This is a genomic window from Kluyvera genomosp. 1 (genome assembly GCF_001266615.1).
GTDB lineage: Bacteria > Pseudomonadota > Gammaproteobacteria > Enterobacterales > Enterobacteriaceae > Kluyvera > Kluyvera cryocrescens_A.
In genome coordinates this window covers 1-40,373 of record NZ_LGHZ01000043.1, presented here as the reverse complement: position 1 = coordinate 40,373, position 40,373 = coordinate 1, and the positions used below count along the sequence as shown (strand labels likewise).

At 53.2% G+C, this 40,373-nt stretch carries 35 protein-coding genes; 9 read left to right on the top strand and 26 right to left on the bottom strand.

Annotated elements, in window-relative coordinates:
- The 16 genes from dnaE to rpsB all read right to left on the bottom strand — a co-directional run.
- Nucleotides 1–2,356, bottom strand: a 2,356-nt coding sequence (gene dnaE, locus KP80_RS20120) for a DNA polymerase III subunit alpha (protein ID WP_052285417.1), incomplete at its 3' end; no start/stop codon positions are given.
- A gap of 32 nt (nt 2,357–2,388) precedes the next feature.
- The gene (rnhB, locus tag KP80_RS20115) at nt 2,389–2,985 is read right to left on the bottom strand and encodes a ribonuclease HII (RefSeq protein WP_052285416.1); all 597 of its coding nucleotides are present in this window, start codon (nt 2,983–2,985) and stop codon (nt 2,389–2,391) included.
- Entirely contained in the window at nt 2,982–4,130 is a 1,149-nt protein-coding gene (gene lpxB / locus KP80_RS20110) for a lipid-A-disaccharide synthase (protein ID WP_052285415.1), read from the bottom strand. The genes rnhB and lpxB overlap by 4 nt, the downstream gene beginning before the upstream one ends.
- Nucleotides 4,130–4,918, bottom strand: a complete 789-nt coding sequence (gene lpxA, locus KP80_RS20105; RefSeq protein ID WP_052285414.1) for an acyl-ACP--UDP-N-acetylglucosamine O-acyltransferase — start codon at nt 4,916–4,918, stop codon at nt 4,130–4,132. The genes lpxB and lpxA overlap by 1 nt, the downstream gene beginning before the upstream one ends.
- Nucleotides 4,919–4,921: 3 nt before the next feature.
- Nucleotides 4,922–5,377 (bottom strand): 3-hydroxyacyl-ACP dehydratase FabZ, encoded by a 456-nt coding sequence (fabZ, locus tag KP80_RS20100; protein WP_052285413.1) that lies wholly within the window; start codon nt 5,375–5,377, stop codon nt 4,922–4,924.
- Between the two features lie 102 nt (nt 5,378–5,479).
- Nucleotides 5,480–6,505 carry a UDP-3-O-(3-hydroxymyristoyl)glucosamine N-acyltransferase gene (gene lpxD, locus KP80_RS20095; RefSeq protein WP_052285412.1) on the bottom strand — a complete coding sequence of 342 codons (1,026 nt, stop codon included), beginning with the start codon at nt 6,503–6,505 and terminating at the stop codon, nt 5,480–5,482.
- Nucleotides 6,506–6,508: 3 nt separating this feature from the next.
- Nucleotides 6,509–6,994 carry a molecular chaperone Skp gene (gene skp / locus KP80_RS20090; RefSeq protein ID WP_052285411.1) on the bottom strand — a complete coding sequence of 162 codons (486 nt, stop codon included), beginning with the start codon at nt 6,992–6,994 and terminating at the stop codon, nt 6,509–6,511.
- Nucleotides 6,995–7,121: 127 nt separating this feature from the next.
- Complete coding sequence (gene bamA / locus KP80_RS20085) at nt 7,122–9,533, bottom strand: outer membrane protein assembly factor BamA (protein ID WP_052285410.1); 2,412 nt, start codon at nt 9,531–9,533, stop codon at nt 7,122–7,124.
- Between the two features lie 30 nt (nt 9,534–9,563).
- The gene (gene rseP, locus KP80_RS20080) at nt 9,564–10,916 is read right to left on the bottom strand and encodes a sigma E protease regulator RseP (protein ID WP_052285409.1); all 1,353 of its coding nucleotides are present in this window, start codon (nt 10,914–10,916) and stop codon (nt 9,564–9,566) included.
- An 11-nt stretch (nt 10,917–10,927) separates the two neighbouring features.
- Nucleotides 10,928–11,785 (bottom strand): phosphatidate cytidylyltransferase, encoded by an 858-nt coding sequence (gene cdsA, locus KP80_RS20075; RefSeq protein WP_052285408.1) that lies wholly within the window; start codon nt 11,783–11,785, stop codon nt 10,928–10,930.
- Nucleotides 11,786–11,797: 12 nt separating this feature from the next.
- Nucleotides 11,798–12,556, bottom strand: coding sequence for a (2E,6E)-farnesyl-diphosphate-specific ditrans,polycis-undecaprenyl-diphosphate synthase (ispU, locus tag KP80_RS20070; protein WP_052285418.1), 759 nt, complete (start codon nt 12,554–12,556; stop codon nt 11,798–11,800).
- Between the two features lie 237 nt (nt 12,557–12,793).
- The gene (ispC, locus tag KP80_RS20065; protein ID WP_052285407.1) at nt 12,794–13,990 is read right to left on the bottom strand and encodes a 1-deoxy-D-xylulose-5-phosphate reductoisomerase; all 1,197 of its coding nucleotides are present in this window, start codon (nt 13,988–13,990) and stop codon (nt 12,794–12,796) included.
- Between the two features lie 214 nt (nt 13,991–14,204).
- The gene (gene frr / locus KP80_RS20060; protein ID WP_052285406.1) at nt 14,205–14,762 is read right to left on the bottom strand and encodes a ribosome recycling factor; all 558 of its coding nucleotides are present in this window, start codon (nt 14,760–14,762) and stop codon (nt 14,205–14,207) included.
- 275 nt (nt 14,763–15,037) lie between these two features.
- A complete protein-coding gene (pyrH, locus tag KP80_RS20055) occupies nt 15,038–15,763 on the bottom strand; it encodes a UMP kinase (RefSeq protein WP_052285405.1) in 726 nt (241 codons plus the stop codon).
- A gap of 161 nt (nt 15,764–15,924) precedes the next feature.
- Nucleotides 15,925–16,776, bottom strand: a complete 852-nt coding sequence (gene tsf, locus KP80_RS20050; protein WP_045439976.1) for a translation elongation factor Ts — start codon at nt 16,774–16,776, stop codon at nt 15,925–15,927.
- 134 nt (nt 16,777–16,910) lie between these two features.
- A complete protein-coding gene (gene rpsB, locus KP80_RS20045) occupies nt 16,911–17,636 on the bottom strand; it encodes a 30S ribosomal protein S2 (RefSeq protein WP_052285404.1) in 726 nt (241 codons plus the stop codon).
- Between the two features lie 329 nt (nt 17,637–17,965).
- Between rpsB and map the strand changes: the two genes are divergently transcribed.
- The 4 genes from map to KP80_RS20025 all read left to right on the top strand — a co-directional run bounded on the left by map (nt 17,966) and on the right by KP80_RS20025 (nt 22,920).
- Nucleotides 17,966–18,760, top strand: coding sequence for a type I methionyl aminopeptidase (gene map / locus KP80_RS20040; protein WP_052285403.1), 795 nt, complete (start codon nt 17,966–17,968; stop codon nt 18,758–18,760).
- A 133-nt stretch (nt 18,761–18,893) separates the two neighbouring features.
- Nucleotides 18,894–21,566, top strand: coding sequence for a bifunctional uridylyltransferase/uridylyl-removing protein GlnD (gene glnD, locus KP80_RS20035; protein ID WP_052285402.1), 2,673 nt, complete (start codon nt 18,894–18,896; stop codon nt 21,564–21,566).
- Nucleotides 21,567–21,599: 33 nt separating this feature from the next.
- A complete protein-coding gene (gene dapD / locus KP80_RS20030) occupies nt 21,600–22,424 on the top strand; it encodes a 2,3,4,5-tetrahydropyridine-2,6-dicarboxylate N-succinyltransferase (protein ID WP_052285401.1) in 825 nt (274 codons plus the stop codon).
- Between the two features lie 106 nt (nt 22,425–22,530).
- Entirely contained in the window at nt 22,531–22,920 is a 390-nt protein-coding gene (locus KP80_RS20025) for a DUF3461 family protein (protein WP_052285400.1), read from the top strand.
- A 47-nt stretch (nt 22,921–22,967) separates the two neighbouring features.
- Here the strand turns inward: KP80_RS20025 and cdaR are convergent, their stop codons facing one another.
- The 3 genes from cdaR to dgt form a co-directional block, all read right to left on the bottom strand.
- Entirely contained in the window at nt 22,968–24,125 is a 1,158-nt protein-coding gene (gene cdaR / locus KP80_RS20020; protein WP_052285399.1) for a DNA-binding transcriptional regulator CdaR, read from the bottom strand.
- Between the two features lie 159 nt (nt 24,126–24,284).
- A complete protein-coding gene (gene degP / locus KP80_RS20015; RefSeq protein ID WP_052285398.1) occupies nt 24,285–25,730 on the bottom strand; it encodes a serine endoprotease DegP in 1,446 nt (481 codons plus the stop codon).
- Nucleotides 25,731–25,866: 136 nt separating this feature from the next.
- Complete coding sequence (dgt, locus tag KP80_RS20010) at nt 25,867–27,381, bottom strand: dGTPase (protein ID WP_052285397.1); 1,515 nt, start codon at nt 27,379–27,381, stop codon at nt 25,867–25,869.
- Between the two features lie 83 nt (nt 27,382–27,464).
- Between dgt and mtnN the strand changes: the two genes are divergently transcribed.
- Genes mtnN through KP80_RS19995 form a run of 3 tightly spaced genes read left to right on the top strand, consistent with a single transcriptional unit; the run spans nt 27,465 to nt 29,594 of the window.
- The gene (gene mtnN / locus KP80_RS20005) at nt 27,465–28,163 is read left to right on the top strand and encodes a 5'-methylthioadenosine/S-adenosylhomocysteine nucleosidase (protein ID WP_052285396.1); all 699 of its coding nucleotides are present in this window, start codon (nt 27,465–27,467) and stop codon (nt 28,161–28,163) included.
- Nucleotides 28,156–28,956 carry a vitamin B12 ABC transporter substrate-binding protein BtuF gene (gene btuF / locus KP80_RS20000; RefSeq protein ID WP_052285395.1) on the top strand — a complete coding sequence of 267 codons (801 nt, stop codon included), beginning with the start codon at nt 28,156–28,158 and terminating at the stop codon, nt 28,954–28,956. Before mtnN ends, btuF begins: the two co-directional genes overlap by 8 nt.
- Before the next feature lie 14 nt (nt 28,957–28,970).
- A complete protein-coding gene (locus tag KP80_RS19995; protein WP_052285394.1) occupies nt 28,971–29,594 on the top strand; it encodes a TRIC cation channel family protein in 624 nt (207 codons plus the stop codon).
- Nucleotides 29,595–29,674: 80 nt separating this feature from the next.
- Here KP80_RS19995 and erpA read toward each other — a convergent pair whose 3' ends face one another.
- The 6 genes from erpA to tkt all read right to left on the bottom strand — a co-directional run bounded on the left by erpA (nt 29,675) and on the right by tkt (nt 36,005).
- On the bottom strand, nt 29,675–30,019 hold the full coding sequence (gene erpA, locus KP80_RS19990; protein WP_052285393.1) for an iron-sulfur cluster insertion protein ErpA: 345 nt from the start codon (nt 30,017–30,019) through the stop codon (nt 29,675–29,677).
- Between the two features lie 82 nt (nt 30,020–30,101).
- Nucleotides 30,102–31,520 (bottom strand): H(+)/Cl(-) exchange transporter ClcA, encoded by a 1,419-nt coding sequence (gene clcA, locus KP80_RS19985; protein WP_052285392.1) that lies wholly within the window; start codon nt 31,518–31,520, stop codon nt 30,102–30,104.
- A 278-nt stretch (nt 31,521–31,798) separates the two neighbouring features.
- The gene (locus KP80_RS19980; RefSeq protein ID WP_052285391.1) at nt 31,799–33,166 is read right to left on the bottom strand and encodes a PTS ascorbate transporter subunit IIC; all 1,368 of its coding nucleotides are present in this window, start codon (nt 33,164–33,166) and stop codon (nt 31,799–31,801) included.
- A 38-nt stretch (nt 33,167–33,204) separates the two neighbouring features.
- Nucleotides 33,205–33,477, bottom strand: a complete 273-nt coding sequence (locus KP80_RS19975; protein WP_052285390.1) for a PTS sugar transporter subunit IIB — start codon at nt 33,475–33,477, stop codon at nt 33,205–33,207.
- 33 nt (nt 33,478–33,510) lie between these two features.
- Entirely contained in the window at nt 33,511–33,975 is a 465-nt protein-coding gene (locus KP80_RS19970; RefSeq protein ID WP_052285389.1) for a PTS sugar transporter subunit IIA, read from the bottom strand.
- A 38-nt stretch (nt 33,976–34,013) separates the two neighbouring features.
- A complete protein-coding gene (tkt, locus tag KP80_RS19965) occupies nt 34,014–36,005 on the bottom strand; it encodes a transketolase (protein ID WP_052285388.1) in 1,992 nt (663 codons plus the stop codon).
- A 465-nt stretch (nt 36,006–36,470) separates the two neighbouring features.
- On the opposite strand from tkt, the gene KP80_RS19955 reads away from it, so the two are divergent.
- A complete protein-coding gene (locus KP80_RS19955; protein WP_052285386.1) occupies nt 36,471–37,205 on the top strand; it encodes a GntR family transcriptional regulator in 735 nt (244 codons plus the stop codon).
- Between the two features lie 161 nt (nt 37,206–37,366).
- A complete protein-coding gene (gene hemL, locus KP80_RS19950; RefSeq protein ID WP_052285385.1) occupies nt 37,367–38,647 on the top strand; it encodes a glutamate-1-semialdehyde 2,1-aminomutase in 1,281 nt (426 codons plus the stop codon).
- Between the two features lie 94 nt (nt 38,648–38,741).
- On the opposite strand, the gene fhuB is transcribed toward hemL, so the two are convergent.
- Nucleotides 38,742–40,373, bottom strand: a 1,632-nt coding sequence (gene fhuB, locus KP80_RS19945; protein WP_156315703.1) for a Fe(3+)-hydroxamate ABC transporter permease FhuB, incomplete at its 5' end; no start/stop codon positions are given.

Genomic DNA, 40,373 nt, shown 5'->3' with positions numbered 1-40,373 from the left:
GACAGGCCATAAACTCAGCCGGATAGTGCGCTTTTAGCCACAGCGTCTGGTATGAGACCAAAGCATAGGCGGCAGAGTGTGATTTGTTAAACCCGTAACCGGCGAATTTCTCCACCAGGTCAAAGATTTTCATCGCCAGTTCGCCATCAACACCGCGGCTTTTCGCCCCTTCTTCAAAGGTACCGCGCTGCTTGGCCATCTCTTCGGGCTTTTTCTTACCCATCGCACGACGCAGCATATCCGCGCCGCCCAGAGTATAGCCGGAAAGCTCCTGGGCAATCTGCATAACCTGTTCCTGGTACAGGATAATGCCGTAGGTGGGTTCCAGTACCGGCTTCAGACACTCATGCTGCCATTGAACGTCCGGATAAGAAATCTCTTCACGCCCGTGCTTACGGTCGATAAAGTTATCTACCATCCCTGACTGCAACGGGCCCGGACGGAACAGGGCCACCAGCGCGATCATATCTTCGAAGCAGTCCGGCTGCAGACGTTTGATCAGATCCTTCATGCCGCGGGATTCAAGCTGGAATACCGCCGTGGTTTCCGAGCGCTGCAGCATGTCGAAGCTTTTCTTGTCATCCAGCGGGATGGCGGCTATATCCAGCGGTGGCTCGCCGTTGCGTTCACGGCGGGCGTTGATCATCTCCAGCGCCCAGTTGATGATGGTAAGCGTACGCAGACCGAGGAAGTCAAACTTCACCAGACCGGCGTATTCTACGTCGTTCTTATCAAACTGAGTCACCGGGTGCAGCCCCTGCTCATCGCAGTAGAGCGGTGCAAAATCGGTAATTTTGGTCGGCGCGATAACCACACCACCGGCGTGTTTACCGGCGTTACGAGTGACACCTTCGAGCTTACGCGCCATATCGATCAGCGCTTTTACTTCTTCGTCAGCCTCGTAAATCTCCGGCAGCTGCGGTTCGGCTTCAAAGGCCTTGGCCAGCGTCATGCCCGGATCGGGCGGCACCAGTTTGGAAATACGATCAACGAAGCCGTACGGATGCCCCAGCACGCGGCCTACATCGCGGATAACCGCTTTTGCCGCCATAGTACCGAAGGTAATAATCTGCGAAACCGCATCACGACCGTACATCTCCGCCACGTGTTCAATAACCTGGTCGCGTTTCTCCATACAGAAGTCAACGTCGAAGTCAGGCATCGAGACACGTTCCGGGTTAAGGAAGCGTTCGAACAGCAGGTCAAACTCCAGCGGATCGAGGTCGGTAATTTTCAGCGCATAAGCTACCAGCGAGCCCGCACCTGACCCACGACCAGGGCCTACCGGCACGCCGTTATCTTTCGACCACTGGATAAATTCCATTACGATCAGGAAGTAGCCCGGGAAGCCCATCTGGTTGATAACTTTAAGTTCAATCTCCAGACGCTCATCGTACGGCGGGCGCTTCTGCGCACGGACTTCAGGATCGGGGAACAAAAATTCCAGACGCTCTTCCAGCCCTTCATGGGATTTGGCCACGAGGAAATCCTCAGTGGTCATGTCACCAGTCGGGAACTGCGGCAGGAAATATTCGCCAAGGCGCACCGTTACGTTGCATCGTTTGGCAATCTCGACGCTGTTTTCCAGCGCTTCTGGAATGTCCGAGAACAGCTCGCACATCTCTTCTTCGCTGCGCATATATTGCTGCGAAGAGTAGTTACGCGGGCGTTTTGGATCGTCCAGCGTGAAACCATCATGAATCGCGACGCGAATCTCATGGGCATCGAAGTCACCGGGCTCAAGGAAGCGAACGTCATTGGTCGCGACCACCGGCAGTCCGCGCGTTTCCGCTAGATCTACGGCCGCATGCAGATAGGCTTCTTCATCAGCCCGCCCGGTACGGATAAGCTCAAGGAAGTAAGCGTTTGGGAAGTGCTCTTCGTAAAATGCCACGCACTGTTCAACCAGCGCCATATTGCCACGCAGTAAAGCACGACCAACATCCCCCATCCGCGCACCGGAGAGCAAAATCAGCCCTTCTTTTAATTCAACCAGCCAGTCGCGGTCGATAATCGGCCCAGCAGCACCGTAGCCACGTTGGTAGGCTTTAGAAATCAGCAACGTCAGGTTTTGATAGCCAACATTATTGGCCGCCAGCACCGTTAACTGAGTCAGTTCATCGCCAAACAGTTCGCTCTGGACATGGAAATCAGCACCAACAATCGGTTTAATCCCGGCGCCATGCCCCGCTCCGTAGAACTTCACCAGCCCGCAAAGGTTGGTAAAATCGGTGATCGCCAGCGCAGGCATGCCCAACGCGGCCGCCTTTTTCACCAGCGGCCCGGTTTTTGCCAGCCCATCGATCATGGAGTAGTCGCTATGCACCCGCAGGTGCACGAAACGTGGTTCAGCCATTATTCATTTCCGGTTTACTTATCCGGCGCGGATTAGGACGCGAGTCCCAGCGCGCGTTTGACAGGAGCAAAACTGCGTCGGTGATGCTCGGTAGCGCCATGCTGTGCAAGCGCTTCCAGATGAAAAGGGGTTGGATAGCCTTTATGTTGGGCAAAACCGTACTGTGGCAGTACTTTGTCCAGTTCAGCCATTTCCGCATCACGCGTCACTTTCGCCAGAATGGAGGCGGCGCTAATTTCTGCAACCCGGCTATCGCCCTTCACCACCGCCATCGACGGCATTGGTAGCACCGGGCAGCGATTACCGTCAATCAGCACATATTCCGGAGCAATTGAAAGGCCAGCAACCGCACGCTGCATCGCAAGCATGGTGGCATGCAGAATATTAAGTTCATCAATCTCATGCGGCTCTGCTCGGCCAAGGCTCCAGCACAGCGCTTTTTCTTTAATTTCGTCAAACAGCGCCAGACGGCGTTTTTCACTGAGCTTTTTGGAGTCGTTTAAACCAACAATCGGGCGCGCCGGGTCGAGAATCACCGCCGCGGTGACGACAGCGCCGACCAATGGGCCGCGACCGACTTCATCCACACCGGCAACTAAATGGGTATGGGGATATTCAAATTCAATCATTGTGCTAACTCCAGCACCGCATCTGCCGCCTGCTCATCCGCATTACAGCGAATTTGCAAGTGCAGTTCGCGGAAGGTGTCATGCATCGCGTGGCTGGTTCGACCGTTCGCCAGCAATGGCTTCAAGGCTTCGGCAAGCAACTCCGGCTGGCATTCATCCTGCAACAGCTCTTTCACAAGCTCACGGCCAGCCAGCAGGTTCGGCAGTGAGACATACTCGGTTTTGACCAAGCGTTTAGCCAGCCAGAAGGTGAACGGTTTCATGCGATAGCCCACCACCATCGGGCATTTGGCCAACATGCATTCTAGCGCAGCCGTACCCGAGGCCAGCAGTGCGGCGTCGCTGGCAATCATCGCCTCACGAGCCTTACCGTCCAGCATATGCACGACCATATCTGGCGCGACTTCAGCCTTGATACGTTCAAACTGCTCGCGACGTTTCGCATTCACCAGCGGCACCACGACCTCAAGGTCTGGATACTGCTGGCGTAACAGCTGAGCGGTTTTAAGGAAATCGGCGCTGAGCATTTCCACTTCGGCACCACGGCTACCCGGCAACATGGCCAGACAGTGGACATCGTGGGCGATACCCAACGTATCCCGCGCGGCATTTTTATCGGGATCCAGCGGCATGGCGTCCGCCATGGTGTGGCCAATAAAGCGACACGGAACGTTAAATTTGTCATAAAACGCTTTTTCAAAAGGCAGAAAAGCAAGAACCAAATCGGTGGATCTGCCAATTTTGAAGACGCGTTTCTGTCGCCAGGCCCATACGGACGGGCTGACGTAATGAATGGTTTTGATCCCCTGCTTCTTAAGGTTGCCCTCAAGGGTGATATTGAAATCGGGGGCATCAATGCCGACAAAGACATCGGGCTTGAGATCGGTAAAACGCTGGGTGAGATCGGCGCGAATGTGCAGTAAACGACGTAGTCGCCCCAGCACTTCCACAATACCCATCACCGCCAACTCTTCCATTTCATACCAGGCTTCACAGCCTTCGGCCTGCATGAGAGGGCCAGCAACACCAACAAAACGCGCGTTGGGTACTCGCGCCTTCACGGCGCGAATGAGACCTGCACCAAGAATATCGCCGGAGGTTTCTCCGGCGACCAGGGCAATCGTTAAAGGACGCTGCTCAGTCATTAACGAATCAGGCCACGCGTAGAGCGGGCGAAGAAGTCGCTAAAGGGTTGAACTTCCGGATGCTGCTTCGCAAGCTCAGCAATTTCCGGTTTCACTTCTTCCAACGTTTTGCCACTGCGATACAACGCTTTATAAGCGTTGCGGATGGCGGTGATCGCTTCACGGCTAAAGCCGCGGCGCTTCAGGCCTTCGATGTTGACGCCAAACGGTGTCGCGTGGTTGCCCTGAGCAATAACGTATGGCGGAACGTCCTGAGCAACCCCAGAACAGCCGCCTACCATCACGTGCGCACCGATAATGCAGAACTGGTGCACCGCGGTCATGCCGCCGATGATCACAAAATCATCCAGCGAAACGTGGCCCGCGAGGGTAGCGTTGTTTGCCAGAATACAGCGGTTTCCGACTGTACAATCGTGTGCCACGTGGGCGTTGATCATCAGCAGGTTATCGCTGCCCACCTTCGTCAATCCACCGCCCTGTTCTGTGCCACGGTGAATGGTGACGCTTTCGCGAATGCGGTTGCGATCGCCAATTTCCACGCGAGTAGGTTCACCAGCATATTTCAGATCCTGGTTAACTTCCCCGATAGAGGCGAACTGATAGATCTCGTTATCACGACCAATTTTAGTGTGGCCGTTAACAACAACGTGAGACTTCAGTACGGTGCCTTCGCCAATTTCGACGTTCGGCCCCACAATACAAAACGGACCAATGTGGGCATTAGCACCGATAACGGCACCGTCTTCCACGATGGCAGTAGGATGGATAAAGGCGGTTTTATCAATCACGGATTAGGACTCCCGGCTACGCGCGCACATCATTGTCGCTTCGCAAACCACTTTACCATCAACCAGCGCAACGCCTTTAAAGCGAGTCAGGCCACGGCGGGTTTTCTCGAAGGTGACTTCCATAATCATTTGATCGCCAGGCACGACAGGACGCTTAAAGCGCGCTTCATCGATACCAGCAAAGTAGTACAGCTCGCCTGGCTCCAGTTTACCCACGCTTTTAAACGCCAGAATACCGGTGGCCTGTGCCATTGCTTCCAGAATCAGCACGCCCGGTAAAATCGGCTTGCCAGGGAAGTGTCCCTGGAAAAACGGCTCATTTACGGAAACATTTTTCACTGCGCGCAGAAAACGACCTTCTTCAAAATCCAGCACGCGGTCTACCAGTAAGAACGGGTAGCGGTGTGGCAGAAGTTCTAAAATCTCTTCAATGTGCAGAGTATGAGTGTCAGTTGTCAAAATACTCTTCCTGTCAAAATATACTAAGGGGCAATAATAACACGGCCTGCCGGATTACAAGAATGCCGACAGGCCGGGAAACGAAAGGCGATTAGATGAAAATTAGTCTTGATTGTTCAGCTTGCGTTCCAAACCTTTGAGACGCTTGCTCATTTCATCAATATTCATCACCAGTGCAGCCGTTTTACGCCATGCCTTATTCGGCTGTAGCGGAATACCGGACGAGTAAACGCCAGGCTCAGTAATAGGACGCATCACCATCCCCATACCGGTCACGGTCACTTTGTCGCAAATTTCCATATGGCCGTTAATCACGCTGGCGCCGCCAATCATGCAGTAACGACCAATTTTCAGGCTGCCGGCCATGATAACACCGCCTGCAACCGCGGTATTGTCGCCAATCACCACGTTGTGCGCAATCTGGCACTGGTTATCAATGATAACACCATTGCCGATCTGCGTGTCGTCAAGCGCGCCGCGGTCGATCGTTGTACATGCGCCGATCTCCACGCGATCGCCAATAATCACTCGACCTAACTGAGGGATCTTCACCCAGTTGCCGCGATCGTTGGCGTATCCAAAACCATCAGAACCGATAACGGTGCTGGATTGGATCAGACAATTCTCACCGATCTCGACTTCGTGGTAAATGGTTACGTTCGCCCACAGGCGTGAACCGGCACCAATTTTGGTCTTTTTACCAACGAAACACCCCGCCCCAATCACGACGTTATCGCCAAGAACAACGTCAGACTCAATCACGGCATTGGCGCCAATAGAGACGTTGTTACCAAGCGTTGCGGACGAACTAACGACCGCGCTTGGCGCGATATCCTGCGCCGGCTGTGGCGTGGTATCTAAAATTTGTGCCATACGTGCGTATGTCAGGTAGGGATTCTTCACTACCAGCGCAGCGCCTTTGGCAAAAGGCAGTAAATCATGCGTCAGGACAATCGCCGACGCTTCGCAAGCGGACAGGTGTTCACGGTACTTGGGATTAACCAGGAACGTGACATGACCCGCCTTAGCGGATTGCATGGACGCGACAGCGGTGATGACGATATCGCCATCACCGTGTAATTCCGCATCCAACTGCTGAGCTAAGTCAGCCAGTCGAATTGAAGGCATTACTTATTTAACCTGTTTCAGTACATCAGCGGTGATGTCTTTCACATCGCTGCTGTTGAATGCAACGGCGTTAGCGTCAACCACCAGGTCGATGCTCTGGCTAGCAGCAACGGATTTCACTGCAGTCTGGATACGAGTAACCAGTTTGCCACGTTCTTCGTTAGTGCGGCGCTGACGATCCTGCTCAAAGGACTGTGCTTTCTGAGAGAAAGACTGACGCTGTGCAGTGATGTCTTTTTCCAGCTTGGTGCGGTCAGCACCTGCTTTCATAGACTGCAGACGCTGCATTTTAGACTGCAGGTCGCCTTCCATACGCTGAAGTTCGCCAGCACGGCCTTTGAATTCGTTTTCCAGTGTGTTGGAAACGCCGGTTTTCTGTGCAACTTGCTGGAACAGGTTACCCATGTTAACAATTGCAATTTTATCTGCTGCCTGAGCAGAAGCGGCCATTGCTAAACCCAGACCTGCTGCGACTAACCACTTTTTCACAATAATACTCCTTACCATCCCATATGTACCCGAAGGTACTGTTCTTTTGGTGGCCCGCAGGCCACCTGACGCTATCGCCTTATGCCAGCAAAACTAAACTGAACGTGCATTCCTTTGCAATGAGCAATTACCAGGTTTTACCAATGTTAAACTGGAACTGCTCGGATTTATCTCCAGTATATTTCTTATACGGCTGGGCGTAGGAGAAGACCAACGGCCCTAATGGGGACATCCATTGTAATGCAATGCCTGCGGACATACGGATATTGCTCGGATCGCTATAATCCGGAACGCCTGCCGCTTTCATCGCAGAGGTATTTTGCCAGTTGGTATCCCAAACGGTACCGGCATCCCAGAAGAAGGAGGTACGGACCGAGTTCGCGTATTTATCGCTGATAAACGGCGTTGGAACAATCAGCTCCAGGCTGGCGACGGCCATGGCGTTACCACCCACCGCATCGTCAGACTTACAGTAGCCGCCGGACTGGTCACAGTTATCCAGACCAGATGCACCGTAGTAAACCGCTTTTGGACCAATGGTGTTGGACTGGAAACCACGTACGGTGCTAGAACCACCGGCATAGAAGTTTTCATAGAATGGCAGTTCTTTGCTGCCAATTCCGTCACCATAGCCCCACTTGGTACGGCCCAGAACCACCCACTGATGATCGTCATCAATTGGGAAGTAGGACGCCGTATCCATGGTTACTTTATAGAACTCGTTATCGGAGCCCGGAATCGTCACTTTACCGTTCAGGTTGACGCGCGAACCGTCCGTCGGGAAGTAACCGCGGTCCAGTTTGTTATACGTCCAACCATAGTTGAAGGTGAAGTCGTTTGCCGAGAAACCGTTATCGTCGCTGGTTTTACCCGCCGTCTGGCCGATAGAGTCCAGATAACGCCACATCGCCACCTGCGGTTCCATGTTGGACAGGTCGTTGTGGACATAGCCCAGACCCGCACGCAGTGAGTTGTATTCGTTAATCGGGAAGCCTAACGTCCCGTCTACACCATAACTTTTGTTGGTATAGGAGGAGAGGTCAGCATCGTCAGCTTTAAAGTCATTGTAGAAGACACGACCGCCAAGGCTAACGCCATCAACCGTAAAGTACGGGTTGGTCACAGAAAGCTCGGTATAGGTCTGGTAGTCGTTCTTGGTACCGTTGATACCCACAGAGTAACCGGTACCTAACCAGTTATCCTGCTGAACGCCTGCCTGGAAGCTCACGCCGCTTTCAGTACCGTAGCCGATACCGAAGTTGAAGCTACCGGTGTTACGTTCTTTAACCTTGTAAACAACGTCAACCTGGTCCGGACTGCCCGGTACGCGCTGGGTATCGGTGTCGACGGTTTCAAAGTAGCCCAAACGATTCAGACGATCTTTACCCTGGTCCACTAAATCACCGCCCAACCATGCGCCTTCCATCTGGCGCATTTCTCGACGCAGTACGGAATCTTTGGAGGTGTCGTTACCTTCGAAGCGGATATTACGCACGTAGAAACGGTTGCCAGCATCCACGTTGATATGCAGCTTGACGGTTTTATCGGTATCGTTAATTTCCGGCTGAGACTGCACGCGCGGATAGGCGTAGCCATAGCGACCAAGAAGTTTCTTAATGTTATCTTCCATTTTGGTCACTTTCGCACCGTTATACAGCTCGCCTGGCTCAATCTTAGTCAGCCCTTCGATTTCCGCTGAATGGCCTGCCAGGTTCCCCGTCACCTGTACGCCAGACAGTTTGTACTGGTCGCCTTCGGTGATGTTAACGGTGATGTAGATACCTTTTTTATCCGGCGTCAGACTAACCTGAGTGGAATCAATGTTGAAACGGGCATAGCCGCGGTCCAGATAGTAGCTACGCAGGGTTTCAAGGTCACCCGCCAGCTTCTGTTTCTGGTATTTGCGATCGCCTACCACGTTCCACCACGGCACTTCATCGCGCAGCTGGAAAGTAGAAATCAGATCTTCAGTACTGAACGCATGGTTACCCACAATGTTGATCTGTTGGATCTTCGCGGAAACCCCTTCCTGGAATACCAGCTTCAGGTCGACACGGTTACGCGGCAGCGGCGTAACGACCGCCTTCACGCTCGCGCTGTACTTACCGACGCTGTAATAGAAATCTTCCAGACCTTTTTCAATATCGCCGAGCGTTGTACGGTCGAGGGATTCCCCGACGCGAACGCCAGACGCTTCAAGGTTTTGCTTCAGCATGTCATCTTTCACCGATTTATTACCGGAGAAGGTGATGCTCGCAATTGTTGGGCGTTCTTTGACCTGCACCAGTAACACATCGCCGTCTCTCAGGACGCGGACGTCCTCAAAGTTGCCCGTGGCAAACAGGGCGCGAATGGTGTTACTGATATCATCATCAGTGACGGTATCGCCAGGACGTACTGGCATACTGAGGAGGGCCGCACCAACAGCGACTCGCTGCAAGCCTTCGAAATGAATGTCCTTCACTACGAATCCGTCAGCACCGTATACGGTCGCGCTGCCAAAAAGCAGCGACGCTATGAGCAACTTTTTCATCGCCATCGTTATTATGCGTTCTTCCTAACTATCTCTCTACAACCGAGAGAAATCATTGAAAAGTGCAAGCCCCATTAACAGCATCAGCAAAACCGAGCCAATGCGATAACTAAAGTCTTGAACTCGCTCGGATACCGGGCCGCCCTTTAGCTTTTCAATCGCTAAAAACAGCAAATGTCCCCCATCAAGTACGGGGAGCGGGAACAGGTTGATTATGCCTAAATTCACGCTGATGAGTGCAAGAAACATCAGGTAGTAAATCAACCCAAACTCCGCAGACATCCCAGCCCCTTGGGCGATAGAAATCGGCCCGCTGAGGTTGTTCAGTTTGACGTCACCGGTTATCAATTTTCCCAGCATACTGACCGTCAGCTTCATCAACTGCCCGGTTTTCTCCGTGGCTTCGACAATCGCGCTGAAGGGCCCATACTGGCGCACTGTTTTATATTCCTCAGGCAGCGGGATAATTTTCGGTACTACCCCTGCAAACCCTTCTACTTTTCCGCTACCGTGTTTTGTATCCGGTATCAGAGTTAAAGACAAGGGACTCCCCTGCCTTTCGATCCCCAGCTGTAACGCTTTGCCAGGATTGTCACGCACCAGCGTAACAAACGTCAGCCATTGCGTCAGCGGTTGACCGTTGACTGTAACGATCCGATCCCCTGCTTGTAAACCGGCTTTACGCGCCGCAGAGTCAGATTGCACTTCGGCGAGTACAGGTTCGATCTGTGCACCACGGGGACGTATCCCAAGCGAGGTCACCGGATCTTCTTTATCTGGCTCAAACGCCCAATGACGCAGATCGAGGATTCTATCCTGTCGCTGGTCACTCCCGAAAGGGGCAACGGTGAGAGTGGTGCTTTCGTCACCAATTTTTGCCACTAACGCCAGGCGCACAGCATCCCAGTCAGGCGTTTCGATACCATCTATCGCTTTTAGTTCCGTGCCTGGTGCAATTTGTGCTTCCGCCGCGATCGAGTTGGCGGTTATTTCGCCAACAACCGGACGAACACCAGGGACACCGATGATAAACACCAGCCAGTAGGCGAAGATAGCAAAGAGGAAGTTAGCGATGGGGCCAGCGGCAATCACGGCGGCGCGCTGGCCGACCGTTTTGTTATTGAATGCCATGTGGCGCAGTTCAGGCGCAACAGTGTCAACACGCTCGTCGAGCATTTTGACGTAGCCGCCCAGGGGAATAAGGGCAACCACAAATTCGGTGCCGCGTTTATCAACGCGGCGCCACAGCGCTTTCCCAAAACCAATAGAAAAGCGCTCTACACGGATACCACAGCGCCGAGCAACCCAGAAATGACCAAATTCGTGTACGGTGATCAATACCCCTAGCGCGATAATAAATGCGGCCAGGTTCCAGAGAATGCTCAGCATAAGTCCATCCGTTAAATCGTCCTGAATACCAGCAGCAGCAGGCAGGCAAAGACCGGCACTGCCGCCGTCAGGCTGTCAATTCGGTCCAGTATCCCACCGTGCCCCGGGATCAAATGCCCGCTGTCTTTAATACCCGCTTCACGCTTGAACATGCTCTCCGTGAGATCGCCCAAAACAGAAGCCAGCGCGGCAATAATGGAACAGGTTAACAGGATGGACGGTGCAACGTCCAGATTTGCCCAAACACCGTATGCCCAGGAGATAACGGCCGCCGTGATCAGGCCACCGATAAAGCCCTGCCAGGTTTTGCCTGGGGAGACCTTGGGTGCGAGCTTATGTTTGCCAAACAGCTTGCCGAACATGTACGCACCGGAGTCTGCACCCCACACCAGAATCATGACGTAAAGCAGCCACAGCGCACCGCTGTAGTGGTTTTCGTCGTAATGCCATGAGCGGAGAGCCAGCATGCCCCAGAAAAACGGTACAATCGTCGCGATACCGAAAACCAGACGCAGCGCCTTTGATTGACGCCAAAGTGCCGCAGAGCCTGGATATGAGAGAACTAAAACCAGCGCGACGCCCCACCAAATCAGGGAGGCCCAGAGCGATATTTCGACTACCGGTTGATGAATATTATGGTGATATTCCGGAATCAAAAATAGCATCACCGCCAGCAACAGGCCGCAGAGTACCGCGAGCCACACGCGCTCGGTGCGCGAAGTGAAACCGCTAAACTGTCCCCATTCCCACGCTGCCAGCATACACACAACGAGCGTCACAATAGCAAAGCCACCGGGCGGCAGCAAAAACAGGGCTGCGATAACAACCGGTATTAAAATCAATGCAGAAATCAGGCGATACTTCAGCAAAAGCTACCCCCATCAGGCTTTGTCGCCACCAGGCTCGGTGCCACCGAAACGTCGCTCTCGATTAGCGAAAGCATGCAGTGCACCCTCAAAGTCTTGTTCATCGAAATCGGGCCAAAGAACATCTGTAAAGTAAAGTTCAGCATAGGCTATTTGCCAGATGAGAAAGTTACTGATCCGATGTTCTCCCCCGGTCCTAATCACTAAATCTACGGGAGCCAGTTCATGCATGCAGATCTGCTGATTCAGCAGTTCTTCATTGATTTGATCGGGGCGGAGTTCCCCTTGCTGAACCTGTTCGGCTAAGCGCTGAACTCCCTGAATAATATCCCATCGACCGCCGTAGTTTGCAGCGATGTTCAAGGTTAACCCCGTATTTTTTTCCGTCAGCGTTTCCGCCTTCCGGATCCGCTCTTGCAGGCGCGAATTAAACCGATGTGTATCGCCAATAATCCGCAACCGAACGTTATGACGGTGCAGGCTTTTTACTTCACTGTCCAGTGCCCAAACGAACAGCTCCATCAACGCACTCACCTCTTGCTCCGGGCGGTTCCAGTTTTCACTGCTGAATGCGTATAGCGTTAGTGCTTCAATACCGTGGCTCGCGGCGTAGGATACGGCGCGGCGCACGGATTTCGCCCCGGCTTTATGTCCAAAGGCGCGAATCTTACCTTGCTTCTTCGCCCAGCGGCCATTGCCATCCATAATGATTGCCACATGACGGCAACCGTGGGCTGGCGGGTTCTCGCTGGTTGGTTGATTAGCAGACAACATAACGCGTTTATAATCCATGAAAAGGGATGAGCGGTACCCCGGAATACAGCCATACACTTTATCTTTCAGGAAAACCTGAATGATTTTACGTATCTTTGTGTCGCAAAAAAGCCGTGCTTAATCACGGCTCTCTCGATAGCAAAACGCAAACGCAGTGCTACCGAGTGGCGCAGACTATATCACTGAAGCCAGATGCTAACAAATGCCGTGATGGTTTGTATGCTGATTCCGCTCTCATTAACGGACGAAATGCTTAGCCTGCACAGACGCCTCTTTACGCGCCCTGGCATCCATTTCCATTACCGCCTCTACGCTCTGTGGTTCACTGAGTTCGAGGTGTTCCAGAACCGCCAGATTAACTGCCGCAATATCGGTAAAACGGATTTGACCGCCGAGGAATGCAGCAACGGCAATCTCGTTGGCAGCATTGAGCGCTGTGGTCGCCGCCTGGCCCTGTTCAAAGGCCTCCATTGCCAGCTTCAGGCAAGGGTAGCGCGCATAATCAGGTTCGCTAAAGCTCAACGTCCCCATCTTGCAGAAATCCAGCGGCTTAGCACCGGAAACCACACGATGTGGCCACCCCATGGTATTGGCAATCGGCGTCCGCATGTCGGGCTCACCCAGCTGCGCCAGTACGCTTCCGTCCTGGTATCGCACCATCGAGTGAATGACCGACTGAGGGTGAATCAGCACTTCCATCTGCTGAGCTGATGCATTAAACAGCCAGCGGGCTTCGATGTATTCCAGACCTTTATTCATCATGGTGGCCGAGTCGACGGAAATTTTACGTCCCATCGACCAGTTCGGATGACGGCAAGCCTGATCTGGCGTCATTGCGCTCAGTTCAGCGATTGGCGTTTCACGGAATGGACCACCCGATCCGGTAAGCAGAATGGATGACACTCCATGCTGCGTCAGGTCAGCGTACCCTAAATTGCTCTGAAAACTTTGCGGTAAACTCTGAAAGATAGCGTTATGTTCGCTGTCGACGGGCAACAATTGTGCATTATGTTGTTTAACCGCCTCAAGGAACAGACGCCCGCAGGTCACCAGCGACTCTTTATTCGCCAGCAGGATGACTTTTCCCGCACGGATTGCTGCCAACGTTGGAAGCAGGCCGGCTGCACCCACAATCGCCGCCATGACCTGATCAACATCGTCCAGCGCCGCAACATCGCAGGCCGCCTGCTGGCCGCTAAGCACTTCAGTCGGACTACCCTGCTCACGCAAAGCCAACATCACGGCGTGGGCGCTGTGTGCGTCATCCATCACCGCATAGCGCGGAGTAAACTCCAGGCACTGTTCAACCATGCGCTCGACGTTTTTACCCGCTACCAGCGCGGTTACCGTAAATTTCTCTAGGTTATGGCGCACGACGTCCAGCGTATTGCACCCAATAGAGCCCGTTGAGCCCAGAACAGCTAATCGCTTCATGAGAGATCCAGAATAGATAAAATATACTCGGTAGATTTCAAGTCGCGCAAAGGCAGAAAGTCGATGGTCCCAAAGCGCTTACCGCATCCAATAATCTAGTTTCAGGGACGTAGCCTGCCGGTGGCAACTTGAAACACGACGAGTACAAAGCAAAACGCCGCCAGCGAAGCAGTGATGCTCCCTGTACGGCGTTCATCGCACAACTTACGCAGTATTAGAACTGCATCAGCTCTGCTTCTTTCTCTGCCAGCGCCGCTTCAACTTTCTTGATAGCCGCATCGGTCAGTTTCTGTACATCTTCCTGAGAACGGCGATCGTCATCTTCGCTGATCTCTTTGTCTTTCAGCAGTGCCTTCACTTTATCGTTCGCATCGCGACGCACGTTACGCACGGAAACGCGCGCTTGTTCTGCTTCACCACGAACAATTTTAGTCAGGTCTTTACGACGCTCTTCGGTCAGCGGAGGCAGTGGCACGCGAATATCAGTGCCCGCAGAGCTTGGGTTCAGACCGAGGTCAGACGCCATAATTGCTTTTTCAACGGCCGGGCCTAAAGAACGGTCAAACACGTTGATTTTCAGCGTACGGGTATCTTCTACCGTAACGCTTGCCAGCTGACGCAGCGGAGTTGGGGTGCCGTAATATTCAACGACAATGCCGTCCAGCAGGCTGGGAGAAGCACGACCCGTGCGAATTTTGCTGATTTGGTTTTTGAACGCTTCCACGCATTTTTCCATGCGTACTTCAGCATCTTTTCTGATATCGCTAATCACGTTACGAATCCTTGAAAACTAGTCTCAGTCAGACCAGACGATGACACATTGCAAACAATGCGCTAAGTATAGTCTCGTTTAAATCAGGCCACAGAATATACTCGTCGTCATTCAAGCTGCGGATGCATTGGCTGTATTCGTTCCCCCGAATCACTTACTAAAGTAAGCTTTTCGGGATCCTCTCACTTACCGCGTTCCCGCAACTCGAAATCCATAGAGTGAATCAATTCGGCCAGGTAAAGGCGAATCTTACCCGGAATTGGCCGCTACGGAAATTATTCCGTAATTAAAGTGCCTTCTTTTTCGCCCATGACCACGCGACGCAGTGCGCCTGGTTTGTTCATGTTGAATACGCGAATTGGCAATTTATGGTCACGGGCCAGCGTAAAGGCGGCAAGATCCATGACTTTCAGTTCTTGTTCCAGCACGTCGCTGTAGCTCAGCTGCTCGTACATGGTTGCAGACGGGTCTTTCGCCGGGTCAGCGGTAAATACGCCGTCAACTTTGGTGGCTTTCAGTACCACGTCGGCTTCGATTTCGATGCCGCGCAGACAGGCCGCGGAGTCGGTGGTGAAGAACGGGTTGCCGGTACCGGCGGACAGAATCACGACGCGGTTGTTACGCAGCAGGCTGATAGCCTCTGCCCAGCTGTAGTTATCACAAACACCATTCAGCGGAATCGCTGACATCAGGCGGGCGTTCACATAGGCGCGATGCAGTGCGTCACGCATTGCCAGGCCGTTCATTACCGTTGCCAGCATGCCCATGTGGTCGCCCACAACGCGGTTCATGCCCGCTTTTGCCAGACCCGCGCCACGGAACAAGTTGCCACCACCAATAACGACACCCACCTGGATGCCCAGCTCAACAAGTTCTTTAATCTCTTGCGCCATGCGGTCAAGAATACTTGCGTCAATACCGAAGCCTTCAGTCCCCTGCAATGCTTCGCCGCTAAGCTTGAGCAGAATACGTTTGTAGACAGGTTTTGCGTTGGTAGCCATTTTGTTTCCTGAGAGTGTCACGAATGGGATGAGTGACATCATGCGTTCCTTGCCTGTGAACCCCAATAGGAGCTGGCTGATTTCCACATGACGATTTTCTTTACTGCCTAAATCTTTAGTACACAAAAGAGAGCCGCCCTTAGGCGGCTCCTTTACAGCAATTAAGACTGCTTGGACATTGCAGCAACTTCTGCTGCGAAGTCAGCCTCAACTTTCTCGATGCCTTCGCCCACTTCAAAGCGGATGAAGCCAGTCACGTCAGCGTTGTGCTCTTTCAGCAGCTGGCCAACGTTTTTGCTTGGGTCCATAACGAAAGGCTGACCAGTCAGAGAAACTTCACCGGTGAATTTCTTCATGCGGCCTTCAACCATTTTCTCTGCGATTTCTTTCGGCTTACCGGACTGCATCGCGATATCCAGCTGAACCTGGTATTCTTTTTCTACAACTTCTGCAGACACGTCTTCTGGCTTAACGAATTCTGGCTTGCTTGCAGCAACGTGCATTGCCAGGTGTTTAACCAGCTCTTCATCAGCGCCTTTAGCAGCAACCAGAACACCGATACGTGCACCGTGCTGGTAGTTGCCCAGAACGTCGCCTTCCAGGATTGCAACGCGACGGATGTTGATGTTTTCACCGATTTTAGCAACCAGTGCAACGCGCTCTTCTTCGAACTGTGCTTTCAGGACTTCAACGTCAGTCACTTTACCAGCAACAGCTGCGTCCAGAACTTTGTCAGCGAACGCCTGGAAACCACCATCTTTAGCAACGAAGTCAGTCTGGCAGTTAACTTCCAGAATCACGCCGAAGTTGCCTTCGATTTTGGTTTTGATCACGCCGTCAGCAGCAACGTTGCCTGCTTTCTTAGCTGCTTTGATCGCGCCAGATTTACGCATGTTTTCGATTGCCAGCTCGATGTCGCCGTTAGCTTCAGTCAGTGCTTTTTTGCAATCCATCATGCCTGCGCCAGTACGCTCACGCAGCTCTTTTACCAGGGATGCGGTAATTTCAGCCATTCTAAAATCCTCGGAAGATTTGATCTGCCCGGCCGAAACCGCACAGATTTAAAAGTAAAAAAGGGGGCCATAGACAGGCCCCCTAACCAAACGTGTACTACCTGGTCTATAAGGGCTCTAACGAGCGTGCCTTATTACTCAGCTTCTACGAAGCTTTCTTCCGCCTGGGAAGCCAGATCCTGGGAACGGCCTTCACGAACGGTAGCAGCAACTGCGCTCAGGTACAGGGTTACAGCACGGATTGCATCGTCGTTACCAGGGATAACGAAATCAACGCCATCTGGATCAGAGTTGGTATCAACGATAGAGAATACTGGGATACCCAGGTTGTTCGCTTCTTTGATAGCAATGTGCTCGTGGTCAGCATCGATTACGAACAGTGCGTCCGGCAGGCCGCCCATGTCTTTGATACCGCCCAGGCTGTTTTCCAGTTTCTCAAGCTCACGAGTACGCATCAGCGCTTCTTTCTTGGTCAGCTTGTCGAAAGTACCGTCCTGAGACTGAGTTTCCAGATCTTTCAGACGTTTGATGGACTGACGAACAGTTTTCCAGTTAGTCAGCATACCGCCCAGCCAGCGATGGTTCACGAAGAACTGGTCGCAGCTGTTTGCAGCTTCTTTCACAGCTTCGCTTGCAGCGCGTTTAGTACCAACGAAAAGGATTTTGCCTTTGCGAGAAGAGATCTTGTTCAGTTCAGCCAGAGCTTCGTTGAACATTGGTACAGTTTTCTCAAGGTTGATGATGTGAACTTTGTTACGTGCGCCGAAGATGAAAGGCTTCATTTTCGGGTTCCAGTAACGGGTCTGGTGACCAAAGTGAACACCAGCCTTGAGCATGTCGCGCATGGAAACAGTTGCCATGGTAAAAACCTCTATAGATAAAGTTGGGGTTAAGCCTCCACGCATCCCATATTACCGACCCCTAAGGGCACCCCGGAATATGTGTCGATACGTGTGTGTTATTACACAAAGTGAGATTTGTCGCTTCCAGCCAAAACAATGAGCGGAAGTTCGGCGCGCTTTATACCATAAATTCGCCGAAGATACCAACAGTAGTTATCGCTCTGCGGGGCACGAAAGGCGAAGTTCAGAATGATTCTCAATTTGGCAGGGACGGCTCCGGGCTGTTAACATTGACATCACTAATACTCAATTATTGTCGATTAAATCGACACTGATGGACATATTCCATGGCTATTTCTATTAAGACCCCTGAAGACATTGAAAAAATGCGCGTTGCCGGCCGTCTGGCCGCTGAAGTGCTGGAAATGATCGAACCGTACGTGAAGCCCGGCGTCACCACCGGTGAACTGGATCGCATCTGTAACGATTATATTGTCAACGAACAAAAAGCGATTTCCGCCTGCCTGAACTACCACGGCTTCCCGAAATCAGTTTGTATCTCCATTAACGAAGTTGTCTGCCACGGCATCCCGGATGACGAAAAACATCTGAAAGACGGCGACATCGTCAACATCGACGTTACCGTGATTAAAGATGAGTTCCACGGCGACACTTCCAAGATGTTTATCGTTGGCAAACCGACCATTCTGGGCGAGCGCCTGTGCCGCGTCACCAAAGAAAGCCTGTACGTTGCGCTGAGAATGGTGAAACCAGGCGTAAACCTGCGTGAAATCGGTGCAGCAATCCAGAAATTCGTCGAAGCAGAAGGCTTCTCCGTGGTGCGCGAATATTGCGGACACGGCATTGGACGCGGATTCCACGAAGAACCGCAGGTGCTGCATTACGACTCTCGCGAAACCGACGTGGTATTAAAGCAGGGCATGACCTTCACCATCGAACCGATGGTGAACGCGGGTAAGAAAGAGATCCGTACCATGAAAGACGGCTGGACGGTAAAAACCAAAGACCGTAGCTTGTCTGCACAGTACGAGCATACTATTGTGGTAACGGACAACGGCTGCGAAATACTGACGTTACGCAAGGATGACACCATCCCGGCGATAATCTCGCACAACGAATAATGAAAAGCCGGCGATTGCCGGCTTTTTTATGACGGGCGTCCTGCCCGTCACCCTTCGGGCCGTCGCAAGCGACGTTAAAAATCGCTCCCGGCGATTTTTTTATGGGTGATAGTTTTTTCTTATGGGTGGTTTGATGAGTAACTCCTTACCTGAACTGGCATGCACAATTCTCCCCACCCTGCCCGGCCAACCGGAAAACCCGGTTGATTGGCCGCAAAGCAGCCTGAACTGCGCGGAGATCAAAAACCGCCTCGATGTGTTCCAGGGCTGGCTGGGAGAAGCCTTCGACAACGGCATCTCTGCCGAACAACTGATTGAAGCCCGCACCGAATTTATTGACCAGCTGCTTCAGCGCCTGTGGCTGCTGTACGGCTTTGGTGAAGTCGAAGATGCCGCGCTAGTTGCCGTCGGTGGCTACGGCCGCGGTGAACTGCACCCGCTTTCCGACGTTGATCTACTGATCTTAAGCCGTCAAAAGCTGTCTGATGAGCAGGCACAAAAGATTGGTGAACTGCTGACGCTGCTGTGGGATCTAAAGCTGGAAGTTGGTCACAGCGTACGTACGCTGGAAGAGTGTCTGCTGGAAGGGCTGTCAGATCTCACTGTTGCCACCAACCTGATTGAATCCCGCCTGCTGATTGGCGACGTAGCACTATTTCTTGAACTGCAGAAAAACGTCTTCAGCGAAGGATTCTGGCCGTCAGAAACCTTTTTCCCCGCCAAAGTCGCCGAACAAGAGGCGCGTCACCAGCGCTATCACGGCACCAGCTACAATCTGGAGCCGGATATTAAAAGCAGCCCCGGCGGCTTGCGCGATATCCACACCATTCAGTGGGTCGCCCGCCGCCATTTTGGTGCCACCTCGCTCGACGAAATGGTCAGCTTTGGCTTTTTGACCGAGGCCGAGCGTAACGAACTCAACGAATGTCTGCATCTGCTGTGGCGCATTCGTTTCGCCCTGCATCTGGAGCTTAACCGCTACGATAACCGTCTGCTGTTCGACCGCCAGCTTAGCGTCGCCCAACGCTTGAATTACGCCGGTGAAGGCAACCAGCCTATCGAACATATGATGAAGGATTTCTATCGCGTCACCCGCCGGGTCGGCGAACTCAATCACATGCTGCTACAGCTGTTTGATGAAGCCATTCTCGCCCTCACTGAAGATGAAAAACCACGGGCGATTGACGATGATTTCCAGCTGCGCGGTACGCTTATCGATCTGCGCGATGACACGCTATTCGTCCGCGAACCGCAGGCCATTCTGCGTATGTTCCATATCATGGTACGTAACAGCAGCATAACCGGTATTTATTCAACCACGCTGCGCCATCTGCGCCATGCCCGGCGCCATCTGAGCCAGCCGCTGTGCTATATCCCGGAAGCGCGAGAACTGTTTCTGAGCATGCTGCGCCACCAGGGTGCCGTCAGCCGCGGTTTACTGCCTATGCATCGCCACAGCGTGCTGTGGGCCTATATGCCTCAGTGGTCACATATCGTCGGGCAGATGCAGTTTGACCTGTTCCATGCGTATACCGTGGACGAACACACCATTCGCGTGCTGCTGAAGCTTGAGAGTTTTGCCCACGAAGAGACGCGCCCACGCCATCCGCTGTGCGTTGACCTATGGCCGCGCCTGAATCACCCGGAACTTATTCTGATTGCCGCTCTGTTCCACGATATCGCCAAAGGGCGCGGCGGCGACCACTCGGTCCTTGGCGCGCAGGACGTGCTCAAGTTTGCCGAACTGCACGGCCTGAACTCGCGAGAAACCCAGTTGGTTGCCTGGCTGGTGCGCCAGCATCTATTGATGTCGGTCACCGCCCAACGTCGCGATATTCAAGATCCGGAAGTGATTAAACAGTTCGCCGAAGAAGTACAAACCGAACACCGCTTGCGCTTCCTGGTCTGCCTGACGGTTGCCGATATCTGCGCCACCAACGAAACCCTATGGAACAGCTGGAAACAGAGCCTGCTGCGTGAGCTGTACTTTGCTACTGAAAAACAGCTGCGCCGGGGAATGCAAAACACGCCGGATATGCGCGAGCGCGTACGCCATCATCAGATGCAGGCGCTGGCGCTGCTGCGCATGGACAATATTGATGAAGAAGCGCTGCATCAGATCTGGAACCGCTGTCGCGCCAACTACTTTGTGCGCCACACGCCAAACCAACTGGCATGGCACGCCCGACATCTGCTGAAACACGATCTGACCCAGCCGATGATCCTACTGAGCCCACAGGCCACGCGCGGCGGAACGGAGATCTTTATCTGGAGCCCGGACCGGCCGTACCTGTTCGCCGCTGTTTGTGCCGAACTCGACCGCCGCAACCTCAGCGTACACGACGCGCAGATTTTCACTACTCGCGACGGTATGGCGATGGACTCCTTCATTGTACTTGAGCCTGACGGCAGCCCGCTCTCCGGCGATCGTCACGAGGCGATTCGTCTCGGGCTAGAACAGGCGATTACCCAGCACAGCTGGCAGCCACCTCAGCCTCGTCGTCAAGCGGCAAAACTGCGCCACTTCTCCGTCGATACCGAGGTCAATTTCCTGCCGACCCACACCGACCGTCGTTCGTTCCTCGAGTTGATTGCGCTCGATCAGCCAGGCCTACTTGCCCGCGTCGGCCAGGTGTTTGCCGACCTCGGAATTTCGCTCCACGGGGCCAGAATTACGACAATTGGTGAACGAGTAGAAGATTTATTTATAATCGCCACCGCAGACCGGCGTGCCCTTAATAATGAGCTGCAACAAGAAGTGCAACAACGGTTGACAGCAGCCCTCAATCCAAACGATAAAGGGTAACGATTTTTTATTAGTAAATGGAAAGAGTAAACAATGCAGCAATTACAGAACGTTATTGAGTCCGCTTTTGAGCGTCGCGCCGACATCACGCCGGCAAATGTGGATACCGTAACCCGCGAAGCGGTCAACCAGGTTATTTCCCTGCTGGATTCCGGCGCGCTGCGTGTCGCTGAAAAAATTGACGGCCAGTGGGTCACTCACCAATGGCTGAAGAAAGCGGTTCTGCTCTCTTTCCGCATTAACGATAACCAGGTTATCGACGGCGCGGAAAGCCGCTACTTCGATAAAGTACCGATGAAATTCGCCGACTACGACGAAGCGCGTTTCCAGAAAGAAGGCTTCCGCGTGGTACCACCAGCGGCAGTTCGTCAGGGTGCTTACATCGCACGTAATACCGTGCTGATGCCTTCCTACGTCAACATCGGTGCCTACGTTGATGAAGGCTCTATGGTTGATACCTGGGCGACCGTGGGTTCCTGTGCGCAGATCGGTAAAAACGTTCACCTGTCCGGCGGTGTCGGCATCGGCGGCGTACTGGAGCCACTGCAGGCCAACCCAACCATCATCGAAGATAACTGCTTCATCGGCGCTCGCTCCGAAGTCGTTGAAGGCGTGATCGTTGAAGAAGGCTCTGTTATCTCCATGGGCGTTTACCTGGGCCAGAGCACCAAAATCTACGACCGTGAAACCGGCGAAGTGTTCTACGGCCGCGTTCCAGCGGGTTCCGTGGTAGTTTCCGGCAACCTGCCATCGAAAGACGGTAAATACAGCCTGTACTGCGCGGTTATCGTGAAGAAAGTTGACGCGAAAACCCGCGGTAAAGTGGGCATCAACGAACTGCTACGCACCATCGATTAATAAGATGTGAAAAGCGGGGCTACCCCGCTTTTTTTTATCTCTACGCTGGCGGAAAATGATTTTTTCGTTAATTATTCAATAGTTAATTTAGATCAAGGGTACCGCTATGTACGATAATCTGAAAAGTTTGGGCATTACCAATCCTGATGAAATCGATCGTTACAGCCTCCGGCAGGAAGCCAATAACGATATCCTGAAAATCTATTTCCAGAAGGATAAGGGTGAGTTTTTCGCCAAGAGCGTGAAGTTCAAATATCCACGCCAGCGTAAAACCGTGGCAGCCGATGGCGCAGGTCAGGGTTTCAAAGAGGTGCAGGAGATCAGTCCTAACCTTCGCTATATCATTGATGAGCTAGATCAGATTTGCCAGCGCGATCGGACCGAAGTCGATCTCAAGCGCAAGATCCTTGACGATCTGCGTCATCTGGAAAGCGTCGTCACCAACAAGATCAGCGAAATTGAAGCCGATCTGGAAAAACTGACGCGCAATAAATAAGTTCGCGTGCATTTAGTTTTCCCGGCGGCACAATACCGCCGGGTTCATCACCGCTGTTCATCCAGCTGCAAAGCAATATACAACAGTAGCCGGTCGTCGAAATTCCCCAGATCCAGTCCCGTCAGCTCCGAAATCCGGTTCAGCCGATACTCCAGCGTATTACGGTGAATAAACAGCGCCTTTGAGGTTGCTAAAGGTTGCACGTTATTGCGAAACCACGCGGCCAGCGTTCGGCGTAACAGACCATTGTTATCCATTGCTTTCAGCCGCAATAGCGGGCGGGAAAGTTCATTGGCCTGCCAGCCACCCCGCAGGCTATCGAGCAGCACCGGCAGCATTAAATCCTGATAGAAATAGCTACGGCTATCGGGCATACGCTGCTTACCCACCATCATAGTGGTGCGGGCGGTACGATAGGAACGGGCGATGCTGCCCGGCCCGGTAAAGTAGTTGCCCAATGCCACGCGAAAACGCAGATGCCCGCTCTCCTTCATGCGCGAAATTAACTGCTCAACTCGTTTCTGATGATCTTCCGCATCCCAGCGGCCGAACTGGTTTAGCGCAGGTTTCAGCACCACCATTTCTGTCAGCGACACGATGGCTATCAGGTTATTACGCTCCGGCGTCGTTAGCGCATTTTGCAGTTGCTGCAATTCCGCCATGGCGCTATCCACGCCCAGCTGGCCGCTGTCGACCTCAACCACCGCCGCAACGCGCGGCTGATTAAGATCGATTCCCAATCGCTGCGCCCATTCGGTCAATGCGGGCGTATTCTCTTCCGCCTGGATGAGATTCATCACCAGCTCTTCACGCAGGCGGCTATCCTGCGCCAGCAGGTGCATCAACCGTGACTGCTCCAGCATCATCTCCGCCGTCATACAGACCAGTTCACCGTACTTACGCAGCGTCTCCGGCTCGCCGGTCAGACCGATAACGCCGACGATCTCCCCTTCCAGGCGCAGCGGTAGGTTAATCCCCTGACGCACACCGTGAAGATGACGAGCGACCGCATCATCAATATCGACCACTCGCCCCTGAGACAGCACCAGCAGCGCGCCTTCGTGCAATTCACCAATACGCTCGCGATCGCCGCTGCCGATAATGCGCCCACGGGCGTCCATTACGTTGATGTTGGTGTCGATAATCCGCATCGTGCGCGCCACGATATCCTGCGCCATTTTCGTATCGAGATGCCAGCTAGCCATGAACCCCTCCTGTGAGCAGGTTACATGATAAGAAAGATAAATAGGCCTCGCACTGTGCAAACGCACAAAGCACGGTTGAGATCTATGGAGTTGTGGGGGGCTTCACATTACGGGAGAGAAAAACCCTTTCCCCAGGAGGGGAAAGGGTTTAGAGGGGGATTACTGCATCAGCAGATAGATAGAGCTATCACCGCGCTGAATGTTCAGCGCCAGAACGGAAGGTTTGCTGTCGAGGATTTTGCGCAGCTCAGCGATATTTTTCACCGCCTGCTGGTTGGCCCCGACAATCACATCACCTTTCTTCAGGCCAATCTGCGCAGCCGGTGTGCCCGCTTTCACGGAACTCACCACTACGCCTTTATCCTGGCCTTTGTTGCTCATCTCAGCGCCTTCGATACCGTTGAAGATCGAGCTAGAATCCACCTGATTCTGGCTGCTCTGCTGCAATTCGATTTCAACCGTCAGCGGTTTACCGTCACGCTGCAGGCCGAGGCTGATTTTACTACCGATTGGCATGGTACCCACCTGAGCACGCAGCGCCGCAAAGCTGCTGATCGCTTTACCGTTCAGAGAGGTAATCACGTCACCCGCTTTAATACCGGCTTTCGCTGCGGATGAGTTCGGCATCACCTGGCTTACGAAGGCCCCGCGCTGAGCATCAACCTTCATGGCTTTCGCCAATTCGGAGTTCAGTTCGGTCCCCATAATGCCCAGCTCACCGCGTTTCACCTGGCCGTATTTCACCATCTGATCGGTCAGGTTTTTCACCATGTTGCTCGGAATAGCAAAGCCGATACCGATGTTGCCACCATCCGGTGCCAGGATTGCAGTGTTAATACCGATAAGCTCACCGTTCAGGTTCACCAGCGCACCACCGGAGTTACCCCGGTTAATTGCGGCATCGGTCTGAATAAAGTTTTCGTAGTTTTCGACGTTCAGTCCGCTACGACCCAGCGCAGAGACGATACCGGACGTCACGGTTTCACCCAGACCAAATGGGTTACCGATAGCCACCGTATAGTCACCCACGCGCAGGGCGTCAGAGTCGGCCAGCTTAATCGCCGTCAGGTTTTTCGGGTCCTGGATCTGAATCAGTGCGATATCAGAACGCGGGTCTTTACCCACCACTTTGGCATCAAACTTACGGCCATCGCTCAGCTGAACCTTAATCACGTTGGCGTTATCAACCACGTGGTTATTGGTCACGACATAGCCTTTCGCCGCGTCAATTACCACCCCAGAACCCAGGGCCATAAATTTCTGTTGCTGCTGTGGGCTTCCGCCGCCGTTACCGCCGTCAGGACCAGCGCCCTGACAGAACGGGGAGCTCTGGAAAGGTGACCCATCCTGGCAGAACGGCGAGTTGTCGCCAAAGAACTGCTGGAAGTTACGCCCCATACGTGGGGTATTTACCGTTGTGCTGCCTTCAACATTAATGCTGACGACAGACGGCATCACCTTTTCCAGCATCGGCGCCAGGCTTGGCATTGGCTGCGCAGCAGATGCGGAGGAAGATGCCGTCTCGGCCGCGCTAGCGGACAACGGAGACAGAGCCAGACTTAAACTAAGAGCCAGTGCACTCATTGCTAACGTGGTTTTTTTCATGTGTTTCAATCTCAATTTCAGATTACGCAAAGTTACGATGTTCGTGACTAATCAGATTCACTTTATGGCACTAAGTTCCCGGCAACTGCACACGGGAAAAGTAAAAATTTATTGAGCGTCTTTACAAAACTTCTGATTATTCCACTGCCATCAACCGTCGATATTCATCCCACGCGTAGAGATCGGTCATACCGCTGATATAATCCTGAATCAGGCGACAGCGATAATAATATTCCATTACTGGAAATTCCACGGAATCACGCGAAATTTTATTCACTGCCTCAACGTAAGCTAAACGATGACGTGTTGAGAGTTTGCAAAAAAGCCGCGATTCTATTGGCAGATGTCGTACTCGTTCATGTTCCACCAGCTCGCTGAAATCACTCAGTGATAATTTTAGCAGCGGTGAGTAAATATCCAACAAGCCACCGATTACCCGATAGCCTTGTAATTCAAGCTGCTCTACTTCTGGATGGCTAAACACATGTTTCCTTGCTACATTCTTGTATAAGGCAAGCAGTTCGCTGTAGCTACTTTCATCTTCCAGCAGCGCGTGATTAAAATCACCGTCGTAAATTTTCGGCAAATTATCGATAAAACGCTGCGCCGCGTAGGGCACCAGTTTATTTAATGTATTTACCCGTAAATACATAAAGAACTGATCTTCTGCACTTCGACTTAATGAATTAGCACGAGATTTATCCCAGGCGTTTTCAACAACCTGAGCAAACAGCGATCCTTTCGTGTGATTAGGCCACGCCTCATATAAGTGCTGATACAGCTGCTCAACGCTGAAAATACGTTTTTCAACCGCATCTTCCAGATCGGCAACACAATAAGAAATATCATCGGCTGCTTCCATAATCCAGGTTAATGGAAAGCGATTGTAAGGTGCCAAATCAAGTTCTTTACGTAAGCGCGCAATATAGTGCTCTTCGGCCAGGTAATAGCCGGGCTTTTTCATTAAATAACTGTGCGTCTTCGGCACATCGGTCGCCCACCAGGCCGGTCGGGTATATTTTAAAATGCACCCCACCTGTGCCCAGGTCAGGTTCATCCGCATCAGGGTATGCACCAGGCGAATACCCTGCGCGTTGCCTTCAAAATGACACAGATCCTGACGAACTTTACTGCGCAGCACGTTCAAGGCTTCTTCGCCTTCCCGTAGCTGCAGAGCAGCGACCTCACAGCGGTCATGGCTCTGCGGTTGCTGGCGTGCATCTTTTGGTGCCAGACGATGGCTGAACCAGTCATTGATTGCTGCTTCACCGAAGTGACCAAACGGTGGGTTACCAATGTCATGCATCAGGCACGCCATCTCGACGATGCTTTCAAACGGCCCGGTCAGTTCATCCAGCCCGTAAGTCGCCAGCAAGCTTTTCTCTTTTAGGCGGCTGAGGATCTCTTTGGCGATATAGCGCCCAACCTGCTGCACTTCCATGGAGTGCGTCAGGCGCGTACGCACGGCGGCGTTACGTTCTAGTGGGAAAACCTGTGTTTTCTGCTGCAAGCGCCGAATCGCTGGCGAATTGATAATGCGCCCGCGATCGCTCTCGAAGATGCGTAAGATGTCATGTTCTGAACTGACGCCCTGCGGTGAACGATAGCGCCGATGCCAGTTAATTTTATTGCGAAAATCAATCGTAGCCATAGCCTCTCCGTCGCGAGAAATGCGCTTCCCCTGAACCGCATGATAGACTATGCCTTTAAACATGGCACATCGCGAGTAAATCTATGAAAATCGGCATTATTGGCGCAATGGAAGAAGAAGTTACGCTGCTGCGTGACAAAATCGAAAATCGTCAGACCATCACCATTGGCGGCAGCGAAATCTATACCGGCCAGCTTAACGGCGTTGACGTCGCGCTGCTGAAATCCGGCATTGGCAAAGTTGCCGCTGCAATGGGTGCAACCCTGCTGCTGGAGCGCTGCCAGCCGGACGTCATCATTAATACCGGTTCTGCAGGCGGCCTCGCACCGACGCTGAAAGTCGGCGACATTGTGGTCTCCGACGAAGCGCGCTACCACGACGCAGACGTCACCGCATTTGGCTACGAAATTGGCCAGATGGCAGGCTGTCCAGCTGCGTTCAAAGCAGACGACAAACTGATTGCCGCTGCCGAAGAGTGCATTAAATCCTTAGACCTCAACGCTGTTCGTGGCCTGATTGTCAGCGGTGATGCGTTCATCAACGGTTCCGTCGGTCTGGCGAAAATCCGCCACAACTTCCCGCAGGCTATTGCGGTTGAGATGGAAGCCACAGCAATCGCCCACGTTTGCCACAGCTTCGCCGTACCGTTTGTCGTGGTCCGTGCGATCTCTGACGTTGCCGATCAGCAGTCCCACCTGAGCTTTGACGAGTTCCTGGCGGTTGCTGCTAAGCAGTCGACGCTGTTGGTTGAAACGCTGGTGCAGAAGCTGGCGCGTGGCTAAGCGGCTCATCACAGGGCTGCTGGCCCTGCTGCTTAGCGTCCCGGCGTGGCTTTGTGCCGCGCCGCGGGTTATCTCTCTCTCCCCTGCCAATACCGAACTGGCTTTTGCCGCCGGGATCACGCCTATTGGCGTCAGCGCCTGGTCAGACTATCCGGCCGAAGCCAAAACCATTGAACAGGTTTCCTCCTGGCAGGGAATTAATCTGGAGCGCATTGTCGCCCTGCACCCTGACCTGGTGCTGGCGTGGAAAGAAGGCAATGCCGAACGTCAGGTAAACCAACTGCGCTCGCTGGGCATCACCGTGTTATGGGTAGATACCCACAGCATTGAAGAAATTGCCGCCACGCTACGCCAGCTTGCGAAATGGAGCCCAACGCCGGAGAAAGCCGAACAGGCCGCCACCGCACTGCTTCATGATTACATCGCGCTCAAAGCACAGTACGCCAACGCGCCGAAAAAGCGGGTGTTTATGCAGTTTGGTTTTAACCCCATTTTTACCAGCAACAAAAACGCCATTCAAAATCAGGTGCTGGAGATTTGCGGCGGTGAAAATATCTTCGCCGACAGCCGCGTCGCCTGGCCTCAGGTGAGTCGTGAACAGGTGTTGATGCGTAAGCCGCAGGTCATCGTGGCTGCAGGCGACGAGAGTCAAATTCCGAAAATTCAGCAGTACTGGGCCAGTCAGCTCACAATCCCTATCATTCCCCTCAATAGTGACTGGTTTGAACGGGCAAGCCCACGTATTATCCTCGCCGCAAAACAACTCTGTACTGCACTCGCGCAGGTTCATTAATTGGATAATTGGTCATGCTTGTTTATTGGCTGGATATTGTAGGCACCATTGTTTTCGCCGTCTCCGGCGTTTTGCTTGCGGGTAAGCTGCGTATGGACCCATTCGGTGTTCTGGTGCTAGGTGTTGTGACCGCCGTGGGTGGCGGTACTATCCGCGATATGGCGCTGGCCAACGGCCCGGTGTTCTGGGTCAAGGATCCGACCGACCTGGTGGTGGCGATGGTCACCTGTATGCTGACCATCGTGCTGGTGCGTCAGCCGCGCCGCTTACCGAAATGGGTGCTGCCGGTACTGGATGCGGTTGGCCTGGCGGTTTTCGTCGGCATTGGCGTTAACAAAGCGTTTATTGCCCACTCCGGGCCACTGGTTGCCGTCTGTATGGGGGTGGTTACCGGCGTCGGCGGTGGGATTATCCGTGACGTGCTGGCGCGTGAAGTTCCGATGATTCTACGTACCGAAATCTATGCCACCGCCTGTATTGTCGGCGGGATTGTCCATGCGACGGCCTATTACACCTTCGATATCCCACTGGAAAACGCCAGTATGATGGGCATGGTAGTAACGCTAGCCATCCGTCTGGCCGCCATTCGCTGGCACCTTAAGCTACCCACCTTTGCGCTGGATGAACCGGGTCGCTAAATAAAATTGCCCGCCAAAAGGCGGGCAATGAAATTCACTTCTCAGGCCGGGTAAACGCTATCGCGATTCGGCCTGGCGCATCAGATGCTGAACGAAGAACCGCAACCACAGGTGCTGGTCGCGTTCGGGTTCGTCACGATAAAGCGTGAACCTTCCAGACCTTCGGTATAGTCAACGGAACCGCCTACCAGATACTGCAGGCTCATCGGATCGACCACCAGGCCTACGCCCTGTTTTTCGATAGTCATATCGCCGTCGTTGATCTGATCATCAAAGGTAAAGCCATACTGGAAGCCGCTGCAACCGCCGCCGGTGATATACACGCGCAGTTTCAGGTTTGGATTCTCTTCATCCGCGATCAGGACTTTTACTTTTTTGGCTGCGGCGTCGGTAAACTCCAGCGGCAGCGCTACGTCATCACTCATTTTTTGCTCCCATTAATACTGCAGGTTCAGGCTAATATTCACCCGACTCTTTGTGTCATTATCTAATACCCGAGTAAATCGTTCAAGTATTCTCCGGAGCTGACCGCTGGGCTTTCGCCTCCTGTTCAGCTTCCTGCTTGGCAAGTGTTCTTGCCAGGATCGTGGCGTAGAGCGGCTGTCCGCCGAGGAACTGCGCTAATAGCGTGGCACCGAGTCCGGTAATGATCATTGGCAAAATGAGCTGATAATTATCGGTCATTTCCAACACCAGCACGATGCCGGTCAGCGGCGCTCGTACCGAGGCCGCAAGCAGCGCCCCCATCCCGGCAATAGCAAAGGTCCCCGCTTCCAGATGGTAGGCAGGAAAAAGATTCATCGCCGCCATGCCAAACGCCGTACCGAGCAGCGTGCCTAACGCCAGCATAGGCGCGAAAATCCCACCGGGTGCACCGGAGGAAAAACACAGCAGCGTTGTCGCCACGCGGGCGACAAACAAAAACAGCAGCGCGCCCACGGTGTAGTTGCCGGCGGCGGCAATCGGAATCAGACTGAATCCACCGCCGGAGGCTGCGGGGTGAAACAGACCGAGAATACCGCAGCTGCCACCGATCAGGCCGCCAATCAGCACCCATTTTTTAATATCACCACCGTGAATGCGGAAGAACATATCCTGAGTTTTCAGCACCAGGGTGTTAAACAGCGGCCCAATGCAGCCAAAGATAATCCCCAACACCAGATACAGCCACAGCGTGTTCACCGGTGCATTTGTCAGCTTGCCGACTTCAATCACCGGCGTTTCACCGTTAAAGATGCGGAACATGATGCTCGACATAATCACGCCGACGAACACCGCTTTAATTGAGATCAGGCTATAGCGAAACTGCGGACGCATCTCTTCGATGATGAATAAAATACCCGCTAGCGGCGCGTTAAAGGCCGCCGAAAGCCCTGCCGCCGCACCGGTCGCCAAAAGCGTATGCCTGGATTCTTCGCCACGCTGACGGAAAATATCGCCGACCATACGTCCGATATTACCGCCGATTTGTACCGTTGGCCCTTCGCGCCCCAGCACCATTCCCGCGCCGAGCGTGCCCATCCCACCAACGAATTTCACCGGCAGCACGCGCCACCAGCGCACCGGACGCAGTTCTTCCAGCGCGCCTTCAATTTCAGGAATACCGGATCCCCCGGCCTCGGGAGCGAAACGACGTACCAGCCAATAGCCGACCATCGCCAGCAAAGCCGATAACACGAAGGCCAACGGCCAGACGATAAACCAATGATCGGCCACCTGCGCCAACGTACCGATACGCACGTTCTGGACCCAGTTAACCGCATGCTCAAACGCTACGCCGACCAGTCCCACCAGGGAACCGACAACTGCGGCCGACAGCAGCACCATCAGCGGCGTTTTATCGCGGTTCAATAATTTACGCACCACATCGCGGCGGCGTAAATGAACGATCCGTTGTGCCTCTAAAGGGGTTATTTCTGCTTTCATCACGTCATCACTAATTGGTAATACAAATAGAAAGGGAGAGCATTTTACCCGCACCTGTGCGCGCCGTCGCGAAAAAAAATGCATCGCACTTGCTTTGTTGCGTCGGGGTAAAATTTTAGTTCATCAGCGGTTAGCGTGAATGAATAGAAGCGGCGCAGAAGATCAATTGGACGAACTGACCGGTTAACATCCCAAATAATTCGATCTCTGCACCGGATAAGATAGGCGTTTAAATGAAATATGCCTCCGGAAGGAGGCATATTTTTATTGCGTGTACATTACGACTCTTCTACCGCGACTTTCTTTTTGCCGAGGAAGTTGTAAACCACAAGCAGTGCAAAAATACCGGTAATCGTCATGGTAATTGTGCCAGGCGTCATGAAGCGGGCCATGTTGCCAAGGATAATCCCAACGACGCCGAAATCAGTATCGGAGAAGGTGGTATTGGTTAAACCCAGCGCTCCCAGTACCGGAATCAGTGCCACGGGTAAGAAGGTAATCAGAATACCGTGGGCGAATGCCCCGATAATCGCCCCGCGTTTACCCCCAGTCGCATTACCGAACACACCGGCCGTTGCGCCACAGAAGAAGTGTGGGACAACGCCAGGAAGAATAAGTACCCACTTGAGCTGCCCAAGAATAAACAGCCCCACCAGGCCACCCACAAAGCTGGAGATAAAGCCAACCAGTACCGCATTAGGCGCATACGGGAAGACGATTGGGCAGTCGAGAGCCGGACGTGCATTAGGCACCAAACGCTCAGAGAAACCGGTAAACGCAGGGACAATCTCAGCCAGGATTAAACGCACACCCTGCAGAATAATAAATACCCCAGCAGCAAAGGTAATCGCCTGAATAAAGGAATAGACGAGATAGTTTTGACCATGACTGAAATGACTTTCAACGTACTCTTTACCCGCCGAAATCGATAAGACCAGATAAATGATCATCATGGTCAGCGAGATCGAAATCGTGCTGTCGCGTAAGAAGCTCAGGTTCTTAGGCATGTTCATTTCTTCGGTAGATTTAGACCCTTTACCGACAATGGAGCCAATCCATCCAGAAAGAACGTAGCCAACCGTACCCGTGTGCGCCAGAGCAACCTGATCGCTACCGATAATTTTACGCATGTAAGGCTGCGCAATCGCTGGGAAAAATGCCATCAGCATGCCGAGAGCCAGCGAACCGGTATAAATCAGCTGCACACCTTCGAAACCCGCGACAGAGAGAATAATCGCCACCATACAGGCCATGTAGAAGGTCACATGCCCGGAGAGGTAGATATATTTCAGTCGCGTGAAGCGGGCAACCACGATGTTCGCCACCATACCAAACGCCATAATCAGCGTGGTCGGTGCACCGTATTTTTCCAGAGCAATGGAGACCATTGCTTCGTTGTTAGGGATAATACCCTGCACATCAAAGGCTTGCTTAAAGATATCACCTAATGGTGATAACGAACCAACCAGGACCGAAGCGCCCCCGGAGAGCACCAAAAAACCCAGGATCGTTTTAACGGTGCCTTTAATCACATCAGGGAACGATTTTTTTTGGGCAACTAAGCCAAACAGGGCAACCAATCCGACAAGGATTGATGGCACCTTCATGATATCGACAATAAGCTGTAAAAAGTTTTGAACAAACATATTAACCTCTGTAGCAGGGTATTTTATTGCCCACTTAATTATTGCTGATCAAAGTAGTCTTTTATTTTTTGTTCAACTTCGTTTAAGTCGATAATGTTATTGATAATAATAACTTTATCTGCGGGTAAATTGGCGCTGAAAGCGATGTCTTTCGCCATCACAAATACATCAGCAACATCCGGCGTCACGGACCCTAAATCAGAGTGCTCGACGTCAGCCGTGATATTAATTTTCTTCAGCACTTTCTTGATGTTCATTTCCATCATGAAGCTGCTTCCCAGTCCTGAGCCACATACCGCCATAATTTTCATAGGAGACCTCATCTTTTTTCGAGTAGGGTATTGTTAACAAGAAGCCGATGCTTCACTGAGTAAAATTGCCTGTAACGCTGCAGCACTTTCCACATTAAAAATTTGCTGCATAACTTCATCATCAGAGAGCACTTCGGCCAGCTGCGAAATCATTTCAATATGGCTGTTACTGTCGGGCGCTGAGAACATGAAAATCGCATCTACCGGATCGTTGTCTTCAGACTGGAATTCCACCGCCTGACCCAGTTTTAAAATCGACAGTCCCAGCGCATTTGCGCCATGTTCTGGCCGCGTATGCGGCATCGCAATGCGTGGCGCAATCACAAAATACGGACCGATGTCTTCTTTCTGTTTGATAATCGACTCAATGTAGGCCGGGGAAATTGCCCCTTCGGCCAACAGTGGGCGTGCGGCTATTTGGATCGCCTCTTTCCAGTCAGAGACCGACTCTACATACTGAACTTTGTCTTTATTCAGCCAGTTAGATAATGTTGGCATGAGTATTACCTATCGTTCTTAAGGATAAAAAGTGGCGACTAAAGCATGCTACGCGCAGTTTCAGTCACGTTTTCTTTCGTGAAACCAAAGTGTTTGAACAACACTCCGGCTGGCGCTGACTCACCAAATGAGTTCATGCCGATAACTTTTCCGTCTAGCCCCGTGTAGCGCTGCCAGAACCCTTCAATGCTGGCTTCAATCGCCAGACGGCTACGCACCTGCTTCGGCAGCACCGACTCTTTATAAGCCTCATCCTGCTTGTCAAAACGTTCGGTGCAAGGCATGGAAACGACACGGATCCGGCGGCCTTCCTGCTGCAAGGTCTGCGCAGCCGCGACAGCCAGTTCAATCTCAGAACCAGCGGAGATCAAAATCAGTTCTGGAACACCTTCACAGTCCACTAATACATAGCCACCGCGGGAAATTGCCTTGAGCTGAGCCTCACTACGCGGCTGTTGAGCCAGAGGCTGGCGGGTCAGAACCAGAGCCGATGGGCCATCCTGACGTTCAATGGCCTGCTGCCAGGAGACCGCCACTTCCACCTGATCGCAGCCGCGCCAGGTTTCCATATTCGGCGTCAGGCGCAGTGATGCCAGTTGTTCGACCGGCTGGTGCGTTGGGCCATCTTCGCCAAGGCCGATGGTGTCGTGGGTATAAACAAATACCGAGCGGATTTTCATCAGCGCGGCCATGCGCAGCGCGTTACGGGCGTACTCCATAAACATCAGGAAGGTGCCGCCGTAAGGGATAAATCCACCGTGTAAGGCCAGGCCATTCATAATGGCGGACATCCCAAATTCGCGCACGCCGTAGGAGATATAGTTCCCGCTCGCGTTCGCAGCGCTGAAATCGACGGATTGCTGATGGCGAGTCAGGTTAGACGGCGAGAGATCCGCCGAGCCGCCCATCAGTTCAGGCAGCAGTTCCGCGAAGTGATTCAAACATTTCTGGCTGACCTGGCGCGTTGCCAGCGACGCCGGATTGGCCTGTAAATCACGCACGTACTGCTGCATGTTCTCAGACCACGCCGCGGGTAATTCTCCCTTCATGCGGCGGGTAAATTCAGCCGCCAGTTCTGGCCACTGCTGTGCGTATTCCGCAAACAGCGCATCCCACTGCTGCTGGTTTTTCGCCCCTTGTTCCGTTGCATCCCAGGCGGCGTAAACGTCGGCAGGGATTTCAAAAGGAGGATATGGCCACTGTAACTGTTCGCGCACCAGCGCCACTTCATCCGCCCCCAGCGCCGAGCCGTGGCATTCATGGCTGTCCGCTTTGTTCGGTGAACCGAAGCCGATAATGGTTTTGCAGCACAGCAGGCTGGGTTTGTCGGTGACTTTTTTGGCCTCAACAACGGCAGCGTCTACGGCCTGTGGATCGTGGCCATCAATGCCTTCAATCACATGCCAACCGTAGGCGCGAAAACGGGCGGCGGTATCTTCGGAGAACCAGCCATCGACATGACCGTCGATAGAGATGCCGTTATCGTCCCAAACGGCAATCAGATTGCCTAATCCCAGCGTGCCGGCAAGGCCGCACGCCTCGTGGGAAATACCTTCCATTAAGCAGCCATCACCGAGGAACAGCCAGGTGTGGTGATCTACGATATCAAATCCAGGCTTGTTGAATTCCGCGGCCAGCGCTTTCTCAGCAATCGCCATCCCCACGGCGTTGGCTACCCCCTGCCCCAGCGGGCCGGTGGTCGTTTCGACGCCTGGGGTATAGCCATACTCTGGGTGGCCCGGCGTGCGCGAATGAAGCTGACGGAACTCTCGGATATCATCCATGCTCAGGTCATAGCCGGTCAGGTGCAACAGAGAATAAACCAGCATGGAGCCATGGCCATTCGACTGCACATAGCGGTCGCGGTTGAACCATTGAGGATTTTTTGGATTGTGGCGAAGGTGGTGACGCCAAATAACCTCGGCAATGTCCGCCATTCCCATCGGCGCACCAGGGTGGCCGGAGTTGGCTTTTTGAATCGCATCAACGCTCAGGATCCTAATGGCATTCGCTAGCTTTCTGTTGCTCATACGTCTCTCTCTTAACCTGGATTATACGTTCAAGAATCCTGTATCTGGGTGTTCTTCCCAGAGCAGCATGAACAGACATGTCGTGCGAAACCTTCATTTTTATCATTATGTTGGTCAGCCATGCCTACCGACGCCACTTACGTCATCACGGGCAAAAAAAAGAAAAAATAAACATTAAAATACAATTGATTGCTTACCTTTCTTCTCTTTTTACTGCATTCTTACCACCAGAAAAAACAAGTCTATACATGTTTCACTTGTCTAGTCATCTTGATGATGCACATAGACGTGTCCAGATACAATATGCAAAAATGGATTTTCGCGAGATGCGCGATTTGTAAGATCAAATTCGTTAACTTGCTCACAATATGGCGTGAACTATCTAGTCGATAGAAAACAAAGTCAGGCATACATGTAAATAGGACTCAGCGGCGTTCGCGCTCACATTGGTTAGGAACAAAGTCGATGGTTGATGGCATCACAGAGAAGCAAAAAGAGGTAGTCGATTACATTCTCAGGAAAATAACGACGGACAACCTTTTACCCGGAGATAAGCTAGACACCGAGATTGCGATTGCCAAAAATATCGGCATCACGCGAGCGACGGTGCGCGAAGCCACGCGCCTGTTAATCGAGCAGCAGCGAATTTATCGCGTTAAAGGCTCCGGTTTATTCGTCGGTTCAATCGGCAAAAGCAATCACTCGGGAAGGTTTCATGCACTATCGCCTTTTGATTACCAGGCCCAGAAGAATGGCCACAAAGGCGTTAGAAAAGTCATTAAATTCAGCATAATGAAAGTACCTACGCCTCAAATGGCGCAATCATTACGTATTAAAAATAGCGACCAGATTTATAAAATATTACGACTGATGTGTTTCGATGATATTCCTGTGGCACTGGAGCATATCCATTTACCGGTGAATATGTTCACCAGCATGGAATTAAGTCAGCTCGAAATTTCCAAATATAGTTATATCGAAAGTATTACCGGGAAAAAGGTTCAGCGCAGGGATCAGAACTTAACGTCCATTAATCTGGTGGATGAAGACATCATTAATCTGCTGAATCTCAAAGAGAATGATGCGGTCATGGAAATTGATGAAACCGTTTATCTCGACGATGGCACGCCCTGCGAGGTCAATATCGCCATCATTAACACGCGAATTTTCCCCCTGCGACAGGATTCGAGCCGCTCCTAAAGCTGGCATACCTATCCCCCATGGCGCTAAATCTGTCCCCCTGAGTCAGATGCGGTCAATCCAGCGCCTCATTTACGCCACAATGCCCAAAAATTTCATAACCTCCGCGTAATAATTTAGAATAACGGGCAAAACTTTTTTCACGAACCAGGAACCTGGCAATGAGCAAATCTGAAAATCTCTATAGCGCTGCGCGTGAACTGATTCCCGGCGGCGTGAACTCGCCGGTACGTGCCTTTACCGGCGTTGGCGGCACGCCGCTGTTTATCGAACGTGCCGACGGCGCGTATCTGTATGACGTCGATGGCAAAGCCTATATCGATTATGTCGGTTCCTGGGGGCCGATGGTGCTGGGCCATAACCACCCTGCCATCCGTAATGCGGTCATCGAAGCGGCAGAGCGTGGCCTGAGCTTCGGCGCGCCGACCGAAATGGAAGTTACCATGGCCAAATTGGTGACCGAACTGGTGCCAACCATGGACATGGTGCGTATGGTGAACTCCGGTACCGAAGCCACCATGAGCGCCATTCGCCTGGCCCGTGGATTTACTGGTCGCGACAAAATCATCAAGTTTGAAGGCTGCTACCACGGCCACGCCGACTGCCTGCTGGTGAAAGCCGGTTCCGGCGCGCTGACCCTCGGCCAGCCAAACTCGCCGGGCGTACCGGCTGATTTCGCCAAACACACCCTCACCTGCACCTATAACGATCTGGCCTCCGTGCGCGCGGCGTTCGAACAGTTCCCGCAGGACATCGCCTGTATCATCGTTGAGCCTGTCGCGGGCAACATGAACTGCATTCCACCGCAGCCGGAGTTCCTGCCGGGCCTGCGCGCGCTGTGCGACGAGTTCGGTGCGCTGCTGATTATCGATGAAGTGATGACCGGCTTCCGCGTTGCGCTGGCCGGTGCGCAGGACTATTACGGCGTGGTGCCGGATCTGACCTGCCTTGGCAAAATCATCGGCGGCGGCATGCCGGTAGGGGCCTTCGGCGGTCGTCGCGACGTGATGGACGCACTGGCGCCAACCGGCCCGGTTTACCAGGCGGGAACACTGTCGGGTAACCCAATCGCCATGGCGGCAGGCTTTGCCTGTCTGACCGAAGTCGCGCAGCCGGGCGTACATGAAACCCTGACCGAGCTGACTAATCAGCTGGCGCAAGGCCTGCTGGATGCGGCAAAAGACGCAGGCATTCCGCTGGTCGTAAACAATGTCGGCGGCATGTTCGGCATTTTCTTCACCGATGCCAAAGAAGTGACCTGCTATCAGGACGTGCTGAAGTGCGACGTTGAGCGCTTTAAGCGCTTCTTCCATCTGATGCTGGATGAAGGTGTTTATCTGGCGCCATCGGCGTTTGAGGCAGGCTTTATGTCTATCGCCCACAGCGAAGAAGATATCGACAATACCATCGACGCAGCGCGTCGGGTATTTGCCCAGCTGTAATTTAAGGTCCTTGCCGGGCGGCGCTTTCGCCTTACCCGGCTGACGTGAAGAGCACGTCTGAAGGCCGGATAAGCACATGCTTATCCGGCTTTTTTTATCGGCTCTGCTTTCTCAGCAGATAGATAAAGTACGGCGCGCCGATGAAGGTCGACAGCAGCCCCGCCGGTATCTGATACGGGAACATCAGCATGCGCCCACACCAGTCGGCAAACACCAGTAACAGGCCACCAATCAAGGCCGAAATCACGATATGCGGCATCGTGCGACGGAAGCCCATCATTCGTGCGATATGCGGTGCCATCAGCCCAACAAAGCTCAACGGCCCGATGGTCAGGGTGGCCGCCGCCGTCAGACATGCGGCGAGCAACAGCAGACCGACGCGCGCAGGCGTCAACGCCATGCCAATTGAGCGCGCCGTTTCGCCACCAAGCGGCAAAATAGTGAGCCAACGACGGCACAGCGGAACCAGCATCAGCAGCATGAGCATCGCTATCGCCGACTGCACCACCTGCTTGCCCGTCGCGTTATAGGTCGAGCCGGAGATCCACGTCAGGATTTGCGCCATTCGCGGATCGCCGCTGGCCTGCAGCATCATCAACAGCATGGTAAAGGCGGTACTCAGCGCCATACCGGCCAGCAGCATGCGCTGCGGCGAAAAACCTCCACGCCCGGCCGCCACCAGAATCACGATAAGCGTAACGGCTGCGCCAAGGCTGCCTGCGGGCAGCAACCAGCCAAAGGCATTTCCCGGCACCAGGAATAGCATCAGGACCACGCCAAACGCCGCACCGGAGCTAATCCCCAGAACTTCCGGGCTGGCCATCGGGTTGCCGGTTAAACGCTGAATAATACAGCCCGCCACTGCCAGCATCACCCCGGCAATCAGCGCCGATGCGATACGCGGCCAGCGCCACTGCAAGAGTTCATCAAGCAACGAGCCTGTTGCCCAGTGCCAGCCCTGCGCATCGCGCCCCAGAGCCAGTGCGATAAACACGCCCATCAGCAAGATAACCAACCCGCCCAGCGCAAACCACTGCACCTGATGACGCTCGTTCGCCACGCTGTCGCTGGCGTTCATCGCCGGCGCACTCATACTGCGTAAACGTGGCAGCAGCCACAGCAGCAACGGTGCGCCAATCAGTGCCGTCACGGAGCCCGTGGAGACTTCCATCCATACACGCGTAAGCCAGAGTATCAGTTGATCCGAAAGCCAGAGGATCAGCGCGCCAATCAGCGGAGCCAGCATCAGACGTGAAAGCAGTCGCCGCGCGCCGAGCATTTTTGCTAACAACGGCGCGAACAGGCCAATAAAGCCAATGATGCCAACCGCGTTCACCAGCAAGGCGCTGATGACTATCGCCAGCGTCAACGCCCCCAGGCGCGCTAATGACAAGGCTAAACCGAGATTGCGGGCCACACCATCATCTAGCCCCATCAGAGTCAGCGGACGCAGCAGCAGCAGCGTCAACATCACACCGCCCAACAGCTGCGGCCATAGGCGCTGCACCACGCTCCAGTCGGTCTGCGTCAGCGTTCCGGTACTCCACAAGAACATGCTTTGCAGCTGGTCGTGATGGAATAGCACCATTAACTGATTGATTGCCCCGCAGTAAAGACTCACCACCAGCCCTGCGAGAATCAGCGTGACCGGCGACAGACGTTTACCCCTGTCTCTTATACACATCTGACGCTCCTGTCTCTTATACACATCTGACGCTGCCGACGA

Coding starts and splice junctions, on each gene's coding strand:
- rnhB (WP_052285416.1), bottom strand. CDS start 2,985: ATGATTGAATTTGAATATCCCCATACCCATTTAGTTGCCGGTGTGGAT.
- lpxB (WP_052285415.1), bottom strand. CDS start 4,130: ATGACTGAGCAGCGTCCTTTAACGATTGCCCTGGTCGCCGGAGAAACC.
- lpxD (WP_052285412.1), bottom strand. CDS start 6,505: ATGCCTTCAATTCGACTGGCTGACTTAGCTCAGCAGTTGGATGCGGAA.
- bamA (WP_052285410.1), bottom strand. CDS start 9,533: ATGGCGATGAAAAAGTTGCTCATAGCGTCGCTGCTTTTTGGCAGCGCG.
- rseP (WP_052285409.1), bottom strand. CDS start 10,916: ATGCTGAGCATTCTCTGGAACCTGGCCGCATTTATTATCGCGCTAGGG.
- ispU (WP_052285418.1), bottom strand. CDS start 12,556: ATGTTGTCTGCTAATCAACCAACCAGCGAGAACCCGCCAGCCCACGGT.
- ispC (WP_052285407.1), bottom strand. CDS start 13,990: ATGAAGCGATTAGCTGTTCTGGGCTCAACGGGCTCTATTGGGTGCAAT.
- pyrH (WP_052285405.1), bottom strand. CDS start 15,763: ATGGCTACCAACGCAAAACCTGTCTACAAACGTATTCTGCTCAAGCTT.
- tsf (WP_045439976.1), bottom strand. CDS start 16,776: ATGGCTGAAATTACCGCATCCCTGGTAAAAGAGCTGCGTGAGCGTACT.
- rpsB (WP_052285404.1), bottom strand. CDS start 17,636: ATGGCAACTGTTTCCATGCGCGACATGCTCAAGGCTGGTGTTCACTTT.
- map (WP_052285403.1), top strand. CDS start 17,966: ATGGCTATTTCTATTAAGACCCCTGAAGACATTGAAAAAATGCGCGTT.
- glnD (WP_052285402.1), top strand. CDS start 18,894: ATGAGTAACTCCTTACCTGAACTGGCATGCACAATTCTCCCCACCCTG.
- dapD (WP_052285401.1), top strand. CDS start 21,600: ATGCAGCAATTACAGAACGTTATTGAGTCCGCTTTTGAGCGTCGCGCC.
- KP80_RS20025 (WP_052285400.1), top strand. CDS start 22,531: ATGTACGATAATCTGAAAAGTTTGGGCATTACCAATCCTGATGAAATC.
- cdaR (WP_052285399.1), bottom strand. CDS start 24,125: ATGGCTAGCTGGCATCTCGATACGAAAATGGCGCAGGATATCGTGGCG.
- degP (WP_052285398.1), bottom strand. CDS start 25,730: ATGAAAAAAACCACGTTAGCAATGAGTGCACTGGCTCTTAGTTTAAGT.
- dgt (WP_052285397.1), bottom strand. CDS start 27,381: ATGGCTACGATTGATTTTCGCAATAAAATTAACTGGCATCGGCGCTAT.
- mtnN (WP_052285396.1), top strand. CDS start 27,465: ATGAAAATCGGCATTATTGGCGCAATGGAAGAAGAAGTTACGCTGCTG.
- KP80_RS19995 (WP_052285394.1), top strand. CDS start 28,971: ATGCTTGTTTATTGGCTGGATATTGTAGGCACCATTGTTTTCGCCGTC.
- erpA (WP_052285393.1), bottom strand. CDS start 30,019: ATGAGTGATGACGTAGCGCTGCCGCTGGAGTTTACCGACGCCGCAGCC.
- clcA (WP_052285392.1), bottom strand. CDS start 31,520: ATGAAAGCAGAAATAACCCCTTTAGAGGCACAACGGATCGTTCATTTA.
- KP80_RS19980 (WP_052285391.1), bottom strand. CDS start 33,166: ATGTTTGTTCAAAACTTTTTACAGCTTATTGTCGATATCATGAAGGTG.
- KP80_RS19975 (WP_052285390.1), bottom strand. CDS start 33,477: ATGAAAATTATGGCGGTATGTGGCTCAGGACTGGGAAGCAGCTTCATG.
- KP80_RS19970 (WP_052285389.1), bottom strand. CDS start 33,975: ATGCCAACATTATCTAACTGGCTGAATAAAGACAAAGTTCAGTATGTA.
- tkt (WP_052285388.1), bottom strand. CDS start 36,005: ATGAGCAACAGAAAGCTAGCGAATGCCATTAGGATCCTGAGCGTTGAT.
- KP80_RS19955 (WP_052285386.1), top strand. CDS start 36,471: ATGGTTGATGGCATCACAGAGAAGCAAAAAGAGGTAGTCGATTACATT.
- hemL (WP_052285385.1), top strand. CDS start 37,367: ATGAGCAAATCTGAAAATCTCTATAGCGCTGCGCGTGAACTGATTCCC.